At 35.7% G+C, this 57,671-nt stretch carries 46 protein-coding genes and 1 riboswitch; of the genes, 4 read left to right on the top strand and 42 right to left on the bottom strand.

Annotation, left to right across the window (positions count from 1 at the left end):
- Nucleotides 1–35: 35 nt before the first annotated feature.
- The 18 genes from SH601_RS14145 to SH601_RS14060 form a co-directional block, all read right to left on the bottom strand.
- Nucleotides 36–1,433: a lipopolysaccharide biosynthesis protein gene (locus SH601_RS14145; RefSeq protein ID WP_319958992.1), complete on the bottom strand. Its 1,398-nt coding sequence runs from the start codon at nt 1,431–1,433 to the stop codon at nt 36–38.
- Nucleotides 1,434–1,539: 106 nt separating this feature from the next.
- On the bottom strand, nt 1,540–2,103 hold the full coding sequence (locus SH601_RS14140) for an acyltransferase (RefSeq protein WP_319958991.1): 564 nt from the start codon (nt 2,101–2,103) through the stop codon (nt 1,540–1,542).
- 20 nt (nt 2,104–2,123) lie between these two features.
- Complete coding sequence (locus SH601_RS14135) at nt 2,124–3,227, bottom strand: glycosyltransferase (protein ID WP_319958990.1); 1,104 nt, start codon at nt 3,225–3,227, stop codon at nt 2,124–2,126.
- Nucleotides 3,228–3,265: 38 nt separating this feature from the next.
- Complete coding sequence (locus SH601_RS14130; RefSeq protein WP_319958989.1) at nt 3,266–4,474, bottom strand: O-antigen ligase family protein; 1,209 nt, start codon at nt 4,472–4,474, stop codon at nt 3,266–3,268.
- A 104-nt stretch (nt 4,475–4,578) separates the two neighbouring features.
- A complete protein-coding gene (locus SH601_RS14125; RefSeq protein WP_319958988.1) occupies nt 4,579–5,757 on the bottom strand; it encodes a glycosyltransferase in 1,179 nt (392 codons plus the stop codon).
- 25 nt (nt 5,758–5,782) lie between these two features.
- Nucleotides 5,783–7,786 carry a glycosyltransferase gene (locus tag SH601_RS14120; RefSeq protein WP_319958987.1) on the bottom strand — a complete coding sequence of 668 codons (2,004 nt, stop codon included), beginning with the start codon at nt 7,784–7,786 and terminating at the stop codon, nt 5,783–5,785.
- Complete coding sequence (locus SH601_RS14115) at nt 7,783–8,409, bottom strand: sugar transferase (RefSeq protein ID WP_319958986.1); 627 nt, start codon at nt 8,407–8,409, stop codon at nt 7,783–7,785. The genes SH601_RS14120 and SH601_RS14115 overlap by 4 nt, the downstream gene beginning before the upstream one ends.
- A 231-nt stretch (nt 8,410–8,640) precedes the next feature.
- Nucleotides 8,641–10,473, bottom strand: coding sequence for a polysaccharide biosynthesis protein (locus tag SH601_RS14110; RefSeq protein WP_319958985.1), 1,833 nt, complete (start codon nt 10,471–10,473; stop codon nt 8,641–8,643).
- 28 nt (nt 10,474–10,501) lie between these two features.
- Complete coding sequence (gene galU / locus SH601_RS14105) at nt 10,502–11,380, bottom strand: UTP--glucose-1-phosphate uridylyltransferase GalU (protein WP_319958984.1); 879 nt, start codon at nt 11,378–11,380, stop codon at nt 10,502–10,504.
- Nucleotides 11,381–11,449: 69 nt separating this feature from the next.
- Nucleotides 11,450–12,217: a tyrosine-protein phosphatase gene (locus SH601_RS14100; protein ID WP_319959094.1), complete on the bottom strand. Its 768-nt coding sequence runs from the start codon at nt 12,215–12,217 to the stop codon at nt 11,450–11,452.
- 317 nt (nt 12,218–12,534) lie between these two features.
- The gene (locus tag SH601_RS14095) at nt 12,535–13,275 is read right to left on the bottom strand and encodes a tyrosine-protein phosphatase (protein WP_319958983.1); all 741 of its coding nucleotides are present in this window, start codon (nt 13,273–13,275) and stop codon (nt 12,535–12,537) included.
- Between the two features lie 166 nt (nt 13,276–13,441).
- Complete coding sequence (locus SH601_RS14090) at nt 13,442–14,134, bottom strand: CpsD/CapB family tyrosine-protein kinase (protein WP_319958982.1); 693 nt, start codon at nt 14,132–14,134, stop codon at nt 13,442–13,444.
- Nucleotides 14,109–14,873: a YveK family protein gene (locus SH601_RS14085; RefSeq protein ID WP_319958981.1), complete on the bottom strand. Its 765-nt coding sequence runs from the start codon at nt 14,871–14,873 to the stop codon at nt 14,109–14,111. The genes SH601_RS14090 and SH601_RS14085 overlap by 26 nt, the downstream gene beginning before the upstream one ends.
- A gap of 359 nt (nt 14,874–15,232) precedes the next feature.
- Nucleotides 15,233–15,862, bottom strand: a complete 630-nt coding sequence (locus SH601_RS14080) for a response regulator transcription factor (protein WP_319958980.1) — start codon at nt 15,860–15,862, stop codon at nt 15,233–15,235.
- Between the two features lie 97 nt (nt 15,863–15,959).
- A riboswitch (cyclic di-GMP riboswitch) is annotated at nt 15,960–16,054 on the bottom strand.
- Nucleotides 16,055–16,224: 170 nt separating this feature from the next.
- The gene (locus SH601_RS14075) at nt 16,225–16,632 is read right to left on the bottom strand and encodes a YrvL family regulatory protein (protein WP_319958979.1); all 408 of its coding nucleotides are present in this window, start codon (nt 16,630–16,632) and stop codon (nt 16,225–16,227) included.
- Nucleotides 16,619–16,969, bottom strand: coding sequence for a DUF3784 domain-containing protein (locus tag SH601_RS14070; protein ID WP_319958978.1), 351 nt, complete (start codon nt 16,967–16,969; stop codon nt 16,619–16,621). The genes SH601_RS14075 and SH601_RS14070 overlap by 14 nt, the downstream gene beginning before the upstream one ends.
- A 131-nt stretch (nt 16,970–17,100) precedes the next feature.
- Entirely contained in the window at nt 17,101–18,357 is a 1,257-nt protein-coding gene (locus SH601_RS14065; protein WP_319958977.1) for a prolyl oligopeptidase family serine peptidase, read from the bottom strand.
- 141 nt (nt 18,358–18,498) lie between these two features.
- On the bottom strand, nt 18,499–19,071 hold the full coding sequence (locus SH601_RS14060) for a nitroreductase family protein (protein ID WP_319958976.1): 573 nt from the start codon (nt 19,069–19,071) through the stop codon (nt 18,499–18,501).
- 130 nt (nt 19,072–19,201) lie between these two features.
- Here SH601_RS14060 and SH601_RS14055 point away from each other — a divergent pair, with 130 nt between their 5' ends.
- From SH601_RS14055 to SH601_RS14045, 3 genes are all read left to right on the top strand, one after another.
- On the top strand, nt 19,202–19,369 hold the full coding sequence (locus tag SH601_RS14055) for a hypothetical protein (protein WP_319958975.1): 168 nt from the start codon (nt 19,202–19,204) through the stop codon (nt 19,367–19,369).
- A gap of 82 nt (nt 19,370–19,451) precedes the next feature.
- Nucleotides 19,452–20,717 carry a helix-turn-helix domain-containing protein gene (locus SH601_RS14050; protein WP_319958974.1) on the top strand — a complete coding sequence of 422 codons (1,266 nt, stop codon included), beginning with the start codon at nt 19,452–19,454 and terminating at the stop codon, nt 20,715–20,717.
- A 61-nt stretch (nt 20,718–20,778) separates the two neighbouring features.
- On the top strand, nt 20,779–20,934 hold the full coding sequence (locus tag SH601_RS14045; protein ID WP_319958973.1) for a DUF1540 domain-containing protein: 156 nt from the start codon (nt 20,779–20,781) through the stop codon (nt 20,932–20,934).
- A gap of 63 nt (nt 20,935–20,997) precedes the next feature.
- Here SH601_RS14045 and SH601_RS14040 read toward each other — a convergent pair whose 3' ends face one another.
- The 6 genes from SH601_RS14040 to SH601_RS14015 all read right to left on the bottom strand — a co-directional run bounded on the left by SH601_RS14040 (nt 20,998) and on the right by SH601_RS14015 (nt 24,359).
- The gene (locus SH601_RS14040) at nt 20,998–21,138 is read right to left on the bottom strand and encodes a YvrJ family protein (RefSeq protein WP_319959093.1); all 141 of its coding nucleotides are present in this window, start codon (nt 21,136–21,138) and stop codon (nt 20,998–21,000) included.
- A gap of 64 nt (nt 21,139–21,202) precedes the next feature.
- The gene (locus SH601_RS14035; RefSeq protein ID WP_319958972.1) at nt 21,203–21,415 is read right to left on the bottom strand and encodes a DUF2922 domain-containing protein; all 213 of its coding nucleotides are present in this window, start codon (nt 21,413–21,415) and stop codon (nt 21,203–21,205) included.
- Nucleotides 21,416–21,449: 34 nt separating this feature from the next.
- Nucleotides 21,450–21,674, bottom strand: coding sequence for a DUF1659 domain-containing protein (locus tag SH601_RS14030; protein WP_319958971.1), 225 nt, complete (start codon nt 21,672–21,674; stop codon nt 21,450–21,452).
- A gap of 278 nt (nt 21,675–21,952) precedes the next feature.
- Entirely contained in the window at nt 21,953–22,183 is a 231-nt protein-coding gene (locus SH601_RS14025; protein WP_319958970.1) for an RpnC/YadD family protein, read from the bottom strand.
- A 49-nt stretch (nt 22,184–22,232) separates the two neighbouring features.
- Nucleotides 22,233–23,162 carry an RpnC/YadD family protein gene (locus SH601_RS14020; protein ID WP_319958969.1) on the bottom strand — a complete coding sequence of 310 codons (930 nt, stop codon included), beginning with the start codon at nt 23,160–23,162 and terminating at the stop codon, nt 22,233–22,235.
- 123 nt (nt 23,163–23,285) lie between these two features.
- Nucleotides 23,286–24,359 (bottom strand): glycosyltransferase family 4 protein, encoded by a 1,074-nt coding sequence (locus SH601_RS14015; RefSeq protein WP_319958968.1) that lies wholly within the window; start codon nt 24,357–24,359, stop codon nt 23,286–23,288.
- A gap of 319 nt (nt 24,360–24,678) precedes the next feature.
- On the opposite strand from SH601_RS14015, the gene SH601_RS14010 reads away from it, so the two are divergent.
- The gene (locus SH601_RS14010; RefSeq protein WP_319958967.1) at nt 24,679–25,692 is read left to right on the top strand and encodes an LCP family protein; all 1,014 of its coding nucleotides are present in this window, start codon (nt 24,679–24,681) and stop codon (nt 25,690–25,692) included.
- Nucleotides 25,693–25,738: 46 nt separating this feature from the next.
- Here SH601_RS14010 and SH601_RS14005 read toward each other — a convergent pair whose 3' ends face one another.
- The 18 genes from SH601_RS14005 to SH601_RS13920 form a co-directional block, all read right to left on the bottom strand.
- Nucleotides 25,739–28,699, bottom strand: coding sequence for a peptidoglycan-binding protein (locus tag SH601_RS14005; RefSeq protein ID WP_319958966.1), 2,961 nt, complete (start codon nt 28,697–28,699; stop codon nt 25,739–25,741).
- Nucleotides 28,700–28,903: 204 nt separating this feature from the next.
- Nucleotides 28,904–31,924 carry a peptidoglycan-binding protein gene (locus SH601_RS14000; RefSeq protein WP_319958965.1) on the bottom strand — a complete coding sequence of 1,007 codons (3,021 nt, stop codon included), beginning with the start codon at nt 31,922–31,924 and terminating at the stop codon, nt 28,904–28,906.
- Nucleotides 31,925–32,039: 115 nt separating this feature from the next.
- Nucleotides 32,040–35,135 (bottom strand): peptidoglycan-binding protein, encoded by a 3,096-nt coding sequence (locus SH601_RS13995; RefSeq protein ID WP_319958963.1) that lies wholly within the window; start codon nt 35,133–35,135, stop codon nt 32,040–32,042.
- A gap of 363 nt (nt 35,136–35,498) precedes the next feature.
- The gene (locus tag SH601_RS13990; protein WP_319958961.1) at nt 35,499–36,506 is read right to left on the bottom strand and encodes a YheC/YheD family protein; all 1,008 of its coding nucleotides are present in this window, start codon (nt 36,504–36,506) and stop codon (nt 35,499–35,501) included.
- A 72-nt stretch (nt 36,507–36,578) separates the two neighbouring features.
- The gene (locus SH601_RS13985; protein WP_319958960.1) at nt 36,579–38,231 is read right to left on the bottom strand and encodes an acylphosphatase; all 1,653 of its coding nucleotides are present in this window, start codon (nt 38,229–38,231) and stop codon (nt 36,579–36,581) included.
- A gap of 118 nt (nt 38,232–38,349) precedes the next feature.
- Entirely contained in the window at nt 38,350–39,987 is a 1,638-nt protein-coding gene (locus tag SH601_RS13980; protein WP_319958958.1) for an acylphosphatase, read from the bottom strand.
- 11 nt (nt 39,988–39,998) lie between these two features.
- The gene (locus tag SH601_RS13975; protein ID WP_319958957.1) at nt 39,999–41,378 is read right to left on the bottom strand and encodes an ATP-grasp fold amidoligase family protein; all 1,380 of its coding nucleotides are present in this window, start codon (nt 41,376–41,378) and stop codon (nt 39,999–40,001) included.
- Nucleotides 41,359–44,007: a glycosyltransferase gene (locus SH601_RS13970; protein WP_319958956.1), complete on the bottom strand. Its 2,649-nt coding sequence runs from the start codon at nt 44,005–44,007 to the stop codon at nt 41,359–41,361. The genes SH601_RS13975 and SH601_RS13970 overlap by 20 nt, the downstream gene beginning before the upstream one ends.
- The gene (locus SH601_RS13965; protein ID WP_319958955.1) at nt 44,000–46,516 is read right to left on the bottom strand and encodes a glycosyltransferase; all 2,517 of its coding nucleotides are present in this window, start codon (nt 46,514–46,516) and stop codon (nt 44,000–44,002) included. Before SH601_RS13965 ends, SH601_RS13970 begins: the two co-directional genes overlap by 8 nt.
- A gap of 22 nt (nt 46,517–46,538) precedes the next feature.
- Nucleotides 46,539–48,104 (bottom strand): ABC transporter ATP-binding protein, encoded by a 1,566-nt coding sequence (locus tag SH601_RS13960; protein WP_319958954.1) that lies wholly within the window; start codon nt 48,102–48,104, stop codon nt 46,539–46,541.
- Between the two features lie 18 nt (nt 48,105–48,122).
- Nucleotides 48,123–48,914 (bottom strand): ABC transporter permease, encoded by a 792-nt coding sequence (locus SH601_RS13955; RefSeq protein ID WP_319958953.1) that lies wholly within the window; start codon nt 48,912–48,914, stop codon nt 48,123–48,125.
- 23 nt (nt 48,915–48,937) lie between these two features.
- Nucleotides 48,938–49,717, bottom strand: a complete 780-nt coding sequence (locus SH601_RS13950) for a glycosyltransferase family 2 protein (protein WP_319958952.1) — start codon at nt 49,715–49,717, stop codon at nt 48,938–48,940.
- A 10-nt stretch (nt 49,718–49,727) separates the two neighbouring features.
- The gene (locus SH601_RS13945) at nt 49,728–50,858 is read right to left on the bottom strand and encodes a glycosyltransferase (protein WP_319958951.1); all 1,131 of its coding nucleotides are present in this window, start codon (nt 50,856–50,858) and stop codon (nt 49,728–49,730) included.
- A 242-nt stretch (nt 50,859–51,100) separates the two neighbouring features.
- Complete coding sequence (locus SH601_RS13940; protein WP_319958950.1) at nt 51,101–52,210, bottom strand: glycosyltransferase; 1,110 nt, start codon at nt 52,208–52,210, stop codon at nt 51,101–51,103.
- 308 nt (nt 52,211–52,518) lie between these two features.
- Nucleotides 52,519–55,599 carry an efflux RND transporter permease subunit gene (locus SH601_RS13935; protein ID WP_319958949.1) on the bottom strand — a complete coding sequence of 1,027 codons (3,081 nt, stop codon included), beginning with the start codon at nt 55,597–55,599 and terminating at the stop codon, nt 52,519–52,521.
- Between the two features lie 2 nt (nt 55,600–55,601).
- On the bottom strand, nt 55,602–56,462 hold the full coding sequence (locus SH601_RS13930; RefSeq protein ID WP_319958948.1) for an efflux RND transporter periplasmic adaptor subunit: 861 nt from the start codon (nt 56,460–56,462) through the stop codon (nt 55,602–55,604).
- Nucleotides 56,463–56,483: 21 nt separating this feature from the next.
- Nucleotides 56,484–57,317 (bottom strand): TetR/AcrR family transcriptional regulator, encoded by an 834-nt coding sequence (locus SH601_RS13925; RefSeq protein ID WP_319958947.1) that lies wholly within the window; start codon nt 57,315–57,317, stop codon nt 56,484–56,486.
- 130 nt (nt 57,318–57,447) lie between these two features.
- Nucleotides 57,448–57,671: hypothetical protein (locus SH601_RS13920; protein ID WP_319958945.1), on the bottom strand; the 224-nt coding region annotated here is incomplete at its 5' end.

Below are 57,671 nucleotides of genomic sequence, written 5' to 3'. Positions count from 1 at the left end.
CAATCATCAGTGTATATCTTCAATGACTTTCTACATTATTTTTTTAGTTTGTTTAAAACTTTAGTTACTAATTTCCTATTAAAAAATATAATTAAAGCTATAATAATAATCTCTAAAATTATAGTTATAATGATGTTACTATTTAAACAAATAAATGAAATAAATAAAAATAGAGTTGACTGGATAATTACTGGACTCCAACGTACTTTTAAAGAACTAAAATTATTCGCTAAAATATATCTTGAAAACATCATTGTTAAAGCACCTAATATTTGAGCCACAATAACCGCCAAAATCCCATATGTATTGATAAATATTACCGATACTGCAACAGTTACGACCGCACCCAATAAAGTTGTTATAAATAAATATTTGGTCTTATCTAAAGCCTGAAATACTGAACCAATATTAGAAGCCATAGAATTAAACACTGCAAAAATTAATAATCCAGGTATGTATAATAATGAATTATAATATTCAGAATCTGATAAGAAAATATCGTAAAATACAACTATTAAAGGAATCAAAAGAATAATCATACTTTGGAATATCTTAAATAAACTATCTATCGTCTTTCCAAAATTATCATCAAGTCCTTTTTTCTTTACAGCTAATATTGCCTCTTCGATAATTGCCATTGTAACAACAGTACCAAGTGTTGTAATAATCAATGCAAACCTATTAGCAAATGAATATACACCATTTTCATCTACTCCTAGATTTAACGTAACAATAAACCTTCCAAACCCTGAAATCAACCATGCTGAAGTCAAATTCAGTACTAATGGAGATGAAAAATAAAGCATTTTCTTTAATATTGTGCCCTCAAAATCAAGAAACTTTATGTTTTTAATAATCTTCAATTTTTTTTCTATAATAATGATTATTGTTAGTTGCCCAATATTATACGATACTAATAATCCAAACAGACCTAAATCTAATAAAACTACTAATACTATTACAAATATAAAATTAACAATTGTAGATAGGATTCCTGATAATACAAACAGCTTATTTTCACCATAGGCTCTTGAATAATATTGCCATACAAATACTAATGAGTGTAGGACTATCATAAATAAAATTAAGTACAGATACTGTATACTAAATTCGAATAATACATCAAAAATTATTGTCCCTAGCGTTATTATAAGAGAAGTGAATAAACTAAATAATATTGCAGTTGTGATAATTTTCCTCTTCACTTGCTCATTATCTTCAGATAATACAAATTTTAATATAGCTTCCCATATAGCTAACAGTATAATAGGAGAAAGGACTCCCATTAATGTTTGTGAAAAATCGAAATACCCTAAATCGTTTGGGGTGATGTAAAATGCATAAATGGGGATTAATAGTACTGACATTATCTTAGAAGATAAATTTCCAATAAAATACAAACCTGATTTTTTCATAAGACTTTTACTTATCATATATTTTAAAACTCCTAATCAGATAGGGAAATTTGATATTATCTTGGATAGATAACAGAATTTAATTTCCCAAAACAACGATTTATTATGTTGAAAACTATACTAATTACTTTTGCTTTAACTGTTTACTATCCATTTTATTTAATACAAAATGTTTTTTTTCTTCTGAATTTAATCCCTTGGTATCAACCAAGTGTTTTTCATTTATTTTAATATACTCTTCTAAATCTTTAATTTTTTTTGCCGGTACACCTCCAATAATCGAGTTTCCTGTAAAACTTTTTGTTACGACACTTCCCGCTGCAATTACAGTATTATCTCCTATTTCCACACCTGGCAAAATTATTGAATTAAAACCTATAAACACGTTGTTACCAATAGTTATTTTCCCAAGTATATTTGTTTTTTCATATTTTTTGTCCAATCCTCTTAAAACCCATGCAGCTCCATCATGTGTTACAAATCTAACACCTGCGGTAATAGTCACATGATTTCCTATTTCAACAAGATAAGGCTCTGTAGAAAAATTTGTTGAGTAAAATCTACAATCTTTACCTACCTTTACCCCTTTTTTTCTTGCAATATCAATATTAAAAGAGCTAGCATACTTTTCACCACTATAGAAAAGCTTTGCAACTTTATAATAAATTTTATTTAATAAGCTTTTCAAAATTATCCCTCCATGTCATTTTACAGAAATTGAGAAAATACGTTGTCATACTGTTCTGTAATTATCTTAGCATCAAACTCTGCAGACCTTATCTTCCCTAATTTTGAAAATTTATTTTTTTCATTTTCATTCATCAAGATTTTTTCTAAATTATCTGCTAATACATTACTATCTTTTACTGGAACTAATAATCCATATTTATTATCACCTATAATTTCAGAGGGGCCAGATTTACAATTAGTAGATATTACAGGGGTTCCTGTAGCCATTGATTCAACTAATACATGTCCAAACCCTTCCCATTTTGAAGACAGAACAAATACATCGGCTATTCTCATGTACTTGTAAGGATTTTTTTTAAAACCAATAAAATCTACTTTTTCTTCCACCTCAAGTTTTCGACACAAATTTAATAGCTTATCCTCTAGTTCTCCTTTACCCATTATTATTAGGCGTGCATTGACTTTTTGAGAAACTATGTGAAAAGCTTTTATTAATGTTGGATAATCTTTTTGCTCAACCAGTCTACCTGCTGCAATTATTAATTGCTCCCCCTCCTCTTTGCTTAAGTCAGTAACTACTTCCTTACTAAGTTTTAAAATTTTCTTGTTTTCAACCGGATTATAAATTACAGTAATCTTATTTTTTCTTACGTTAAAATTTTCTATTAAGTCAGTTTTTACTCCCTTTGATAAGGCAATTATTTTATCTGCAACCAAATTATAAAAAATATAAGTAGATACTTTATTTAAAACAGTAACTTTACCAGACTGTGTTCTATTATTTGCTTCCCTAACAATTATTGGTATACGCTTAAATGATAATATTTTTGCCATTAGTAGCATTATATTATTCGAATTAATAGTACTAAATAACAAATCTGGTTTTTCTTTAATAATTTGTTTTCTTAAGGCAAACAAACAATATCTTAACTTTTTACAATTAAGTATTTTTACATTTATATTTTCTGATAATAACTCTTCATAATCATTATTTTCTTGTGTGCCTAACACAAGAATAATCTCATATTTACGGGCATCTAGGTTATTCATTATATTAATAACAGTTCTTTCTGCTCCTCCCCCCGATAGAGAGTATAAAAAAAAGAAGATTTTTTTTTTCATAATAATACCATCCATTATCTTTATTTTAATTTACACACTTAAAAACTATCTTTTTCTTGAATATGCTTAGATAAGAATGTTTTTTCTAATCTAATTGCTCCACCCAAAATCAATGCTGCCAACATACTAACTTTCATTAACATAATTTCTGTGAAAGAAGTAATTATAAAAAACAATATAATTAAAAGAGGGAATATACTCAAATAATTATTACTCTTCATAAAATGTTTCAAACTAATTATTAGGATATATACCCAAATAATCAAGAACAATACAATTGCTAAAACTCCAAACTGTCCCAGTATACTAATAAATGAATTATGTGCTCCTAATCCAAATTTGTCTGAAAAGTAATCAGGACCATGGCCAAAAACTGCAGCTTCATCAATGGTTTTTGATATTATACCTCCTCTTTCATCTAAAACATCACCTGAATTCGCTTTTCTAACAAATTTTTCTATTATTCTTTCATCAAAAACTGAATAATAATCAGATCTATAAAATACAAAAATTAATATCGAAGCAACTATAATTCCGACTAAAAATCTCCCCATAGCTTTAATAGAAATATTGTTAAGTATTCCTTTTTTATAAGCATACAAGATCGTGGAAATGAATGTAATGATTATAATTGCAAGTGTACTTGTTCTACTCCCTGAAAATATAGTTAACAGAAATGTAAACGACAAACCTATTAATAAGAATATTTGAACAACATATTTTTTTTTCCCAAGTGTACTAAAATACCACGCAAGAATAGACACAAATAAAGTAGCAACTACTCCGCCAAACGAATTCGAATTATAAAAAACTCCCATATAAACTCTAGTTAAATTACTAAATGGACTCTCTTCTGCGAATGAGAACACCAATAATGGAATTTGACTCACAAAAACACTTATCAAAGTAAACCTATAAGTTTCTTCTTTCATCAAGTTCGGTACAATCACACATAATGTTATAAATACCAATAAATATCTTCCGAAAGATAAAAACATTTGCAAATTACTATTTACTAATGCAGACATTACTGTCATTAATAAATAAAACATAAATATAATTGTTAAGATTATTGGGATTTTAAGCTTTAGTTTATTTGAAACTATATATATATATAGTAATCCTAAACATGATAGCGCCAAAACTATGTCAGTATAAGCTGACCAATCATCTATCATCTGTATACTGCCTGATAGGAATATTCCTGATAAAAAGATAATACAAAATAAATTTTTGATCTTTCTCATAAAACACCACTTTTTCTAAAATAAGATGATATTTTGTTACTTTATTATTACAGTTTTATTTGCGTTTTTAATCAAAAACACCTTTTATATAATTATTAAAATTATTAATTATAGACTTCTAATTTGATGAATTTTTCCCAAAAATTGCTCCGTTTATCATCTAACAATAATTTAATATATTTTTTTGATTCATTGAAATTTTCTATTGCTATATCTTTAGATTTTTCTTTATTCAAGATAAGATTGAGAATATTCCTTGACATTGTTTGATAATCCCCTGGTTTATGTAGACAACTCTTATTAATTAATTCTGGTATACCTCCAGCAGTAGAACCTACAACTGGACACCCTCTGCTCATAGCTTCTATTACAGCCCTAGGTAAACCTTCTTGAAAACTAGGTTGAACATAAATATCCATTTCATCTAGCCAATTGAAAACAGGGAACCCTCCAGGAAGTACACCATGAAAATGCAAATTTTTCTCTATACCATATTTTTCTGCTAATTCAATCCACTTTTGTTTATCTCCATCACCTAAAATATGGAACTCGAATTCTATACCCTTCTGTTTTAAAATATTAAAGGATTTAATAGCTACATCCCAACCTTTAATTCGATTGTTAAGATTTCCTATCATTCCTATTTTTATAGTGTTATTATCCCTTATAACTCTACCTATCCTTTTCTCTAATACACTTTGTTCCACATCATATATTTCAACATTCGAAACATTAGTAGATTTCCCACGTGTTGGATATCTCTTTTGTAAGAATTCGTTGGTAACATATAAAACGTAAGGAGCTTCCAAAACATTTTTTTTCATTTTAGCTAGTGCTACTGGAGCATACATTTTCGCTTTTATATTTCCATAATTCCATAACGCATCCCATACACAAGCAACAACTTCCACTGCATACGGCTTCCCTAGTTCCTGTGCCACTTGTATAGCCAGATTTCCCGTCTCACTAGGTAATCTTGCTATTAGTGCATCCGATTCCCCAATCACTTTTCTAAGCTTTTTTTTTGCATGTGAGCGATTAGCAAATTGTGAAATTGGACCACTTAACGATGGAATAGGAACCAAAGATGTTTCCGGTAAATCAAATCTATTAAACTTATTTTCTGAACTTACTTTATTTCGATCTAGCCTTGCTGTCACAATTATGTCATCAAAATGCTTTAAATACCTTTTCCAAACATCATTATTAAAGCTTCCTGCTGTATAATAATTACCTTCTTGGTCCTGTTTAAATATATGATCATGTGCAAATACTAATTTCATTTTATTCTCTCCAAACAACAAATAATTATTGATAGATTTTTTGATATAAGTGCCTATGTTTTTCTATATTATTATTTAATGAATATTGTTCTTTTACTCTCTTTATATTTGCTTCTTTTTCATTACTCATTTTTTTACTATCATTGTTATACGAAATCACTTTTTCTACAAATTCATCTGCACTCTCACAAACATTATCCATATTCCCTACAACTTCCACTGATCCACCTGAATCAGTAGTTAAAACAATTGTCCTTCTACTCATTGCTTCTACTAACGTTCTACCAAATGATTCTGTATTATATCTGGATGTTAATATAAACACATCAATATCATAATAAAACTTATTCATTTCATCTATATCAATATTTATTTGCCCATTAAATCTATCCCCTAGTAAATGTTTTAATTTATCAAACATCAAACGCGTTTCTTTACTAGATTTTTCATCTAAACATCCAACAGCCATTCTCACACGAAATTTACCTTTCAATTTCTCATCTAATTTCTCACATATTCCTACTGCAAGTGGCCAATTTTTCCACTCTGTATAACGTCCCGCAAAACCAATAACGATATCTTCTGTTTGATCTTTATTTATTACCGTATTATATTCCTCAAATAGTTTACCTGCTGTATTTTCTATTACTTGAAATTTCATATTTAGCTCTTTTTTTTCGATTGCTTCCTTCCAATACTTTGAATTAAATTGTGTAGTAAGCACCAACACATCTAATTCTTTCATAAAAAACAAGAATACTTTTTTAAAGAAATTGCCATATTTTGTATATAACCCTCTCTCAGTATGAATTAATGTTGTTTTTTTAGGTATTAGTTTACTTTTTCTTAATAATGCTACTATAAAAAAGCTAACCTGAGCTTGTGTGTGTATAATTTCAGGAGTTTCATGATTAATTATTTTCCTAATCTTATTTATGTATCCTAAAAAAACAAATGGATTTACTATCAAATGTTTAATGCGAGTTTTTTCAGTAAGATAATAATATTTCACTCCAGTTATTGGATTAGAGATTTTACCTGGCTGTATAACACCCACTTTATAAGTATCATGGATGCCTTGAATAATTATCTTCGTGGATTCTTGTTCACCACCAACCGTCTCAAGTCCATTATCACCCATTATTAAAATATTTACATTTTCTTCTTCAACTTTCTCTGTTGCTTCAATAGAATTTTTCATACTTCTTACTCTATAATTTGTATGATAATCACTAATACCTTCATCATATACTAAATTACCAAATACTTTACTAACAACATTCACTTTATTTACTAAAAATTTTATCACAGGATTCAATAATTTCGTTAACCTAATTTTCTTTCCGTGAGTCTGAGCGATAATTTCGACCATTTTACTTGTTCTCACATACTCATCGTTTTGCGGGAAGAATAAACCACTTTCTTCATTTTTTATCATAAGTCTAATAAATTCTGATAGGTTATCTATATGAAGCATACTTCTTTCATTACTTATATCAGGAAATAAAGGAGTTTTTTGAGCGATTTTTGATAGCTTAGGATAATTCCCCTTTGCTCCCTTTCCATATATCATTGGAGGGCGAATACGTACAACGTGAAATTCATCACTATTAAGCTCATCTATAGCTTTTTCCGCTTCTAATTTACTTTTGCCATAAAAATTACTCGGTGTAGGAAGGGAGTTTTCATTAATAACTTTTGAGCCCTTAGTAGCATCTCCATAAACAATAATACTACTTAAAAATATAAATTGCTTAACTCCAGATTCTTTTGATTTTTTAGCAATTTCAACAGTTAAATTTCTATTGACATTATAGTATAACTCTTCCATCTTCGGATCTGTAGAAACATGCGCAATTCCTGCGACATGCAACACTACGTCATAAACGGAAAGATCTATCTCCTTCCACCCATCTGTTCGTACACTTATTTTGTCTATCTGTATATCTTCAGGATAACGTTCCTTAATCCAGCTCTCAAAGGAGTTACCAACGTAACTATTTTTTCCTGTTATTAATACTCTTTTCATTTACCAGATGACTCCTTATCTTGATAATCTTTTGATCCTGTTCCACCTTCAACAACCCCATCTCTTTTCAATACGCTCACAAAAGTGCCTACAAAACATTTAATGTCAAAAGTAATACTCATACGTTCTATGTATTCACCATCTAACCTTGCTTTTACATCAATCGGCAATTCATCACGCCCATTAATTTGTGCCCACCCAGTTAATCCAGGTAATACATCATTCGCTCCATATTTATCACGTTCCTCAATTAGATCATATTGATTCCATAACGCTGGACGTGGTCCAATAATAGCCATTTGACCTATTAAAATATTAATAATTTGTGGGATTTCATCTAAACTGGTCTTTCTAAGAAACTTACCAACTTTTGTAATATACGCGTCAGGATCACCTAACAAATGAGTAGGTGTGTCTTTTGGTGTATCAATGCGCATTGTCCGAAATTTTAATATATGAAAATGAGTTTTATTAATGCCTACTCGTTTCTGTTTAAATAAAACAGGTCCTCTTGAATCAATTTTGATTGCAATGATTAAAATTAGAAGAACTGGTGATAACACAATCAAGCCAATCAGGGCCATCAGAAAATCTATTATCCGCTTTACTACTTTATAAAACACCTTTCATCACCTCTTTTTCATAATACATAACATAAATAGAAACACTATTTAAAATAAATTAACCAGTAAAATTAACTGCAACAATAAACGAAGATAACTGTTATATAATGCAGTACTTTTCTAAAACAAATAAACAAAAAGTTATAATTCCTTTACTATTGCACTTACCTTTAACGATTAATATGCTAGTGCCATAATAAGTTCCTTTACATTATAGCACTAGCATGTTTTCTATGATCTAACAACCTCACTCTTCTTCTGTGAATCATAATAAACAATATTCATTAATTGCTCTTTTAACCCTTCTTTCGTTTGGTTAGGGAAGCTTTCTATTAAATCTACAACCTGCTCAAACTCTACATCAACTGTTTTACCAACGTAAATTTTCTCATAAACAGCACCAGGGTGTACTTCATCTTCACCTAATAATTCCTCGTACATTTTCTCGCCTGGTCGAATACCACTAAACTGAATTGGAATTTCAGCTTCTGTATAACCTGATAGTTTAATAAGATTTTTAGCTAGATCAACTATTTTAACTGGTTCTCCCATATCTAAGACAAATATCTCTCCACCTTGACAAAGCGTACCTGCTTGGATAACCAATCTAGATGCCTCTGGAATAGTCATGAAATAACGAGTCATATCTGGATGTGTTACCGTTACAGGACCACCCTGCTCAATTTGCTTCTTAAACAATGGAATTACACTACCACGACTCCCTAGTACATTACCAAAGCGCACTGCGACAAACTTTGTCTTGCTTTTCTTCGCTAAATTTTGCACAACCATTTCGGCAACTCGTTTTGTAGCTCCCATCACATTAGTAGGATTCACGGCCTTATCTGTAGAAACTAAAACAAATGTATGAATGCCATATGTATCAGCCGCTTCTGCTACATTTCGTGTTCCGATAATATTGTTCTTCACTGCTTCGTGAGGATTATATTCCATTAACGGTACATGCTTATGTGCTGCTGCATGGTAAATAATTCTTGGGTTATGTTGTTGAACAATTTCAAAAATACGTTCGCGATCTTGTACATCTGCAATAACAGGTACGATTTCAATATCTTTTTGCTGATATTTTTGGCGTAACTCCATATCAATGGAATAAATACTAAATTCACCATGTCCTACTAACAATATTTTTGATGGTGTAAATCGCATTAACTGTCTACATATCTCAGAACCTATTGAACCACCAGCACCAGTAACCATTACCGTATTGCCAGTTACATATTCGGAAATGGAGTTAATATCTAATTCAACCGGATCTCTCCCTAATACATCCTCAACATCTACATTTTTTAATGAACTAACAGATATTTTACCTGAAACAATATCTTCAATTTTCGGTACCATTTGCACTTTCACATTTGTACTATTACAAATGGCGACCATCTCTGTTAAAGCACCATTTGTCAGTGATGGTATCGCAATAACAATATGATCAATTTCTAAGTCTTTTACTAAGCTTGGTATTTCTTTTGTGCTTCCTGCAACTGGCAGATCATATAGTTGCATTTTATGTTTCGCCATATCATCATCAGCAAATGCAACTGGTAGGAGCTCTGTATTTTGTTGTTCATTTTTTAATTGTCTCGCAATCATTGCACCTGCAGCTCCCGCTCCGACAATTAGCGTACGTTGTCTATCCTCCTTATCCCTCATATAGCGGTCACGATAAATTCTCCATACAAATCGCGAACCACCAATTAAAATAATATGTAATAACCATGTAACAATAAGTGCTCTCTTATAAATAGAAAAATCATTCACTAAAAACTGCACGACTCCTGTAGCTATAATTGTAAAGGTTATTGCTTTTACAATGGCAATTAATTCCCCAACACTTGCATAAGCCCATACCTTATGATACAGCTTATAACCAAATGCAAAGACATGATGAAATAGCAACAAGGCAATTGAAGTAATTACCATTGTTGCTATTGAAATGTTTTGTGTGCCGGGATACACAATCCATGATGCGATAAAGATTGCCGTACTTACAATTAGGGAGTCTAACAACACTAATAACAAAATTCGTTTTTTATAACCCATGTGGGCTCTTCCCTTCTCTTGTAAATATTTATTGTGTAACCTTATTTTCTGCTAATTGGTTGATAATTTGTTGTACCTCTTCACCAATCTCTTCATTCTCTAATGCGAACTCAATCGTTGTTCTAATAAATCCTAATTTCTCCCCGACATCATATCTCTTACCAGAGAAGTCATAGGCAAATACACTTTGTGATTCATTTAAACGCTGAATCGCATCTGTTAACTGAATTTCGCCACCAGCACCTGTTTCTTGCTGTTCTAAGTATTTAAAGATAGTAGGCGATAATACGTAACGTCCCATAATAGCTAAGTTGGATGGTGCAGTACCTTGTTTAGGTTTTTCTACAAATTTATTCACGGAATAGTTTTGGCCGTGTTGATCTTTCGGGTCTACAATGCCGTAACGGTGTGTCTCATTATCTGGCACTTGTTGGACACCGATAACAGACCCACCAGTATTTTCATACTGATCAATCAATTGTTTTAAGCATGGTGTATCTGCTTGTACAATATCATCACCTAATAATACTGCAAATGGTTCATCACCAATGAATTTACGCGCACACCAAACAGCGTGTCCTAAACCTAATGGTTCTTTTTGACGAATATAATGAATATCTACATTTGATGATTGTTTTGTCTTTTCTAATAAATCAAACTTACCTTTTTTATATAAATTATCTTCTAATTCAAAGTTATGGTCGAAGTGATCTTCAATAGCACGCTTACCTTTACCTGTCACAATAATAATATCTTCAATACCAGATTCAATGGCTTCTTCGATAATATATTGAATTGTTGGCTTATCTACAATTGGTAACATTTCCTTTGGCATTGCCTTTGTAGCAGGCAAAAATCTTGTACCAAGTCCTGCTGCAGGAATTATCGCTTTTCTGACTTTTTTCATAATAATTAACCATCCTTCAATTTTATATTTTTCCAATTGACATATAAAAAATCTATACTATACAAGGCTTTAGAAGATACCTAGAACCTTCTTTTTCTTTATCTTTTCCGGAACATCTCCTACTACAATTTCCCCATTCACTAAATATTGCGCATTCTCCATAAACCAATATACCATTGACGTTCCATATTCATTTTTCACAATCGAGAGTGCATCCTGCATCACAAAACCTCTAGTCGTAGTATTATGTGCATCAGACGCAATAAAATGTGTTAAGTTCGCTTCAATCATTTGTGAACTAAACTTCTTAATTTTTTTACCGAATTTCCCAGCGATACTCGCTGCGGTTACTTGTGTTAATGTGCCATTACTAACTAAATCATATAATATATCAGGGTTTTCCATTAATTCTTTGTTTCGTTCTGGGTGGACAATTACTGGCTTCACTCCTTTTAATTGTAAGTCAAACAGTAATTGTTTTGTATAGCGCGGAACATGGTTAGAAGGAAGCTCCACGAATAAATATCCACTTGTTTCATTTAAAGGTAATAACTGCCCTTTTTCCAAATCTTCGAGCATTTCCCCATATATTCGTGTTTCTTGTCCTGGTAGAATAGTAAGAGGAATCTCTTCTTCTTGCAATCTATCATTTAAACATTCAACAGCAACTAATATATCTTCTTTGTAGTTATCATAGCTACCATTCATATGGTGAGGTGTAGCAATAATCGTCGTAATCCCCTGTGAAACAGCACTTTTCGCCATCTGTACAGAATCTTCCATATGCTTTGCACCATCATCGACATTCGGTAGAATATGACAATGAATATCGATCATTCGATCCATCGTCCTTTCTTTATTCAAAATACGCTCATAACAAAAGTCAACTTACAGTATAACAGTAAACCTACATCAAGGAAACAGGTTTATTTTGTCGCATTTTGTCGTATAGGATACTTTTTTGTATGATTAGTCATTATTTTCTTTCATTTTTTTACATAAAGCGAGACTTCAATCAGTGGGAATTCTTGACTCCCACTGATTGTTAGCGAAACTTATCAGGGCGTTAGCGTCCGTTTATCCCCCACTTAGCTTCCTCGTTTCACTCGAGCCTTGAAGTGGGGGTTTTACGGACTCATGCACCGTGATAAACATTAGAAGATACCTAATATTTTAGTCTTTTTCACTCTCATTGGTTCTTCCCCTCTTACAGCCTTGCGATTAATGAACAAATTCATATTATCTTGCAACGTTTGCCATTTATTTAATTTACGGACTACCTTCCATCCATCCGTTAAATGATAAGATTTAGCTTCTCGTGAATCGGAACCAATGAAATGAACTAAGTTATGCTTAACAAAATCTTTTGCTAACCTTTGAACTTTTTTTCCTTCCTTACCACTCAAACTTGCAGCACTTATTTGGACTAACCCGCCATTTTTCACCAAGCTATACAACAAATCGTTATCTTGCTGAATATTCAGATTTTTTTCTGGATGAACGAAAATCGGCTGATATCCCTTTAACTGTAAATCATAACAAAGCTGTCTTGTATACTCAGGCGTATGTTCTTGGGCAAGCTCAACAAAAAGATACACCGGATCATCGCTAAAAGTAAGTATACTATTTGACGTTAGATCCTTCTCTATTTCGCCATAGAGACGGATTGTTTGTGCAGGAATCAACTCCACATTCACGCCTTGATCGCTCAACTCTTGATTTAATCTACTAACGAGTGTTGTAATGGTTTCTTGTTTTCCTTCTACATTTCTTGGTGTAGCAATAATCTTTCGTACGCCTAGCTGTTCCGCTTCTTTCGCTATGGCGATTGCTGAACTAATATTTGCCACACTTTCTTGATTAATCGGAAGAATGTATGGATTAATATCTAACATAAGACCACCCTTTCTCGTTATCAAATGGTATTCAATTGTTCTTTTTAAAGAATACCATAACCATCACTATTTGCAAAGTTATCATTAAAATATTCGTATTTCTTTAACAATATTAAAGGGTAATTAAACAAAAAAACTTTCGATATGATATCGAAAGTTTTTTTGTTTAGTTACCGTAATAATAATAGTGTCCCTTTTGTTGTTCACGGTCATTCAGAACAACACCTAATAACTTAGCATTGCCTACTTCAAGTAGCTCTTTTGCTTTTGTTGCTGCATCATTCTCTGTTTGCTTACTACGAACTACCATTACCGCTCCATCACAAAGGTTGGCAAGAATCTGCGCATCTGTTACCGCTAATACTGGTGGTGTATCAAACATAACCAAGTCATATTCTAAACTTGCATTGGCAATCAGCGTCTCCATCGCTCTAGAGCCTAACAACTCTGAAGGATTGGGAGGAATTGGACCACATGGAAGTAAATCAAGACCTGCTACATCGCTGGTCGTAATAGCGTCACTCAATTCTGACTCAGCTACCAATACACTACTTAAGCCACGACGGTTATCGATTCGGAATGTATAATGTAATGTCGGCTTTCTCATATCCGCATCGATTAGTAATACCTTCTTCCCTTGTTGTGCAAATACAATCGCCAGATTTGCTGTCGTTGATGACTTCCCTTCTGATGGACCAGATGATGTAACTAACATTGATTGCAACTTTCCATCAACAGAAGAAAATTGAAGATTTGTCCGAATCGTTTTATATTGCTCTGCAATCGGAGAACGTGGATTCATCTTCGTAATTAAGTGTCGCATGCTTTTTTGATTAGACTGTTTTTTTCCTTTGGCCACTTACATTACCCCTTTCTCTCACTTGATTGATAGAAACTTGCTTTCCCATAGATAGCATTTCTTTCTCATCTATATGTGATACTACGCCTAAAATCGGGAGCTCCAATTTACTTTCGACATCTTGCTCTGTCTTAATCGTGTTATCCAAATATTCAAGTAAGAAAGCTAAACCGACTCCAAGCATTGCCCCAAGAACAAGCGCGATCGCGATGTTTAGTACTGGCTTCGGGTTGACTGGTTTAGGATTTGCTGATAATTCAGCTTCTGATAAGATATTTACATTGTTCACATTCATTATTTCTGGTAAATTCTCTTGAAATACTCCTACTGTTGTATTGGCAATCTCTACCGCGACAGCTGGATCATAATCTACTGCCGATAATGTCACAACCTGTGAACTATCTGAGTTAGATAATGAAATTTTATCACTTAGTTCACTAGGCGATATTGTTAAATTCATATCTTCTATTACTTGCTCTAAGATACGATTACTGGTAATAACATCATTGTATGTATTGATAATTTCTACATTAGAACGAATTTGATTTATATCGACGTTATTAGTTTCGCTCGTCTCTTGATTAACGATAAATTGTGTACTAGATTCATAAGTTGGTGTTAAAATAAAAAAACTGATGATAGCACTGATAGCTGCAGCGCCAACTATTAATAGTATAATTAGCAATATACGTTTCTTCAGGACTTCAAAAATCTCTTTCAGGGAAATCGTTTCTTCCATTTTTTTACCTCCGGTTTTCATTCTTTCGGCTGAACTTTATCAACAACTGTCTAAAGGAACACACCATATTCGAGATTATAACACAATTTATTTCAGTTTGGCATAATAATCTACTGTTTTTTTTGTATTTTTTCCAAAAATATAGCTAAAAAGAGGCATGATAATGATTCTAAAGGATTAGTTAAATAGATTTAATTTGTTTAAAAATTACTTTTATACAATTAATAACAGACATTTTCTCAAAATGATCGTTTTGCACCGCATAACAAAAAGCCTGCATGGTCGTTCCCACCCAAAAAAGTTAGGTTTTCTACTCTGACTTTCTGGAATCGGCGTCCATTCACAGGCTTTTTCTTTAATTACGATACATAAAACCAACGATTTTTTAATGCTGTAAGCACCACATTGGTACGGTCTGGCACATTAAGTTTTCGTAAAATAGAACTAATATGATTTTTCACTGTCTTATCTGTAATATATAACTGTTCACCTATTCGATAATTACTATACCCTTTTGTTAAAAGCTCCATTACTTCCCATTCACGATTGGTAAATACACCGACTGGTCTGCAGTCTTTACGATTATGAAGATTTCGATAGTCTCCTAATAAGATAGCTGACAACTCTTCATGTATGTAGTGTTGTCCTAACATGACTTTTTTTACGGCACGAAGTAAATCTTCTTTTTCCATTCCATTATAGAAATAACCATGTAAATCCAGCTTAAATAGATCGATTAAATCTGGATGGGAGATGTTTTCTGTCCAAACAACAATCTTCTTATTATTTTCCCTATATTGGTGGATTAAATTCATATAGTTACTATTCGTGTCAATATCAATGATGAGTAGATCAATAATGTAGTCCTTGAGTTGTTCAACATCATTTGGCTCAACCGCAATCACATCATGTGCATTAAACTCGTTGGATAGTACTCCTTCCAAGCCTTCTCGGTAGATAGAAGCTTCTTTTACTATCGCTATACGCATTGATATTTCCTCCCATTTCTTTTTTTTTGCAAATAAAAAGACTATTTCTCATACAGAAACAGCCTAAAAAACATACTTATACAAATTTTTAATGTTTTTAGGTAACCAGGCGATCATAGGTTATTCTCGTCAATAACCGTTAGACCCTAGGCTTTGCGTCCTGCTCTTTCAAACAGTTTGCCTTTATCTAATTATGTAATTACATTATTTATCATACATTTTCCCTACTATACTTTCAACTACTAGAATGATATTCTAACAGATTTGATACATTAGTCTCAATTTAAGGTGATATATGTCATTTTTAAGACCTTTGTATTTGTTACGTAGGATTTTTTGAAGTTTATCCACTCATCATAAGTCTATTGTTTCTTCTTCTCATCAGATACAAGCACTACTTCCACTATCCCAAGTATAACAGCGACAATGACTTTCACTTCTGGTGAGAGATTTACACCACTTACGATTTCATCTGTTATGTATAATACCAGCCAGTTCGCTGCTATTTCAATCAATAATCGTACAACCAGCTTATGCCCTTTCCCTGTAAATTGCTTGGCTACTATTCGCGAGAACACATTAGAAAATAATTCGACGACAATGCCAATTACAAAGAATAGAATAACGAATAGTACTAAGGAACCGACCGAATGATACTGGACTCCTAATAGATTAAATATACCTGCCATCCCAAAGAAATAGACCGCTATTACTGCGCTAAGCACAATCGTCACCAAAACTGCAATTATTATTTTGTCAGTTTTGCTCATATGTCTTTCCACCTTGTTTTGGAATGAAAAATTGTCTATGAATCGTCGCCCAGAAAATAACGGAGATAATCAACACGCTTGTAATAATGATAAGCACACCAATAGAATCTATCCAATAATGCAATAGTGGCAATGCCAGAATAATAACGCCTAGCGCAACAGAATATTGACCAACAAATTTACACAATGTAGTGATATCCTTACCTTCTTTCATTACTCCAATACTTTCTATTAAAAACGTTTCTTCTTTTATCCATATTCTTAATCCTAGAAATACTAGAACTACGCCTAATATATGTGCAATAAAAATAAACCAGATCGGAAGTTGTACAATCATTCACTAATCACCACCTTTTTATAAGTCTATATTCTTACAGACGATTTTTAGTAAAAAGAGGTTTCATTTTTTCAAATATTACTAAATCATTCCTTATATTTTATCACAAAAGAAAAGAAGCTTGAAAAAATTCAAGCTTCTTGTTCTGCTAACCATTCGAATAAGCCAAGAACTTGGTCGTTGAATACATAAATCCATGACCAATGACCTGCGTATTCGTATGGAGTATTATCTTCATTAGTATATAAACCAGATTGATCCACAACATTATCAAACAAAGTTAGATGTACGTTCGCTTCATCTACAGAGGCCATCCTCTCATAGGTTGGCAATGTATGAAGTGCTGGATCAAGTGTTGGATCATTTTCAGCTGTTACAAACCATGTTGGCGTCTTCGCTAATGTCAGAATATCTTGATCAGAAAGCAAAGAATCATTCAATCCTTCACATACGGGAACAGCAGCCGCAAAATAATCTGGATACTCTCTCGTCATCACAAGCGTCATATATCCGCCATTTGAAGCTCCACCAATATAAATACGTTCTGGATCAATATCCTTATGATCTTGGACAAATGCTTCAATTAGCTCCATTAATGATTCCGTATATTTGGATGTCCCATCTGAATCAGCCGTTACTCCATCCATCCATTTCGTTGGAGCTTGTGGTACTAATACATATGCCCTATCAAAATAATCTTGAATCGATTCTGAAGCTAGATTAATCGCTTTATTAGCTCCTAATGGAATAGTAGCATCTGTTCCACCTTCACCACCACCATGTAGCCACACAATTAACGGTTTCTCTTTGCTTTTTGTTTCAGGCGTGTAACTTGCATAAGACATATCAATCCCAGCATAGGTACCTCTATCTGTAGTAAACTTTTCTACTCCTTGTTTTATATCACCTTTCAATGATGTAATCGTCAATCCGTTCACTTCACCATATGGTGCTTCAATTGATTTTTCTTGCGTAATAACATACTCTACATCAATCCAGTTATTCGAATTCACATAATGCATTGGTGCTCCTAATGTCTTATCAGGACCAATTTCTAATTCAAGAACAGCGTATTTTCCCATTTTCTTTGCTGGATTACCTTGCTTATCTGCTACATATGCATTCGTTACTTGGCGATACCCTTCTTCTAAAATGGACTCTTCCACTCTATCATCGCTACGAGTTACATGTACGGAAAAGGTATCCTGATCAATCGCCCCAGTTGGTATGGGTTTCCCCACTTCCACGATAATTTTAGTGATTGCTGGACCCCAATCTTGAATTTCTGTGATTGTGTAATACCCGTTCGAATCTTTAGCCGAAACGCTTAAGCTGAAACCGATAGTCATGATGATCATACTGCATAGAATAATTGTTTTTTGCAACATATGGTGCATCCTCCTTGATGTGTATCATTGCTTTATTTTATGAAAACGATAACAAAACAATATATGAAAACGTTGACAAAAACAAGAGCATAAAGTAATGGTCTGCTCAAACAGGATGAACAGACCATAAAATTTACTTTATTAACCTTTAAATTCGCCTTCCATCACCGACTCCGCTACGGGACGACGGCTAGATGGTAATTCACGTTCTTGGAATACTTCTGCTAATTTTTCTTTTTCATCTTGATAACCAATGGCAATAACTGCTTGAATATCAAATTGTTCTGGGATGTTTAATACTTCACGTGCTTTATCACGATAGAAGCCTCCCATCGCATGGGTAATTAAACCGCTCTTCATTGCTTGCAATGCTAAATAGCCCCATGCAGTTCCTGTATCAAACCCATGTGATCCCCCTGCTTCTGTATCAGAAACAATCACGGCTAATACTGGCGCTTTCGTACACCAAGCTAAGTTGCCATCCATAATAAAAGAATGGAATTTCTCACGGTCTTCAGCTGTTTTCGCAATAATAAAGCGCCATGGTTGCTTATTAGAAGCAGACGGTGACCAACGAGCTGCTTCAAACACACTCATTAATGTCTCGTCATCTACTTCCTTCTCTGCAAAAGAACGTGGTGACCAACGATCTAAAAACATATCATCGATCGGATAATCTGCAGAGCGATACTCTTTTACATTAATATCTTTCATTATTCATTCCCCCTTTACTTCCAAATTATATGCTAATTTAGAGAATATCTCAAAAATCACGTTTCTAGGCGGATATCATATTTTATAAGGTGAGACTTATCCGGATGTTAAGCGATAGGAGGGAGTTGTCATGTTCCGGTTTTTATCATTCTTCTTCATCATGACCATTGGTTTTATCATTTTTACTGTTTTCTTACTTTATGTTATTCCATTAATTAGCCTTCATGCATTTATGATTCTTATTTTTTTGTTGATTTTTATTAGTACATTGCAAATTTTTCGTAAATCCCAGAAATGAACTTGTATGATTATGGAACTTTTATGATAATATGGTATTGTTATTCTGGTACTAATTGTAATAAAACAAGGAAAGCGATGTGATGCATATGTTGGATAAGGGGAAATTAATTAGGCTTTATCGTAAGAAATTAGGTTGGACACAGCAAAGTTTAGCAAATGTTGTAAACACTAGTGTATCGACGATTAGTAGAATTGAATTAGGAAAATACGATCCATCGAGAGAATTACTGTCACGTATTCAAGAGACACTCCAAATCGAAGAATTCACCGCCCAAGAGGACCAGCCACTTTCCAATAAACTACATTCATGGCACCGAAGTATCTCACAAGGAAATTACACAACAGCTCAAAAATATTACAATGAACTAAGGGAAGTACCAGCACCCTATTTCTATGAGAATAAAGGATTACATGTGTTATGTCATTTCTTATACGCACTTATTCGGCATCGAACAGACATCGCAACAAAGCATGTAACAGATGTACAACATTACATAGAAACACAGACTACCACTCACACCTTTCCATTCCAGAAAGCGCTCAGCTTATATTATTTAGAAATCCATCACATTAACTATGCACTTTGTTATTTGAACGTAGCATCCAAGTTACATCCTGAAAAATCTGCAATAGACGGTGACATCCACTTATATTATGCATTAGCCTATGAGGAAATCGGAAATTATCAAGATTCCAACAGCTATGCTGATACTGCCTTGAAGCTATACCAATCATCTATGAACCTCCCAAGTGCCTTACTATCCAACATTCTTCTTTTAAAAAATGCGATTTACAGCATGCAACAGTCCAACACTATTATTATTGAAAAACTCCATCATATTTTAGCTCATTATACGAGCATCTACACCAGTTACATTCATTATGTATTAAGCCTTGCATATTTTGAAAATAATGATGTGGATAATGCTTTAAAATATAACAAAAAAGCGATCGCCAATGAAAAAAATCCATTACAAAAAGCGAAGTATATTCTTTTCACTTCCTACCTCTATGCCATACAGAAAAAACCCGATCTGGCTTTAACCTATATCAACTCTGCTAACAAACTAAACAAACAGAAAAAATATACTTATTATTGCTATTTATTAGAAGGCATCCTCTTACAAATACATGGCACAGATAACTACCGCACAAAAATCAGTGAGGAAATCTTACCATATTTCCAAACGACTGGTGACAGAACTGCCCAAAATTATTGTCACGCTATCTTAGGTAATGTATCGCAACAATTACATATTTATAAAGAAGCCTCGGCACATTATCTTTGTGTTGACGCTAATAATACTCATTTTATGCGATTGTTAACTATCTATCCTAAAAAGTAATATTTTCCCTCACATATTTCCTATACACCGTTTCACAATATGACTATAGGAGGTGTGTGTGATGGCGAAAGATGTGAAATGTGAAGTAAACAACTGTAAATATTGGGCCGAAGGGAATAAATGTATTGCTGATACGATCTATGTTGTCAGTCATACAGGTAAACAAGCTAAAGATGTACAAGAAACGGATTGCCATACCTTCGTCCCAACCGTCTAGCAGCCTTCTTTAATGACCTCAGCTAACGAGAATATCGTTAGCTGAGGTTCACCTTCTTTTCTTTTAGTCATGCATTTTATCAGGCAAGGTAACAATGGACTCAATTAATGTATTGAGTTTTGATTCAATCCGGTGTAATAAGTAAAACGTCACCGCAACCGGAAAACCTAAATCCGTTATTATTGATAACCAAGTTTCCTCCATGTTTTGCACTCCTTTCTCTTCTTCATATGAAAAGGAGAGCATGACAGCCCTCCTTATCACTAAATTACAGTTCAATATCTGATACATGACGTTCTACAATACGTGCACTAGCCTTCTCAACTAGCTCACCACCTGAAGTAAAGAAAACATTCTCGGCTAAGATTGTATCCATTGCTGCAGAAACTGCTGCTGGATCAACAGGTTCTACTGGATAATCTAATGAAATCGTTACTGTTTTATCTTCTTCATTTTTAAATTTCAATTCAAGCTTTTTCACCGTTCACACCTCCTTCCTTTTACAACCGTTACACTTACTCAGCTGTAATTAATTCTGTGTCATTACGCTTCACTGTGTACAAGCTATGTTGTTGTAATGGAACAAGCGCATTTGTTACTGCAAGTAATTGCTCTGCTGTTGCATCAACATTCACATTGTTAAACGATTTTGATTGATAGATCGGTTCTCCTGACACAGGATCAACACCTGTTTCGAATGTTAACTGAAGTCTTGAATCAACTCTTTCTGCATTTGCCATCTGTCTCACCTCCCTTCACCTCTATAATCAAAACGAGAGGGAGAAAGGTGTCATTCATTTTAAAAAAATAAAGTGGAAGTTATCAGGACATTAGCGTCCGTTTATCCCTCACTTAGCTTCTTTGTTTTAACTGGAACCTTGAAGTGGAGGATTTTACGAACTTCATGCACCATGACAAAAAAAGAGAAGAAGCACTAAGGCTTCTCCTCCTGTTAAAATCATTATTACTATACACTGTCAATAGCTTCACTTACAATCAGTGGGATTAGGGTCTCACTTCAATCTAATGCCTCTATTTCTTTTTCTGTCAGTCCAGTAACTTCCATCACTTCTGCTTTATTCATCCCTTTTGCTAATAAATTCGCCGCTATTTTTCGCTTTTCTTCCATTTTCCCTTCACGTTCTCCTTCTTTTCTTCCTTCACGTAATCCTCTGTCAAAAAATGAATTGGGCAATTTCTTTACGAACTCTGCTAAACTTTCTTCACCTGTGTTTTTTAATTCAGACATAAGGGTTTCCTCCTCTTCATTTGTTGCATCGGTAGTCGGGAATCTCGATTCAGTCTAATGACTCTACTTCTTTTTCTGTCAGTCCAGTAACTTCCATCACTTCCGCTTTATTCATTCCTTTAGCTAATAAATTCGCTGCTATCTTTCGCCTTTCTCCCATTTTTCCTTCTCGTTCTCCTTCTTTTCTTCCTTCACGCATCCCTTCTTGCTTTCCTTCACGTAATCCTCTGTCAAAAAATGAATTGGGCAATTTCTTTACGAACTCTGCTAAACTTTCTTCACCTGTGTTTTTTAATTCAGACATAAGGGTTTCCTCCTCTTCATTTGTTAAATGATGGTACGTTTCAAAAAAGCCAAATAGTAACTTCACTTCTTCACGATTTAGTGATTGAGTTGCCAACATTCGCAAAAATGCTTTTTTTACTTCTAATTTTTCAGAAGCATTATAATTCATTTTACTTAATAAAGCCGCAGCAACAGGGTTATCATTCTTCAAAAAAGTACGCCAATTTAATGATTTTAATTGTAGTTTGATATATTGAAAGGTAAGTGTCTCATGGAAAGGCAATGACATCGTAAATGTATCTGGCTCATCGCGAATGTGGTCATAACTAAATACAGCAATAGGGATAATAGGTTTCTTATATTTAGTATACAGTAAACAGTAGTATTCAAACATTCTTTTGGGAAAATCTTTTTGAGGAGAGCTCTGTGGTTCAATATGAATGATAATAAGCGTGTCCTCTCCCTTTAATTTTCCTTCCATTACAATGTCTGCTCGGCGTCTTTCACCAGCTACTAATTCTGTAAATAATTCTGTTGATAATGGTTTTAATGTTGGAAAGGCAAGATGTTGAGAAATGTGAGGAAAAAAAGCTGTGAGAAAATCTTCAAAGAACGTATCAATTAATTGCTTGAATAACTGGTCATGGTCTATATAATTAGACCGCTCTTCTTTTACTAGCAACAAAGATACCATTTGTTAGCACCACCTATTTTATTTATTATAGTCAGTCTACCATATACTACTAAACAAAACAAGAACTTATGTTCGTTTTCGTCGGTAAAAGAAGAAGCCAGCACTTCTCGAAAACACTGACTTCTACACTTTCTGATTTCTTCCTATTAATTTTCGAATACTGCCTAATATCGGCTGTTGGCCGTTCTTCACAATACCGGTTAGCTCAGCAATTAACTGAATGCCAATGATAATTAGCACTAATATAATCAAGGAGGTTAACATCGTTGCACTGTTAAAGATAATCGCCATCACACCGAAAAATCCACTAAATCCATAAATAATCAACACTGCCGTCTGATGACTGTATCCCATATCAATTAATTGATAGTGAATATGTTTACGGTCTGGTGCACCAATACGTTGCTTATTTATTAAACGGCGAACAATCGCAAATAGCGTATCAAAAATCGGTACCGCAATAATAATAATCGGAATGATAAAGCTGAACAAGGCGACATTTTTAAAGAGGCCGAGCATGGATATGACCGAAATGGCATACCCTAAAAATAATGCACCGGTATCTCCCATAAATATTTTCGCTGGGTGAAAATTGTGATATAAAAAACCAAGACAGCTTCCAACTAAGACCATACCTAAATAAACGACTATTAAACGATAATCCGTTATTGCGATAATCAAAATACTTGTTAAACCGATAGCAGAAACACCTGCTGCTAGACCGTCTAAACCATCAATCAAATTAATCGCATTCGTTACACCAATTACCCAAAGAATCGTAATGATTAGCCCCATTCCTTCAAGTTGGACAGTGCCGATAAAAGGCATCGTAATCTTATCTATGACTAATCCTGATGAGACCACAATAAGTGCTGCTCCCACTTGTCCAATTAGTTTTTGATAAGCTTTTAAACCGACAATATCATCTATAACACCAGTGATAACAATAATGATACCACCAATAATAATCTCTCTCATATGTGGATATTCTGGCTGTAAATAGAGGAGACCTGCTGCTACTCCTAATACGATAGCAAGTCCACCAAGTCTTGCCTTTACACCATCATGTTTTTTTCTTCCTTTTGGTATATCCACTGCGTTTATTTTAAATGCTAATTTTTTTATTAGAGGAGTTGAGACAAATGCTACTGTAGCCGAAATAAGAAATGCTACAACTAACTCCGTTACGTTAAACATAATTTACACCTACTTAAAAAAAGTACTGTTCCATCTTTTGTTCGTGTACCTTGCACCATTATAGCATGATTTCTCTTCATATATACTATATAAATATACGGCATTGATGCTAAAAACTAGTCCGTCTCGATAATCCGTATATCATTTTACCATATTTTATTACGGAAAAGGTAATTTTCATCAGATTTACTTCATTTACAGACTTGTTACAAGAAAAAAGCGAAGGAGCTAAATAATCAAATAATTCACAAAACTTATTTTACGTAGGAAGCATTCCATAGTAAAATGGCTGTAACGTATAGAAATCGGGGGAAATGAGATGTCTAAACAAGAAGCGAATTCGAGAGCAGCGTTAAAGACTGCCAAAAAGAAACGAAAACGTAGGAAGGTTTTATGGTTCATTTTGATTCCTTTATTCATCATTATTGCAAGTATATCTGCTTATGTGATTCATTTAGTGTATGAAGCGGAAAAAGCGGTCACAGATGCTTATGAAGAAGATGAGCGTGACAAATCCGCATTACGTGATGAAATAGTAGATCCGACTAAAGATCATATTTCCATTCTGTTTGTTGGTGTAGATGGTAGTGAGCACCGCGGTAGCAATGATGAACCAGTCCGATCAGATGCGCTCATTTTAGCAACATTAAATAAAAATGAAGAAAGCATCAAAATGCTAAGTATTCCACGTGACTCCTATGTGTATATACCGGAGGTTGGTTATCAAGATAAGATTACCCATGCTCATGCATTTGGTGGAATTAATGCGACGATAGATGCAGTGGAGAATTTCTTAGACGTTCCAGTTGATTATTATGTCAGACTTAACTTCAATGCATTTGTTGATGTAATTGATGCCATCGGTGGTGTGGAAATAGATGTGCCGTTCGAATTTAAAGAGTCTGACTCCAATGATAAACGTGATGCTATTCATCTCTTCCCTGGTGAACAAACATTAGACGGTGAGGAGGCACTTGCCTTTGCCAGAACGCGAAAGATTGATAATGATATTGAACGTGGAAAAAGACAGCAAGAAATAATGAAATCTATTATCGAAAAAGCGACATCCGTTAATTCTGTATTTAAGCTAGATGATGCTTTTCATGCAGTTGGAAATAACATGGCTACTACGTTATCTTTTGAAGATATGAAAGGATTAGTATCATATGGTACATCAGGTAGTATCGATGTCGAAACGTTAACCCTTGCAGGAAGTGACTTGTATCAAAATAATGTCTATTATTACAGTTTGGATGAAGCTAATCTTGCTGAAGTGCAACAAGTTTTGCAGGAGCATTTGGAGCTAGATCAGCATAACACTGTGTCAGAGTAGCTTCTAAAACAAAAAAATCGGCCGAAGCCGATTTTTTTGTTTTTTATTATTTATACTCAGGGATATCAAATACAAGGCGTGGATTGTTTAATTGACCATACATTGATTTGATATTACTAATTTGTTTAGACGCCCATGCCATATCTGTTGCGTATTGTGGGTAACCTGGGTTAGCAGGATTCCAACGCATTTTGTAAATGGTGTCTTGGTTATACTGATTATGAATATAACGTTCTCCAATGAATTTAGCGCCACCGACAATTGCTTTCTCTACGGTATCCCATCCTTCATTGTAAGCTTTAATTGCTCCTAGACGTTTAGCATCTGAATCTGCAGCACCAATACCAAACATGTTATGCACTTTTTTGATATTCGATAGGCTACTGCGATTACTTGAAGTGACTAAAACAGGTTTACCACTACTGTTTTTACCTACTTCAATTCCTTTAGCTAAAGCAGATTTACCATGTCCCGTTTCTAATAGAGCATGTGAAATCAAATAAATTTCGTTGACATTATGTGTTTCAGCAGCTTTGACGAACGCGTTACCTTGTCCTTCTAAAACACCTTTTCCAGTCAATACTTTACTAATTTCTGAACCTGGCAAACGAACACTCTCAGATAGTACTAAGTGTTGGAATTCATCTTGCTTCGCTGGGTCTAAATATTGTTTAACCTCTGACGCTTTTGCATTTCGCCATGTTTTACCATTGATTTGTGTCCAAGTAGATCCTTTGCTCTCAACTGTCGCTTCTGAACCTTTACTTAATTTGTAAAAGACATGTCCACTTGTACTTTTTGACGCATATACAGTCGTTGATGACTTCATTTTAGCTATTGTTTTATTTTTCGATGCTAGTGAGCTATGCACATATAAAGTATCACCTTTATATTTAATCTCATACCACGTTGTACTGCCGCTCACAGAAGTTCCTTTGACATTCTTGACATATTCAAACTGTGTTCCCTTAGCCAATGTTGCTGCAACATTATTTTTAGATGTATCTGGTGCAGTTCGTACATTAACACGAGATCCCGTGATTGCTCCACCAGTATAGAAGGATGCATCAGCGGTTTTGACATAAGCAGGGCTGTTAGCATACTTATCTGTTTGTGGTGGTGGGTTAAGGCTTAATTGCTTGTTTAATTGATCATTTAAAGAAATGTTGTAGCTTGTTTCACGATAAATGACGTTATCTACTTCTAAGTCCTCTAATGCCTTAATGGTTACCTCATCTAAGATCCCGTTAACACGCAAACCATTATCTTTTTGGAACTCTTTCACTCGTTTTTCTGTTGTAGCTCCAAAATACTTTGTTGTTGTAATACCTTTTGAATAGCCAAGATTTCTTAGCATCTTCTTATAGTCACTAATTTTAGAGGCACTTTTTCCTTTTTGGTACGGGCTATTTATAATAGATTCCATCTTAGATGTTGTACCCTTACCAACAACCCCATCTGCAGATAAACCATAGTAACTCTGGAACTGCTTGACAGCTTTTGCTGTTTGCGAACCATAGTAATCAGTAAAGGCAAAGTCGCCAAAACCTAACTTAACCAAATCTTTCTTTAAGGAAACAACATCGTCACGATACATTGGATTTTTCAATGGACCTGTTGCTGCTGATTCTAAGCGAGACCATGTAGTAGGATCAGCAATTCCTGTTACAGCCAGCTTCTGTGCTGATTGAAATTCTTTTACTGCCTTTGCCGTTTGACTACCATATAAAGTAGTACCAGATTTACTATCCCATAAGCCTACAACGTATAACATTTCTTTCAATTTCACTGTATCCTTATGGCGTACACCTTTACGGAATGGTACATTTGCTGCTTCGCTTAGCTTTTTCTTCGTTGCATCATTTACAATACCATTAACAGTTAAACCATATTGTTTTTGGAAATCACGTACAGCCTTTTCTGTTTGTGATCCAAAATAGTCAGTCAATGTAAACGAACCAAACCCTAGACGTTGAAGGTCAGCTTTTACTGTTTTGGCATCATCACGGTACATTGGATTTTTCAATGGACCTGTTGCCTCTTGTTTAAGTTTCGCCCACGTCTTAGAATCTGCTACACCTGAAGCCTTAAGACCAAAATCTTTCTGAAATTCTTTGACAGCCTTTGTTGTTTGAGATCCGTATAGCGTTGTACCGCTTTTAGAATCCCAATATCCAAGTGTATGTAAGTATTCCTTTAATTGAACGGTTTTGTCATCACGTTTACCTGATTGTAATGGTGTTGAAGCTTCGCTATTCAATTTACTAATTGTATTGTTCCCAGCAATCCCATCTACACCTAATCCGAAATATGCTTGAAAATCTCGAACTGCTTTTTCTGTTTTCGATGCATAATAATCCGTTTTCGCAAATGAACCGAATCCTAATAATTCAAGCTTTTCTTTCAAAGGAATAGCATCCTCACGATACATTGGATTACGTAATGGTCCTGTTGCAAGTCGTTCAAGAGTTGACCATGTCGAATCATCTACAATTCCTGTAACGGATAACTTTTGAGCTTTTTGAAATTCTTTAACAGCTGCTTCTGTTTGACTACCGTATAAAGTGGTTGGGTTTGATGAGTCCCAGTAACCTAAAATTGCTAGGCGCTCTTTAATAACCACTGTATCTTTATGTCTTTTTCCTTTTTGGAACGGTGAGTCACTAGTTGTTTTTGCTGCCGCTGCCTTCACTTCTTGTTGTTCCACTTCTTCTGTGCTTTCTTGTTGCTCATCCTCAACAGACTCTGTAGCATCTGCCTCTTGGCTGTCTTCTTCAGCATCATTCGGCTCTTCTTCTGGTACTGTTTCGTCTACTTCTGCTGATTCTTCCGTTACTTCTTCAGATGCCTCTTCATTCCCTTGCTCCGCTTCTTCCTCGCTAACTTCAGGTGCTGATTCATCTTCTTCAGCAATACTTTCTGCTAAAATTTCGTGTGTACTAAAGTGGAAGGAGAAAACAAACAAAGTAGTGATTCCTAAATATTTAATAGATTTCCCAATCTTCACTCTAGTTTCACCTCCTTATTTTTCTAGTAGATTACTATACTATTATCGACAAAATAACACTTTTTTTCAATAGATTCCTTCAAATCATTAACAATCTTTTCACTATTTAGTTATTTTCCTCCTACCTATGTAACGATCAATGAATACATTCACTTGACTCATAATAATAAAAAGCGGATAAACATATGTTTATCCGCTCTGTTATTAATTAGCTTTAAATGTCTGTGTCCAATAGTTATCTTTGTATCCTACACCAATATGCGTGTAATCAGCATTTAAGATATTTTCACGATGGCCTTCTGAATCCATCCAAGCTTCTACTACAGCTGCTGATGTTTGATAGCCTCTAGCAATATTTTCACCAGCTACACTGTAACTTACATTAAAATGTTCAAGCAATGATGGTAATGAACCATAAGTTGGACTAACATGATCAAAATAATCATTTTCTACCATATCGTTCGATTTTTGGCGAGCCACATAAGACAAATGTTTATCTAATGTTAATGGTAGCAGATCTACTTTCTCTCGTTCTTGGTTAACTAATTGAAATACATCTTTCTCCAAATCAATTAATTTAACATCGAGTAATGCCTCGATCACCTTTAATGTTGGTTGATCTGCTATTCCATTTACAGCTAACCCTTGATTAATTTGAAATGCTATAATGGCATTTTCTGTTTTCGGTCCATAGTAATCTGTCGGTGCATCATCACTTGACCAATAACCTAATTTTTGCAAGTTTTGCTTTAATGTAATAACCGCTTCACTCTGCCTACCATTTTGCATATCTGTATCTAGTATTGCTTCTATCTTATTCATTGTTGCTTTATCTGCTATACCTGTTTCTGGAATAGCATAGTATCTTTGAAATTGCTTCATATAACGCTCTGTTTTCGGCCCAACATAATCATTTTTTACATATGTGCCAAAGCCTAATGTTTCTAAATTCGCTTTTAATTCAATCGCATCTTCACGATACATACCATTTTGCAATGGTTGTTCTGCTATCGTTTGTAGCTTTTCTCTTGTTGCTTTATCTGCTATTCCTGAGACTGGTAGATCATTATCTTTCTGGAATTCTGTAACAGCTTTTGCTGTCTTACTACCATATAAAGTAGTTCCTGATTTAGAATCCCAATAACCTAGTACATATAAATTCTCTTTCAGTTTGACTGTCTCTTTATGACGTTTGTCTTTTTGAAATGGACTATTTAATAGCTCATTTAATTTATCTACCGTCACCTGATCGGCTTGACCACTTTCTGTTAAACCGTAATGAGCTTGGAATTGCTTGACTACTTTTTCTGTTTTCGGTCCATAATAGTCCGTTTTCGCGAAAGAGCCGAACCCTAATTGCTCTAATTTTTCCTTTACTTCAATCGCGTCTTTACGATACATCCCTTTTTTAAGTGGTTGTTTCGCCAAACTGCTCAGCTTCGCAATCGTTACTTCATCTGCTATTCCTGATTGGCGTAAACCATAATCCTTCTGAAATTGCTTAATAGCTTTTTCTGTCTTACTACCATATAAGGTTGTCCCAGATTGTGAACTCCAGTAATCTAATTTATATAAATCCTCTTTTAATGTAATCGTATCTTTATGACGTTTTCCCTTTTGCAATGGGCTATTTAATTGATTTTTAAGCTTTGTTAATGTATCTTCATCTGCCTGACCACTCGTCGTTAAACCATAGTAGGATTGAAAACTTTTTAACGTCTTCTCTGTTTGCGGACCAAAGTAATCCGTCTTAGCAAATGAACCAAAACCTAAACGTTCTAATCCTTCTTTTAGACTAATAGCATCTTTATGGTACATACCGTTTTGTAATGGTTGTTGGACAAGAACATTCAATGTCTCGCGCGTTATTTCATCTGCTATACCTGATTGCGGTAAGTTCCGATCTTTTTGGAATAGCTTCACTGCTTGTTCTGTTTTACTACCATACAAAGTAGTTCCCGATTTAGAATCCCAATAGCCAAGTGTATATAACTTTTCTTTCAATGAAACAGTGCCATCATAACGTTTCCTAGATTGGTATGGACTGTTTGTTAATGCTTCAATCTTATTTAAAGTAGCCTGATCCGCTTTACCAGTCTGCTTTAATCCATAATGTGATTGAAAAGCCTTTACTACTTTTTCTGTTTGTGGCCCATAATAATCTGTTTTAGCAAATGAACCAAAGCCTAATCGCTCCAGATCTGTTTTCAAGCTACTAGCATCCTGACGATACATCCCTTTAGATAGTGGTGCTGTGCTTAGCTCTTCTAATCGCTGCAATGTTATCTCATCTGCTATACCTGAAACTACTAGCTCCTGATCTGCTTGGAACTTCTCTATAGCTGCTGCGGTTTGTGAACCATATAAAGTAGTTCCAGATTTAGAATCCCAATAACCAAGTGTATACAATGCTTGCTTCATTTCGATCGTCTTTTGGTTACGATTCCCTGACTGGAATGGTGTTGCTAACAGCTCATCAATAAAGAGTAATAATTCTTCATCAACGGTTCCTGTTTGCTCCAGATCATAATACGTTTGTAAATAGGTAACTGCCGCTTCTGTTTGCTCATCGTAAGATGTATTGACTGTTTCAAACTGACCAAACCCTAGAAACTGCAGATTCTCCTTCAACGTGCTTACAATCTCATCCTTATCACCTACTTGCAGGAGAAAAGGTTGTTCTTCCTCTTCTTCATTCTCAGCATCTACATCTGTGTCTTCTTCCACTACTTCTTCGGTGTCATTATCTGTTACATCTGCTGAATTTTCGCCTTCTCCTTCTTCAGATCCGGCGTCATCATCTGATTGTTCTGTTGCGTCTTCTTTATCTACTTCCACTGCTTCACTGTCTGACTCTTCCTTTGAATCAGTGCCTTCTTCTGTTTGAGGACGGACAATGTTTACCGTTAAAATGGGATTTTCCAGTTCTTCTGTATCTTCCAATTCGAACTGCTGACCATTGGTATGAACCGTTTCTTCAACAGCTCCTGTTAAGCCAAATGTTTCATCATTGTCATCATCACTAGGAGCATAAAAACCAAAAACAGCTCCTTCACAAACCCCTGTTGCTTCAGCTGGATCTGACGGTGTGTGTTTATCATATTCAATGGTCATCGTACATGTTTCGCGCTCATCCATATGATCCGATTCTGCCGCCACTACATTACCAGCTATCATACTCCCCAATAGTGAGAATACTAGAATAACACTTAATCGTTTCTTCATCCTCTTCACCTCTCTTATAACACTTATGTAGTTTCTTGTTTTCCAAATGATTAAATAGGAAAGAAGGCTCTCCTTATTATAACAAAAAAAGGGGCCAATAAGCCCCTTTTTTCAATTATTTAGCTACAAGATTAAATGAAGTAGCGATTGCTTTAGCAGTAGATGTACCTAATTTCTTCAAATAGGCCTCATCTTTCAATAACTCATTATCTTTACTATTGTCAATGAATAAAAATTCAAGTAAGACTGCTGGCATATTGGTATTACGCAATACACTAAAGTCCGCTTGCTTCATTCCACGATCACGAACATTCGCATCATTTACAATATATGTGTGTATCTCACGTTGTAATTGTTTGGTAGCATTCGATACCTTACCATTATGGATATAACTTTCAAATCCTCTTGCTTTTCCATTAAATGCGTTGGTATGAATACTGACAAAGTAATCCGCTTGCCAATCATTTGCTAGCTTCGCTCTTTGTTCAAGGGCTAGAAATTCATCTGTGCTACGTGACATTTTCACGTCTACCCCTTCATAATGTTGTTCTAAATAGTCTTTAGCATATGTCCCAATTTTTAAGACAACATCTTTTTCTTTCAAACCATAACCAGTACCACCTGAATCCATATCACCATGTCCCGGATCAATAAAAATCTGTACTGCTCGATTATTATAAGCATTATCTAGTACTTTTAACGTCTCCACATCCAAAATTCCCGACACTGGTAGATTCATATCACGCTGAAATTCCTTCACGCGTGCTTCTGTTTTGCTGCCGAAAACGGATGTACTGGATATACCTTTTTTATAACCAAGAAAAATTAGTTGTTCCTTATATTTACGAATATCACTACTGCTATTCCCTTTTTGATTAGGACTTGCTAGCAAACTAGCTATTTTGGATAATGTAGGTTGATCTGCTATACCATTTTCCTTTAGACTATAGTGCTTTTGGAATGATCGCACAGCCTTTTCTGTTTTGGAAGCATAGAGATTAGTTGTTCCATTGCTATTCCAGAAACCTAAACGACGTAGGTCTTTTTTCAATTTCACTACATCTGCATGACGGTTTCGATTTTGCAGTGGACTGTCGACCACTTCCTGTATCTTAGCTAATGTTTGTTTGTCAGCTATTCCAGAGGTTTTCACTCCATAATAAGACTGGGCTTGCTTTAACACTTTTTCTGTTTTCGGGCCAAAATAATCATTTTTAACGAATGAACCAAAGCCTAAGCGTTCTAGGTTAGCTTTTAGCTCAATAGCATCTTGACGATACATGCCTTTTTGAAGAGGTTGTTGCGCCAAATCTGCTAATTTTGCACGTGTTACATCATCTGCTATACCTGTTTGGCGTATATTTTGATCTTTTTGGAACTGTTTTACTGCTTTCTCTGTTTGGCTACCATATAATGTTGTGCCTTTCTTAGAATCCCAATATCCTAAAATATACAGATTTTCCTTCAATGTTACGGTTTCTTTATGACGCTTTCCTTTTTGGAATGGACTCTTTAAGAGCTCATCCATCTTATTTAACGTTGCTTTGTCGGCAGTACCAGTTGTTGTCAGACCATACGTTGATTGAAAACTTTTCACTACTTTAGCCGTTTTTGGTCCATAATAATCTGTTTTAGCGAATGAACCAAAACCTAAGCGCTCTAAGTTACCTTTTAGTTTAATTGCATCCTGACGATACATGCCTTTTTGAAGAGGTTGTTGCGCCAATTCTGCTAATTTCGCACGTGTTACATCATCTGCTATACCTGTTTGGCGTATATTTTGAGCTTTTTGGAACTGTTTTACTGCTTTTTCTGTTTGGCTGCCGTATAATGTTGTGCCTTTCTTAGAATCCCAATATCCTAAAATATAAAGGTTTTCCTTCAATGTTACGGTTTCTTTATGACGCTTTCCTTTTTGGAATGGACTCTTTAAGAGCTCATCCATCTTATCTAACGTTGCTTTGTCTGCTATACCTGTTGATGACAGGTTATACGCTGATTGAAAGCTTTTCACCACTTTCTCTGTCTGTGGTCCATAATAATCTGTTTTAGCGAATGAACCAAAACCTAAGCGCTCTAGATTATCTTTTAGTTCAACTGCATCTTGACGATACATGCCTTTTTGAAGAGGTTGTTGCGCCAATTCTGCTAATTTCGCACGTGTTACATCATCTGCTATACCTGTTTGGCGTATATTTTGATCTTTTTGGAACTGTTTTACTGCTTTCTCTGTTTGGCTACCATATAATGTTGTGCCTTTCTTAGAATCCCAATATCCTAAAATATACAGACTTTCCTTCAATGTTACGGTTTCTTTATGACGCTTTCCTTTTTGGAATGGACTCTTGAGTAGCTCATCCATCTTATCTAACGTTGCTTTGTCTGCAGTACCAGTTGTTGTCAGATCATACGCCGATTGAAAACTTTTCACTACTTTAGCCGTTTTTGGTCCATAATAATCTGTTTTAACGAATGAACCAAAACCTAAGCGCTCTAAGTTGCTTTTTAGTTCAATAGCATCCTGACGATACATGCCTTTTCGAAGAGGTTGCTGTGCTAACTCTGCTAGTGTGCTACGAGTAGTATCCTCTGCAATACCTGATTGCGGTAATCCTTCATCTTGTTGAAATGCACGGATAGCTTTTTCTGTCTGTGTACCATAAAGTGTCGTACCTGATTTTGAATCCCAATATCCTAATGTATAAAGGTTTTCTTTCAGATCGATCGTTTGTTCATGCCGCTTGCCACTTTGGAATGGACTAGCTAACAATTCCTCGATTTTACTTAAGGTAGACGAATCTGCTTGACCATTAACAGTTAGCCCATAATAAGATTGAAATTCTTTTACAGCTTCTTCTGTTTTGGTATCAAAATCACTTGTCTGACCTAATGAACCAAAACCAAGCTGTTCAAGGTTTTTCTTCAAATTCTCTACATCTACATCTACATCTGTACTATCTTGTAGCGTATCGGACTTTTCTACTTGCTCTGCCTTTACTTCTTGTGATGGATTTTCCTCGTTCTCGGAAGTTGCTTCCTTTTCCTCTTCGTCTTCGTCTGTATGTGCTTCCTCTATTTCTTCTTCTAGACTAGCAGAAATATCCACCTCTTCCGTAAGTGGTTCTTCTCCTGTTTCAGCTTGAACAGTAGAAAATGTCATCACGATTAAAACAAGTGTTACAAAAAACATAAAAATATTCTTTTGCTTCAAGTTAATACCACCCTATTTTTCTATAATACTACCGTTCTATTCTACAGATATCTATAATACTTTTCTCTCGCACCTCCTAGTAAATTAGTATCATTTTTTTAGTGTCAACCAGAATTCATCAATAACTAGTTTATCATAAACTACTTTCAAAAAATAGGTATTTTTACTTAAATGAATAGGTGTAATTACTATATTACGACATAAAGCGAAACTTTTCAGGGAGTTAGCATTCGTTTATCCCCCAACTTAGCTTCCTCGTTTTCACTCGAACCTTAAAATGGAGTTTTACGTAGTTATTCACCGTAATAAAAGAACCATTCCTCATTTATAGGAATGGTTTCATTTTATAAACAACAACAGTATTTATGATAAATTATCTAAATAATAGCGCATATATCCTACTCTTAGTAAAGCAACTTGTCCGATTGCATTAGATGCACCCGGATAGCTGTTAGTTTCAAACATATAAACTTTTTTTGTTCTATTATCAATACCTAAATCTAAACCAATAGAATTAAATTCAAAATCTACCATTTTTTCTAACACAGAAGGTAGTTTCCTAGTAATTTCTGTCAATTGTTTATTGATTAAGTTTATGTCACTTGATGAATATTCTGTTTGTAAAAATTTGCTTAATCTGGTTGAACCACCACCAGTAGATAGATTAGAGGTAACTTTATCATTATATCCTACTCTTGCATATTGTTGAGGAGTTTTCCATTTTCCTTCATGACTTTTTTCAAAATTAATCCTAATATCAAATGGATGTCCACTCACTGTTTTCGATTCTATATACTTAGACATCAATAAACGCTTTTGTTTTATATGCTCATTATAAAATTGTTGAAAATTTTCTTTTTCTATTTGTTCCGATATTTGTCTACTTTCATATAAATAACCATCATCTTGTTTTGCTAAACTAAAAATTCCTTGACCTTTATCAGCATTCACTGGCTTAAACACGACTTTACTATGTTGTTCAACAAATTTTTCCACATGTGCTATATTTTTAATTCTTGTACTCGGTATAAGTATATGTTTTAGACTTCCTTCAGATTCAAAGTGCTTATATTCTTTTAATTTTCCACCAAAAGGTTTAAACATGAAATGTGATCTACTTGATAAGAAGTTATGTAAATCTTCTCTATCATGTTTATATGGTGAATTATTAATTATTTTAGGGATTTTAGTGGTAATTTCTTCAAAATGATTTTTTCTTAAAACAATTCCAGTGACTAGTTCATTTTCCATATCAACCCCATCACCTTTGAAAAAAACAACTTCTAAATCATAATGTTTACCAATCATTGAGTACAACATCATAGTCGATCTTAACGGATAATCCCACCTAAAAAAACCTACTTGATCCATCTTAAATTCCTCCAATAAAATCAAATTATATACATTTACCCTGCACCAATAAAAATCAAGTAACCATAATGATCACTTGATCTTCTTTGCTTCAATGCCTTTACCAAACACTCTTAATGGAGCGGTCATTTTCCATGAACGACTTAATTTAATTTTAACAATTTCTTTTTCTAGACGACGTTTATCTTTACGCATTTTATGCAATTCTTTTTCATATCTTTTGATGACTGTATCAATGTTCTTCCGACCGACATTTTCCATCTCTTCATTGATTTCGAAGCCAATTTTAACTGGTTGATAAAAGTTTTCTTCTGTCACTTTCTTCACGTCCGCGATGTCTTCTACCTCTGCTAGCAGATGCTTAAAGCGATTGACGATAGACTTATCTGTGCCAGCTACAATAACTTCTATCTCATCCTCAGCCAATGTAGTGATATATCCACTTAAATTCAAATCAAGGGCAGAATATTTAATATAGCGATGGTATCTGATTCGATTTACTTTACCCGTTACAATATAACGCTTTTGATAAATTTCGCCCACTAAAGCTGGTGCTACTTCAACTTCTTCACCTGAACGGTTTTGAAGCGGACCTAATACGGTATTGAAGTCAAAGTAAATCTTCTCACGATCTGTTTGCACATCTTTTGTTTCTGGGAAATAATAATCAACAATGGCAGAAGGAATATCTCTCGCTCTACCTCTCATTGGGAAGAGGATTCCTCCGATTTGTGCTGTTGGATTTAATTCAATTACAACAGCTGCTTGATTAACTGGCTTATTTAAGTCAACAATAATATCTACGCCACCGTGATAAAGTCCCGGAATTGCTTTCACTGCATCAATCGCAATCCGCTTAAACTCCTCAGGGATTTCATCTGTAACATCAACAGGGTCTCCCCCAGCAGATACATTTGTTTTTTCTTTTAGCAATATTTTTTCGCCCTTTTTCGGAACACTTGCTAAATCATATCCTGTGCTATCAATAAATTCTAATGTCTCTTGATCAATTTCAATTAAACAACTGAATAGACGTGCATTTTTACGTCGTTGATCATTTTTAAACTCGATAAGCTCTTCAATCGTATGCTCTCCATCACCAATAATATTGGCTGGTAAACGATTATAGGCTGCAACTACTTGATCCTCTACTACATATACACGATACTCTTCACCAGGCATATACTGCTCTAGGATTAATTCTTCATATTCTAAGGTATTTCTTACATAATCGATAGCTTTCTCTAATTCATTGGCACTTTTAATATTCGTAATAACCCCGTTACCTAAGCTTCCGTTTGTCGGCTTTAATACTAATGGATAACCAAGGTTTTCTGCATATGCAATAATATCATCTGACGTAGTACCTTCTAAAAATTCTTCACCTTGTGGTACTGGTACATTTGCACGTTCTAGATAGTTTTTTGTTTCATTTTTATCTGAACCGATTTCGACTGCTTCATCGGTTACTTTGTCACCACGTGTGCGGAAGAAATAATGCGTTTCTGTTTCAGAACTTAATGAAAACAAACGTCCTGGTGGATTAACACCAAACGTAATCATCTCATCAAATTTACCCGAGTCAATTGTATACCATTTTAACGTTAACCCTCTGCGCCAACCTTCTAAAGCTACAGCATATGCACATAGCTTTGTTTTCCTCGCACCTCTAACAATTTCATTGGTAAGGTGTGGAAGAGATATTACTTGTTGATTGTTCCACATATACGTTCCTCCAGCTATTTTAAATGATTGAAAGTGATAGGAACTCTCTCAAAAGTGTCGCGATCACCTATATCTTGGTTCTAATTTACACTAATAGAGAAGTTTTTCCTTTATTACTTTAGTCTTTGTTAAAAATTCGATAGGTTCCCTTTACAACATCTGATACTCGACGAATTGGTGAAGTGATTTTCCATGATTTACTTTTTTGGAAAACCGTATATTCTGCTTCTAACTGTTTCAGTTCTTTCTTCATTACGTTCATTTCTTCATTTAATTCCTTCAAATATTCTAATTGTGTTTTATAATCAGCCTTAATTTCAAAGCCAATTTTAATAGGTTCATCCCAAACTTCTTCCCGGATATCCTCAACTGTGGATCGATCTGGGTCTTCTTCGATAGCAGCTTTAAATTCTTCTAGCATTTCTTCATAATCACTAATAACAACTACTTCGATGCCACCATCGTGTAAGTTACTAATAAACCCACTAATCTTTCGCTCAAACGCTTGTTTTCTCAAGCCACGATGATAATCGATGCTTTGCACATCACCAGATACAATAAATTTACGACCGTGGACAGTACCTTTTGGTGGTTTCGAAACTTTTGACACTGTAGCAATATGGGAAGTGATCGGCTCCAATATATCTCCTAAATCAAAGTAAAGACTTGTTTGACGTTCTTTATCTTTTGTTTCAGGGAAATAATAGTCAATAATCGCTGCTGGTACGTCCCTTGCTTGTCCTTGCATTGGGAAGATTAGTGATCCGATTTGAGCAGTCGGATTAAGTTCTAATACAAAAGGAACATGTTCACCATCTTGTTCTTGCTCCATGACGTCTACTGCACCATGTGGTAATGATGGAATCGCTTGAAGTGCCGCAACTGCTGCTTGCTTCGTTGCCTCACTTAATTCATCTAATACATCAACTGGATCGCCACCAATGGAAATATTGGACTTATCCGTAAGGAAGAGCTGTTTACCCTCAGGTAACACATCATCAAATTCATGTCCTTGTGCTAAGACAAAATCAATCATATCCTGATTGAGCTGAATAAGACAGCTAAACAGACGCGGGTTTTCCTTACGTTGTTCATTCTTTTGATCAATTAATTGTTTAATGGTATTTACACCATTACCGACAACATTAGCTGGGATTCTTTTAATTGCCCCAACTACTTGATCAGCTACTACATAGATGCGATAATCCGTCCCTTCAATATATTGCTCCACTAATATATCATCGTTTGTAACTTTTTTTATTTTTTGGAACGTATTTTGCAGTTCTGTAGCTTCCGTAATATTCGTATATACATGTCGACCGAAACTACCATTAACAGGTTTTACTACTACTGGATAACCGATCGTCTCTACGTATTTGACTACTTCCTCTATCGTGCTATCTTGTGTAAACAACTTACTTTTTGGTGTATTTACCTTATTCTTCACTAAATATTCTTTCGTGGATTCTTTGTCAGCCCCAGCTGTAACAGCCTCATTGCTAACTTTGTCTCCTCTACTTTTGAAGAAGTAATGTGTTTTATCACCTAAGCTAAGCGAGAATAATTTACCGGGCCTTTCTGTTGCCCATGTTTTTAACTCTTTAAACTTCTCTGAATCTTTTGCATGCCACTTTAACTCTAGGCCCCTTCTCCAACCTTCAAGTGCAATGGCATATGCATCCAATTCCGATCCTCTTGCATCGGTAACTATTTCACTTGATAGATGTGGAAGCCAGCTTGTATTTTGATCTTGCATAAAGATGCCCCCTAGTTTTTTTCTTCCTGTCCGAACTTGACGATTTCTTCATAATAGGAAAATGACTTTTTGTCTAGTAAATCTTGAAATAGACGTGTTTCCGCCTCTGTATAATACTCACCTAACCAACTATCTGTTATTGCATCAAACTCATCGAAATTACCAGGTTTTGGTGTAAATTCCCCAAACACTAGCTCTTTATCTGTTTTCAGAAAATCTATCCGAATAAACGGTGCCGGTATTTGTTGACTGATCTTTTCGGCAAGCTCGATTTCTTCATGCAAGACACCTGTACCTTTGAACAGTTCATTTTCATACCTACCTGTTGAGATACGTTGTCCATCTCTTGTCCACCAGCAATACGTTAATGCTGGGTATCTTTCGATTTCTAAGATTAATGCGACTTTACCATAAAAGGAATAAAATTTCACATCCTTGGCAGGTTTTCCTTGCTCATTACTGATTAACTCTTCAACAGACCAATGATCTGACTCAACCCATTCACTCTCGATATCTTGCTTCATTTGTTGTCGCAATGCATCGATACCACTAATTATTTTCTTTCTACGTACATCTTGAATATGTTCTCGATCCATGACAAGATATACACCACGAGAGCCAGCCCCATCGACTGGTTTGATCACTGTTTGTTCTTTTAATGGGATATTGTCGATCGAATATGTTTGCTCATCGAACCATGGTCTTCTTATCTTTAATAAATCAACGAATTTATATGCTCTTCTTTTACTATCCAACACGATTTCAGGCATTTCTTTATTCCGTTGCCATTTTTTCGTTTGAGCAACGAGACTTGCCTGGAAAGAAGATTTTACCTTTGCTGAAGGATAATCATCTATATTTCGAAGCATAAATTCTGGTGTTTCTTCTAACGATAAATTGGCTAATATTTTTTGATAAAAATATGCTACTATTTGTCGATTTGGATCATTTTTATATAAATGAGCAACTGCCCTTATACTGTGATTTAAATCCTGATTTACTTGTTGCTTTTTGGCAATAAGCATATCAAGCAATGTATCTATTTCAGTAAATTCTCTACCTTGCTTTATTATACTCTCGATTTTGTTTCTTTCAAGTTCTTTAGCTGATAAAGCCTCGCTAAAGTGCTCTTTTAAGCTATTTTTTTGTTTTTCTATATCAAGCTCTAGTTGTAAAGCTTCGATTTGCTCTAGTAAGGCTTGATTGTCTGGAGAACTAGCTGATGAAGGAAGTTTATCGGCCAGTTGATATTTCTTACTATCTTTTAATTTTTTCGTTTCTTTCATTAGTTGCTTATTTTTCTTCTTCATATATGCTAGCTCTGCCTCTTTCTCTATGAGCTGGTTAATCTGTTCACGGTCATTACTTTCTTTATGATGCGTGATGATCATCACCTACTTCCGCTATAGTTGGTAATAAATGAGGCTCCAGACGATCTGCGTGTAGCGAATAGCCAAACTGTTCTTCGACAAATTGAAGTGCTGTTGCCACTTGTTTCGTATACATGTCACGATCTTGCATTAACTGCTGCACTTTCGCTTGCACTTGATGAGGCTCAGCGTAAATAGCTGCATCTTGGAATAAATCTTGATAGCTTGGTGAAATAATAACTGGTACACCTGCTGCCATTGCTTCAAAAATGACTCGACCAAATGCTTCGATCCAACCAGGATGTGTATAGTAAACAAATACATCTAATTGCTGTAAGAATTCTTTCGGGTCTTTTTCACCAAATTCATATACATGCCAGTTCGCAGGCAAATACCCTAACACTTTCTCTGGTACTTGTGCTCCTCCTAACACATGAATTTCCACATCCTTTGCATCTGGATAAATGGTAAGAAGCTCTTCTTTGTCATTTGGCCATTTCACATATTGTGCTCTGGAATGGCGCCCAATCTTAATAGGACCATTGTGAGCTAATCGTTCTGTACGTTTCCACTCTGCGACATTAATAATATTTACCCAATCTTCTGCTGCAAGTGTAATGGCAGCTAAATCTTGCTTATGATGCTTCATTAAGGCTTCTCTAACAGACGGACCAATTGGATACCAAATCGCTTTTTTGCCGAAATATTGCTTCAATCGTTTCGCACATGTTCTTATATCATAAAGTGGTGTTTCTTTTTTTGTATAATCTCGCTTCGGTGGTTGATTAACAATGACTTTAATACTTTTTGCCTCAACATTTGGCACGTATTTTTGCCATGTTTGTAAAACAGGTGGATGGCGGAGAATGAGCACATTACAGCTAACCTTTTCCCCGTAGCCAATCATTTGCACTTGTTTACCATCAATCTGTTCACGCACCTTTGGATTAATCGTTTTAGCGGAGTGTAAATCAGCGCGATACAACGGAATTAACCCTGTTTTTAAACCTAGTTGCTTCTGTGCTTTGATTTCTTCTATGTTGGACATGTTCGTTCCACCGAGCAATCGGAATTCTGAGGCGATAATCACATCAAAGTGACGTCTTCCCTGAAGTGACTTTTGCTCTCGAACAGGCCACATAGGCTCTGGTACTGCAAAAGGGCGTTCCGTCATTGGATATGGATAATATACGTCATCATGTGTTTGGTGGTAATGGGTATAGGCATCCAGATATTCTTTTCTTACACCCATAAAATAGCCATGATAACCAAATACACTATTACCTGTTAAGGAACTGCTTGATTGACGTTGAAAAGCACATGGTCCAGTACGTAAATCTACGACAGCCTCTTTGCCAAACACTTTGATTAACCGCTTCTTAAATTCTCCGTCAGCGCCGAAGCGGACACTATCCCAGAATCCTAGTTGCGCCATCACCGCTTCTCGTTTAAACATTAAGGAAGACATGTTAGCAAACAAATATTCACCTGGCTTCCCTCGTCTGTGAAAATGTAAATCTTCTGTTACCCTTGCTTGCTGTGACGTATTAGCGATAACGTCGGGATGCTCGATTAAATGCTGTACTTGTATAGCGATTTTTTCTGGATGGGACCAATCATCGGCATCATTAATCGTCACAAATTCTCCTGTTGCTTCTGTCAGTGCATGATTACGTGCAATATATGCACCTGCGTTTGTCTGATTGTGTAGTAAGCGAACTCGCGCGTCACGCTCCACATATTGCTCGACTACCTCAACCGTTTTATCTGTACTACAATCATCCACCACAAGAATCTCAAGGTTTTTCCATGTTTGACATAGAAGCGCATCTAAAGCAGTTTGGATAGTTTTCTCTGCATTAAATACAGGGATAATCACTGTTACAACTGGTCCAGTCGCATCTAAAGTAGCTGTATCTGTTCCGCTAATTGCGTCATACAACGTACTGTCCTCATATCGGTTATTTAATGTAATAGCTTGTAATGGATATAGCGCAAGTGCCTGATTGATCCATTCTAGCTTCTGGTCACTAGCTGTTTCAACTGATCCAAGCGCCAAATATAGATCCACATGTTCGTCATGTTTCACTTGCTCTAACAACACTTGTTTCGCTTGCTCACGCTCACCGATATGCACAAATGATTCTGCCTCTAATATTGCTACCCGCCTTGCCCAATCTGTTGATAAAGTAAACTGTTTAAGGACCTTTAAATAAGCTAGTGCTTGCTCTGCTCCTTGTGGCGTATATTGATTAGCATGCCATACAGCTAACGCTAATGCTCCATGTTTTCTTTCATAGGCATTCGTTGTTTTGTCTACGATTCGTTCTAGTTCTGCCAGCACCTGTTCTTGAAAACCGTATTCATATAAGGCACGTTTCAACTTTTTGATTTTCTGTTTTGCTTTTTTTTGCAAATGGTTTTTATCAAAAATTTGTTTTGCTGTCTTTTTTCCCGTAATGATTGCTTTAAGGTTTTTCGCTCGTTTGACCCCTGATTTGACTAGCTTGTTTTTGTCTAATCGATTAAAAGTTGTGACAGCTTGATGATATTCTAGCTTGTTCGTGACATACTTTTGTTTTTCGATTGCTAATTCGGATACAACTTTTTCTAATCGCTGTTCTATATCCGTATAGTCATTACTAGTCATGTAGATCTTGCTCCAATCTAGCAAAATGCATCTGATAACCGAATTGTTCTTCTACAAATTGCTGCGCTTTTGCTACTTGATCATTGTATAGTTGTTCATCTTGCATTAGTTGTTTCACTTTATCTTGTACTTGTGAGGCTTCAGCATAAATGGCTGCATCTTGGAACAAGTTTTGATAGCTAGGTGAAATAACGACTGGTACCCCTGCTGCCATTGCCTCAAATATTACTCGCCCAAATGCTTCCACCCAACCGGGATGTGTATAATAAACAAATACATCTAATTCTCGTAAAAAGTCTTTCGGCTCCATTTCACCGAATTCATATACTTTCCAGTTTGCCGGAATCTGACCAAGCACTTTCTTCGGTACTTGTGCCCCGCCTAGTACATGTACTTCATATGCGTTAGATGCAGGATAAATCGTTAGTAATTGCTCCTTATCACTTGGCCATTTCACATATTGTGCTCGTGAATGACGCCCTATTTTAATCGGGCCTTGCTTGTTCGGACGCTTGTCTCTCTTCCATTCTGCAACATTGATAATATTGAGCCAGTCATCCTTTGATAAGTTAATCGATGATAAATCTTCTTTATGATGCGTTTCTAACGCCTCTCTTACAGAAGGTCCAATAGGATACCATGTTCCTTCATGACCAAAGTATTCTTTTAACCTTTGAACAGACGTTGGAATATCATATAATGGCTGTTCATCTTTTGTATAATCTCGTTTCGGTGGCTGGTTAACAATGACTTTGACAGTCTTCGCCTCAACATCTGGTAAATACTTTTGCCAATCTCGTAAAATAGGCGGATGGCGAACGATTAACACATCACAGCTCACCTTTTCACCGTATACTAACATTTGCACTTTATTACCGTCGATTTGCTCACGCACTTTCGGATTAAGTGTTGTAACAGAATTCAAGTCATAACGATACATTTGTATAAGGCCTGTTGATAATCCTAATTCCTTCTGTGCTTTGATTTCTTCCACATTGGATGCATTCGTACCACCAAGCAATCTAAACTCTGATGCGATAATAACATCAAAATGTCTTCGCTTCCCTTTTTCACGTTCTGGTAACATTGGTTCTGGAACAGGGAATGGTCGCTGTTCCTGTGGAAATGGATAATACACATCACCTGTATGTTCATGGTGATCAAGTTGTGACTCTAAATAATCTTTTCTTGCTCCCATAAAGTACCCCGGGAAACCAAAAGCAGAGCTTGCTGTTAAGGATGATTCCGTCTGTCTTTGGAAAGATAATGGAGCTGTCTTCAGTTCCACCACACTTTTTTCACCGAACACTTTCTTCACACGTCGCACAAATTCAGAGTCTCCCCCAAATCGAACACTATCCCAAAAGCCAAGCGCCTCTACTACAGGCTTTCTACGGAACATAAAGGAAGACATATTAGCAAACACATACTGACCGAATTTCCCTCTGCGGTAGAAAGTCATATCTGTCCTTGCTCTGACTTGTTGTGAGAAGTTCGCCATAGCAGTTGTCTGTTTGATCAAATGACTAACTTGTGTCGCGATTTTCTCTGGATGTGACCAGTCATCTGCATCATTAATCGTCACAAACTCACCTGTTGCTTGCTGTAAAGCGGTATTTCGCGCTACATATGCACCAGAATTCTGACTGTTTTCCATTAATTTAACGCGGTTATCTTCTTGTAAATAGTTTTCGACTACTTCTAATGTATGGTCTGTACTACAATCATCCACAACGATGATTTCTAGATTGCGCCATGTTTGTGCTGTTAAGGAACGTAATGTCGTTAAAATCGTATCCTCTGCATTATATGTCGGGACAATAATGGTTACTTTCGGCTGATTAGCATATTCTGTTTGCTTGCTTCCTGCAGCAATATCAAGCGAATCATAAACAGTCGTTGCGCCATTATGTTGAAAAGCGAGCAGCGCATTTTGATAATGAGCATAAACCTTATTGATCCATGTTAATTTTTCTTGATGGTCATCTGCTACATTTGCTAATGCAATATATAAGTCATCATGTGCTTCTTGTTCAAGAGCTTTTAATAAAATATCTTTAGCTTCGCTTCTTTTATCTAACATTGCTAATGCTTCTGCTGCCATAATGGCATATTTACGACTTAATACAGTATCTGTCTCACCTTTAGCAAGCTCACGAACGATCAGTAAGCTTTCTTTCGCATGTTCTTTATCATACTGGTTGGCATGCCATAGACTAAGCTCACGTCCAGATAGCTTCTTCACGAAGTTGTTCTGTGTCGTCTGATAAAGATCGGTTAAATCTGCTAAACCTTTTTCGGTGAACCCCATGCTATTTAACTTATTTCGAATTCGCTCGACTTTTTGCAATTGTGTTCTTTTCTTACCAGGCTTAATCACCTTTTTGAGTACTGCTTTTTGTTTATCTGTTAACAGATTACTTAAAAACTCTTTCTGCTTCGTACTCATTTTTTGATAAAGAATCCAATCAGCTGTTTGAAATACTTTTTTCTTCATTTTTCTTATCATCAATACCACACCCATACCTAGGTTATTGTTTCACTATTGTTTTCTTCTTTTTCTTCACCTTTGTCTTCCTTTGACCTGTTGCTTCTCGGTATGCTGCGACAACTTGTTCTGAAGGACCGTCTTGTTTTACTTGACCTCGCTCCATCCAGATAGCACGTGTACAAACCGTCTCCACAAACTTCATACTATGTGACACGATAATAACGGCTTTTGCTTGTTCCATCATTTCTTGGATCTTTTCACTAGCTTTTTGCTTAAAAGCCACATCACCAGTAGATAGAGCCTCATCCAAGATAAAAATATCTGGTTTTAAAATCGCTGCAATACTAAATCCTAGTCTTGCTCGCATTCCACTCGAATAACTTTTGATCGGCTGATTAATTTTATTGCCCAATCCGGAAAATTCGATAATCTCCTCTACATGCTTATCAACTACCTTCTTAGGTAAGCCTAATAGCATTCCGTTCAAGTAAATATTATCAATACCTGGTAACTGTTGGTTGAAGCCAGTACCATAGCTTAACAATGCGGTTGTCTGACCGTTGACGACCATTTGGCCTTCATCAGGTTTTAATATCTGGGTCATTACTTTACACAATGTACTTTTCCCCGCTCCATTGTGACCAATAATCCCCACTACTTCCCCTTCTGAAATAGTGAAATTCACTTTATTTAACGCAATATGTTCATTTTTACGGTTATTATTGAATTTAATCGTTAAATCTTTTGCTGTTACAACCGCTTGATCTTTTACTTCTGATTCTGTTTTGGTCAGTTCTAATCGTTTTCTCGGCTTCCGATTCACCTTCGGAATCGTCGCCTCGTATTGCTCTAATACTTCTGCTGGTTCACCGATTGCTCTAATTTCGCCTTGTTCCAGCCAAATAAGTCTGTCACAATTTCTTTTCGCATAACGATGACTGTGTGTAACGATAATGACCATTTTTGCTTTATCTAGTAATTCTCGAATTTTTTCTGCTGCTTTTGTTGTAAAAGCGCGATCACCAGTATTCAACGCTTCATCAAGGATCAAAATTTCTGGTTCTAAATGTGCCGCAACACTAAAGCCTAGTCTTGCCTTCATTCCACTTGAATAATTTTTCATTGGTCGATCAATGAATTCACCTAGTTCAGAAAAGGCATGAATTTCATCAAAAAAGGAATCAATTTTTTCCTTTTCAATACCTAACATCATACCGTTCAAATAGACATTTTCTCGTCCTGTTAACTCTTTGTTAAAGCCCATCCCCATCGAAAATAAGGCAGATACTTTCCCATCAACATGCATCTTGCCTTCGTCAGGTTGTAGGATACCGGTAATGGCCTTACAAAAGGTTGTTTTACCAGATCCATTTGAACCGACAATGCCTACTACCTCACCCTTATAGCCGGTAAAATTAATATGGCGCAGTGGCCATGTTTTCTTCGGCTTCTTTTGTTTCTTTTCCTTGTCCTTCTTCGTAGTGAGATATTTAATCGCTATTGATTTGTAATCATCTCTTTGATTAGAACTAAAAGCAATCCCTACATCTTCTGCCTTTATGACAACCTCACGATCTTGCTCTTGTTCATTGTTTGTTGTATACATAGTAAACAACCCTCTTTTTTATAATACTTTAATGATTTTATGTTCATTTTTATAGAAATGGTAAAGCATTAAGCAAATAACGATGATCGATATTACTGCTAGCACACCTAACCCTAAAAATTGTGGGGTGTGATGCTCCATTAAAATTGCTCGATAAGCGTCTAGTAAAATCGCAACTGGATTCCAATCTAACAAGATCATGAACTGATCTGGTAAAGGACTATTCGCTAATCTGCTACCTTCCCAAATAATCGGAGAAGCATAGAAGAATATACGTAATATATGTGATAAGACATTATCAATATCACGAACAAATACGGTGATATAGGATACACATAGACTTAATGCAATTAAGAAAAGTAATGTAATGAAAATAACTATTGGCAATAAAATTACTTGCCAACCTGGAATATAGCCAAACGCCCCTAAGAAAATACCAATAACAATTAATCCAAAGCAAAAATTAAACAATTGTGTTAGTGATAATGCTAATGGAAAGATTGCTTTGGGCAAATATACTTGATTAATAATCGATGAATACTTCGTAATAGATTTAGCAGACGAATTAATTGTTGTATTAATCCAGCGCCAAACAACTAAACCGATTACCAAGAATACTGGATATCCTGGTCCGCCACGTCCAATCAGCACTACTACTAAGAAATAATATACGGCTACATTTAATAATGGATCTAGTAACCACCAAAAATATCCTAAATAACTATTACGGTTTTCTGCTTTTAAACCTGATTTGACTAAGTATATTAATAAATCTTTTCGTTTAAATATTTCGGATAAATAATTTAACATTTGTTTTCAGACACCACCAATTTTTACCTCATATAATGTAAATATGCTTTCACCTTCAAAATAACATAGTGGGCAAAATACCATGCACTCTTTAATAGGCTAAGCTTTTCAATTTGTCTATATACGATCCAATTTTGTTTGGCCATTTTGATTTTATTACTAGAAATCGAATTACCTCTTACACGGTATAATGCAAGTGATTCTTGTAACGCGTATGCTGTATAACCTCTTCTCGTTAAATTCAGCCATAACGCATAATCTTGTCTTGCTCTGATATTCGACATACGAATGTCTGTAATCTTCTCACGGTCTAGCATTACCGTTAAACAACCAATCACACAGCTTTTTAATAACTCGGTATATGTCGCCTTACTTGGCATTTCTACCTCTTTGTTCGTTGTCGTACCATCCTCATTCTCTTGGACACGCTCATAGCCTGTATACGTAAAAGCATAGTCATGCTCCTGCATAAAAGCTAGTTGCTTCGCGAGTTTTTCCGGAAGCCATCTGTCATCACTATCTAAAAAGGCGATATATCGACCTTGTGCATGTTCCATTGCTGTATTTCGTGCAACAGCCGCACCTTGATTCGTTTGAAGGGTAATCAAACGAATCCGGTCATCTGCTTTCTGATATTCTTGAATGATAGAAATCGTTTGATCCGTTGAAGCATCGTCGACAATAACCATTTCCCAATTGGAATAAGTTTGTTGCCTTACAGATTCAATCGTTTCTCGTATATATGTTTCTGAATTATATGTTGGTGTAATTACAGAAACAAGCTTTTGATCTTTTATACTCATAGTTTCCATCCTATTTTGTTAATAATTGCTCATACCATGACACTAGTTTTTTCTCTTGTGATTCCCAGCTCAATTCTTGTAATACGGCCTTTCTACCATTATAGCCCATCGCTTCTGCTTCTATCGGATTATTTTGCAAAAACTCGACTGCATCTATCCATTCTTGTGGATTTTCTGGATCAACCGCGATACCACATTGATGTTTGTCAATAAACGCCTGCCACGTCGGGAAATTGGAGCAAATTATCGGCAGACCTGCACTCATGTATTCAAAGAACTTTGTTAGCTCTTTTTTGACATAATGCTCTGTCGCTGGAAAAATGGCTAAGCCTGCGACCCAATTTTGATTGATATAATAGTTATCAATCACTTCACGTTCGACAAATTGATCAATCCCGTCAAAATGAAGGAAATCTTGTTTCACACCGGCATGTTCTTTCATCTTATCTGCTAAGTCACTTGGACACTTCCCAACAAAATAAACGTGCTTGTCCATGATTTTCGGAATGTCAGCATGGTAATAAGCACCACGCACTTCTGAAACATTTCCTGTATATAACAATTGCTCATTCGTTGTCTCATGCTTTATTTCCTTATTAATTAACTTCTCATTGACGATTGGGTAATTAAGAATACTCTCTCCTCGTCCATACCGATCATGATAATATTTTTCTGCTAAACAGAGCTCCATTCGTTTAATCAAAAAGCGCTCGATACGATTATATAACTTACCAATAATTCGCTTAATCGGTTCGGCAAAATAGTCTTTTTGCATAATACTTGTATAGTAATCTTCATGTACATCATAAATCACTTTGTTGTTGTTCGTTTTTAATAACCAACCAACAAAGATTAACTCCGGATCATGAAAATGATAAACATCTGCTTTCAGCTTCTTCGCTTTTTTATATACCTCTAATGGTCCTAAAAGCATTCTCTTCCAACGATTACGATGTTTTTTAATCGGAAGGATGTTCAACTTACTTGCTTCTGCTTGATCCTTTGTCTGTTCGTCTACTGGCGCAATTAATGTCACATCATAGCCTGCTTCTTTTAATGATAGACATTCCTTATGATATATTCTCGTATCAAAAGGATGATGGACCGTTGTCAAATGCACCACGTTTTTCTTTTGTGACAAATGGAATAACCTCCACTTCTAAAACTACAGGCTTGTTTGAATATCCATGACCACTTTTATATAAAGTGCGACTACAATCAGTGGGAGTTTTTGACTTGCACTGATTGTTAGCGAAACTTATCAGGGCATTAGCGTCCGTTTATCCCCCACTTAGCCTCTTTGTTTTAACTCGAACCTTGAATTGAGGGTTTTACGGACTCATGCACTATGATAAAGTAATTTCCATTAGTATCAACGTCTAATTATAACACATCAAAAAAGATTTGTTCATATTGTCGAACAATCTTACTTGAGTGGAAAAATGTCGCGCGCTCAAAGCCTTTGTCCTTGATTTCTTGTAATTCTTGCGGATTTTTTTGTAAGACTGTTAACATGTTATCTGCTAGCTTCTGTTCATCCCCAACAGGACTTAACAAACCATATTTTCCTTTATCTAATACTTCTGACGGACCTGATTTACAATTCGTCGAAACAACTGGTGTTTTCGTTGCTAATGACTCGGCAATAACATGACTGAAGCCTTCGTGTTTCGAAGACAAGACAAAAAGGTCAGCATGGCGGAAATAAACATAGGGATTTTGCTGAAAACCGAGAAAGTGTACGCGATCCGCTATATGTAATTCCCTTGCTAACTCGTTTAATTCTTCATATAACTCACCTTCACCAAGCAACATTAATCTACTCGGTGTTTGTTCATTGACCTTCGCAAATGCACGAAGCATGGTATGTTGATCTTTTTGCGGAACGAGCCTTCCTGCTGTAATCACAATCTTGTCATCTGTATCAAATAATGAAGCATGCTGGAAATCTTCTTCTTTATTAGCAAGCTGCTCAATGTTATCGACATCAACCGGGTTATACACGACCTCTATTGATTTTCTTGGTACTTTATATCGATCGACAAGGTTATTCTTTACACCTTCAGACAGCGATACAATTTGATTAGCTAGACGGTACATCAGACCAAATCCTAATAGCTGCACATTTTCTTTCTGTGTACCCCCTAGATTATCCGCTTCCCGAACAACATTTTTGGCCTTCGTAAACGAAAAGATTTTCGCTAAAATGGCGATGGTGTTCACTCTTGGAATCGTACTAAAGACAATATCCACTTTTTCTTCACGGATTATTTTGGCTAATTTAAAAATCGATCTACTTAAACGTTTCGTATCCAATTTTATGAATTTTACATCATCTTTTAATGCGTGCTCATATGAGCCGTCATAATTAAGCGTAACTAAAATAGGAGAAAACTTGTCTCTATCTAAATTATTGATAATATTCAATAATGTTCTAGCAGCTCCGCCTGCCCCCATTTGATAAATATAGAACACGATATTAATTTTTTTCATCTGTTTGTCTTCCTCCTGGTTCTTATCAGGATATAGTCATATCTTTTTATTTTATACGATTATTATAGGAAACGAAAGTGTTATCAAGAAAATGTAATCAAAGCGAAATCCAATTGTGACAAAGTGAGACTTATCAGGGAGTTAGCGTCGGTTTATCCCCCACTTAGCTTGCTCGTTTTCACTCGAACCTTGAAGCGGGAGTTTTACGGACTCATGCACCGTGACAAATACGTTTCATGATATGATACGTATTTTTGTCTCTTCTATAGAAAAACAGCCTGGTTATTCAACCAGACTGTTTTCGTTACTTATGCTTCCTTCTTATTCTTTCTCGTAAATAATCGTTTAATACGCTCTGATAACCCATCAAAGTACGTATATACAACAGGAATCAATACAAGTGTAAAGAGGCTGGATGTTAATAAACCGAAGATAACGGTAATTGCCATCGGTTGTTGCATCTCTGCACCTTCACCATATCCTAACGCCAATGGAACCATTGCTAAAATCGTTGTCAAGGTTGTCATTAAAATCGGACGTAGCCTTGATTTCCCTGCTTCCACAATTGCTTCATGTCGCTCCATTCCACGACGACGCAAGATATTAATATAATCTACTAACACAATCGCGTTATTAACCACTATACCGGCGAGCATAATCACACCAATAAAGGCTGTGATAGACAATGGTTGACCTGTTATGAATAATCCTCCGAATACCCCAATCGCTGTTGCTGGCATTGAGAACATAATAACGAGCGGATGGAGGAAGTTTTCAAACTGAATCGCCATAACGGCATACACTAGGAAGATAGACAATAGTAATGCTAACCCTAAATCAATAAAGGCTTCTTCCATATCTTCCGTTTGACCTCCCATAGAATAATCATAATCATCAGGGAAATTAATCGTACCTAGTGCTTCCTCTACATTTCGTGCTACCGTACCAAGATCATAATCAACAATATCTGTTGAAATATTTACTTGACGTTGTTGATCTTGGCGAGTAATCGTTGCAGCTGTTTGTACTTGTTCAAAGGATGCAATCGTCTCTAATGGAATCGTTGTTCCTTGTTGATTTTGAATTTGTAAGTTTTCTAAATCATTAACTGTTGTACGCTCATCCTCTGGGTACATTAATTGTACATTCATTTCATCACCAGCTTCACGATATTGCATAACCGTTTGACCAGTGAATCCAAGTTGAATTTGACTCATTACTTCTTGATAGCTTAAACCATACTGTGCAGCAAGCTCTCGATCAACGTTCACGGCCATTTCTGGCTGTGTATCAGAAAGTGATGAGGATGGATTATATACACCATCTACGTCTCCAAGCGTTGTTAATATTTGATCAGATAGCTCTTGTAATACATCTAATTCAGGACCTGTAATTTGGATCTGAATTGGGTCCCCTAAACTTGCTCCTGAGCCTGCTTCACTAACGGTAATATCTGCTCCGGCAATGTTTTGCAAGTCCTTATCTATTTGTTGCACGACATCTGTTGTTGTTTCATCTCTGTCATCTACTGGAACTAATTGAATTTGATAAGAGGCAGAAGAGCCGCCACCCATCATGTCACCGCCAGCATTGTCACCACTAACGGTCACATAGCTGACATCAATAATATCATCATATGCCGCTAATTTTTCATTTACTTGTTCCGTAATATCTAACCTTTTCGCTTCATTCGTGCCTGTAGGTGTTTCCACTGTAACACCTAATTGACCTTGGTCACCTTCTGGAATAAAGGCTGTACCGATAAAAGGTAACAAGGCTACACTTGCGATAATCGCTAGAATCGTCACACCAATTGTTGTTTTTCTAAACTTCAAGGCTGCTTCAATGATACGTTTGTATACATTCGACACTTTATCTAAGAATCGATCAAACCAATAACGACGGCCATGATCTTGCATTGCTTTCGTTAATAGTTTAGAAGAAAGCATTGGCACAAGTGTCACCGCGACTGCAAGTGATGCTATTAACGAAAAGGCTACTGTCAACGCTAATGGTGTAAATAGCTCTGATGCAATACCACTATCAAGGAACACTATCGGCAAGAACACTACTAATGTGGTAGATGTTGATGCGATAACGGCTGGCGCCAGTTCTGATGCCCCTTTAATGGCCGCATCCTTCATACTGTACCCTTTTTGCCTGTAGGCGACAATGTTTTCCAAAATAACAATAGAACTATCGACCATCATCCCGATACCGAGTGCGAGACCACCCATCGTCAATACGTTCAATGTTCCACCAGTGAAATAGAGTAGAACAAATGTAGAAATAACGGCAATCGGAATCGATACGCCAATGACAAGTGTTGCTCTGACACTTTTCAGGAATAGTAGTAATACTAACAAGGCGAAAATACCACCAAAGACCATATTTTGTAAAACAGAATCGATCGATTGCTTAATAAATTCTGATGTATCCACTACTACTTCTAGTTGAACACTCTCGGGTAAATCTTTATTTAAGTCATCAATTGCTGACAAAATATTATCAGAAACATCAACCGTATTACCGTCAGATTGCTTCAAAATACTTAGTACAACTGCTTCTTCATTGTTCACTAATGTTGTACCATTACGTTGATACGTATCTTTCACATCTGCTATATCTTCTACTTTTACTTGGGCACCTTGAGGTGTTGTCATAATGACCTGCGCTATATCGTCAACAGAGGTAAAATTACCATCGATACGAAGCTGCAGATTTTGTTCACCACGTTCAATCGTACCTGCTGAAGCAGATTGATTCGCACCTTGTAATGCTTGCTGTATCGTTTGGACGGACACACCGTATTGATTCATCGCTGCTCTATCTAGCTCTAAATCAATAACTCGTTCCTCTCCACCTTCGACATTAACAGAAGCAACACCAGTTTGACGTTCAAAGTATGGTTGAATATCGCTTTCCGCTATTTGGTGTAAAGTAGAGGCATCACTTCCTGTTAAACCAACCCACATAACTGGTAATTGATCTGGGTTAAAGCGAAGAACACTTGGATCATTTGCCCCTTCTGGTAACATTCCCTTTATTTGATCAACACTTTCTCGAACATTGAGCAAAGCGTTATCGAGGTTTGTCCCATTTTCGAACATAATCATGACAAGTGACGAGCCTGATTGTGATTGTGACTGAATCGTGTTGACTCCCTCAATGGAACTAAGTGAGCTTTCAATTGGTTCTGACACTAAATTTTCTACTTCTTGTGGTGCGGCATCTGGATAACTCGTCGCAACTACAGCAATTGGCAAATCAATTTCTGGAAATAGGTCAATCGCTAAGTTTCGAACAGATATAACGCCCATAGCAATAACAGCGAGGACAATCATGATGACCCCGACTGGTCGTTTTACCGATGTATTGACTAGCTTCATGATTAATCCTCCTCTATTACATTAATTTTGCCGCCATCTTCAAGCGTTAATTGTCCACTTGTTACGATTTGATCCCCTTCATTAAGATCGTCAGCTTTAATAGCTGTTTGGCTAGATTGTATTTTCTCCACATCTACTTCTACTTTTTTGACTGTTTCATCCTCTACTACATACACATATGCCTCATCACTTTCTTCTACTAAGCTCTGAGTTGGGATAATCAATGTATCTTTTACAATTGTTTCTTTTTTCACAGCCGAAGCAACAGCACCTGCTTTATAGTTATTGTCATTCTCAAACGATAATTGAACAACGAACAAGCCTGCATCATTTGCCGTCTCTGCTATATAATCAACGGTTGCTTTTTCTTTATCCTCTTCATCCTCGATAAAAAGATCTACTTCTTTTCCTTTTTTAAATAACTTCGTTTGGTGAGCTGGAATTTGTAGTTGAACGGTTAAGTCTTCTACATCTAAAATAGTTAAAAGTGGGTCTTGATTAGATACCATCGATCCTTCTTTTGCTTCTAATCCAGCAATGGTACCATCCACAGATGCCTTCACATTAATCTTACCTTGTGGGCTAGCAATAGTTGCGATGGTATCATCTTCTTCTACTTTATCGCCATTCGTTACTTCTAGCTCATCGATTTCGCCTGCTACAGACGGTATCACTGGTGTTGTCTGATTCGGCATTGTACGGCCATAGAAATGACGCTCTGCAGTAAGGTTACCTTCTGTTACTTCATCTACTTCAACTGGTGTTACACGTTCTGCTTGTTCATCTTGATCCTCATTGTCATCATTTGAACATGCAACCAATGTGATGATAACCATCACAAACAATAATAATAAACGCTTCATTTTCTTGTCCCCTCTCGCCTTTTATAATTTTCTTTTTAATGCTTGTACCGTTTGCTCAATCGTTGGGTATGCTTCTAGGTGCTCCATCATACTTTGAATAATAATTTTCTTCGGTTCTTTCTTTTGCCATTCTTCTTCCAATACATGTAGCGCTTCTGCTACTTGTTCACGCTCCCCTCTTTCTAAGTTTTTAGCTTGTTGTTTTATTTGTTGAAAAAGGGTTTGTGCATGGTTTTCATTAAATCGCGTTAAATCATCATGTTGAAATAGTGGAGGTGATGCTTCAGTAAGGATAGACGTAACTAATACATCTAGTTTCTCGACAATGTATGTAGCGATTTTGTTCGACTCAACGGAAATATCGTGTATCGCAATCCATTTTAAATAGCCACCGAGCAGCCCTTCGATTTGGATAACGACATCAACAATATACGGACGCAATTTCTCGCCATATATATCAATTAAACGATGACTCATCCATTCGAAACTTTGCTTATGTAGACTAATGATCAACTCTTCAAATTTATCACTTTGATGAATGTTATCCCGAAGCTGCATAACTAAATATTCTTTATGCTCTTTGAATAATCGTAGAAAAGCGGCCAGCTGCTTCGCTAATTGTTCTGACGCACTGTTTGTACTCTGCTCAATGTTATTCAAATTTTCTAAAACAGTGTCTGCATAATATTGGTATGCTTCGATTAATAACGAGTCTTTCGAATCAAAATGTAAATAGAAGGCACCTTTCGATACATGGCTTTTATCTGCAATTTCCTGAATCGAAGTCGAGTGGAATCCTTTTTCAGAGAAAAGCTTTAAGCTCACTTCAATCAGCTGCTTTTTCTTCTCATCCAAACTCCCTACACCTCCTTTTCTTTCCTACGTTATGAAAGTGTCATATGTTTCATTATTTTTGTTGGATGACTGGTCAGTCAGTACATACTATATCAGTTACTACCCAGCTTTTCAATCGATAGCGTCTTGCTTAGACCAATGAGGATGGTGAGTCTTTTTGTAACTTTGTGTTCTTTTCTTGTAACTTCTGCTTCTCTTCTTGCAACTTCTGTTTCTCTTCTTGCAACTTCCGCTCCTCTTCTTGCAACTTCCGCTCCTCTTCTTGCAACTTCCGCTCCTCTTCTTGCAACTTCCGCTCCTCTTCTTGCAACTTCCGCTCCTCTTCTTGCAACTTCCGCTCCTCTTCTTGCAACT

The sequence above is a fragment of the Gracilibacillus pellucidus genome (assembly GCF_033949965.1).
Lineage (GTDB): Bacteria > Bacillota > Bacilli > Bacillales > Amphibacillaceae > Gracilibacillus > Gracilibacillus pellucidus.
The sequence above is the reverse complement of the archived record's forward strand: the minus strand, read 5'-3'. Positions and strand labels throughout refer to the sequence as shown.

Excerpts from the sequence above, each read along its gene's own strand:
- SH601_RS14100 (WP_319959094.1), bottom strand. The coding sequence starts at position 12,217 with ATGATCGATATTCATTGTCATATTCTACCGAATGTCGATGATGGTGCA.
- SH601_RS13970 (WP_319958956.1), bottom strand. The coding sequence starts at position 44,007 with ATGACTAGTAATGACTATACGGATATAGAACAGCGATTAGAAAAAGTT.
- SH601_RS14015 (WP_319958968.1), bottom strand. The coding sequence starts at position 24,359 with ATGTTTAACGTAACGGAGTTAGTTGTAGCATTTCTTATTTCGGCTACA.
- SH601_RS14135 (WP_319958990.1), bottom strand. The coding sequence starts at position 3,227 with ATGAAAAAAAAAATCTTCTTTTTTTTATACTCTCTATCGGGGGGAGGA.
- SH601_RS13975 (WP_319958957.1), bottom strand. The coding sequence starts at position 41,378 with ATGATCATCACGCATCATAAAGAAAGTAATGACCGTGAACAGATTAAC.
- SH601_RS14055 (WP_319958975.1), top strand. The coding sequence starts at position 19,202 with ATGTTCCGGTTTTTATCATTCTTCTTCATCATGACCATTGGTTTTATC.
- SH601_RS14080 (WP_319958980.1), bottom strand. The coding sequence starts at position 15,862 with ATGCGTATAGCGATAGTAAAAGAAGCTTCTATCTACCGAGAAGGCTTG.
- SH601_RS13955 (WP_319958953.1), bottom strand. The coding sequence starts at position 48,914 with ATGTTAAATTATTTATCCGAAATATTTAAACGAAAAGATTTATTAATA.
- SH601_RS13950 (WP_319958952.1), bottom strand. The coding sequence starts at position 49,717 with ATGAGTATAAAAGATCAAAAGCTTGTTTCTGTAATTACACCAACATAT.
- SH601_RS13965 (WP_319958955.1), bottom strand. The coding sequence starts at position 46,516 with ATGATAAGAAAAATGAAGAAAAAAGTATTTCAAACAGCTGATTGGATT.
- SH601_RS14095 (WP_319958983.1), bottom strand. The coding sequence starts at position 13,275 with ATGTTAGATATTAATCCATACATTCTTCCGATTAATCAAGAAAGTGTG.
- SH601_RS14040 (WP_319959093.1), bottom strand. The coding sequence starts at position 21,138 with ATGGAGGAAACTTGGTTATCAATAATAACGGATTTAGGTTTTCCGGTT.
- SH601_RS14010 (WP_319958967.1), top strand. The coding sequence starts at position 24,679 with ATGTCTAAACAAGAAGCGAATTCGAGAGCAGCGTTAAAGACTGCCAAA.
- SH601_RS14085 (WP_319958981.1), bottom strand. The coding sequence starts at position 14,873 with ATGGAAGAAACGATTTCCCTGAAAGAGATTTTTGAAGTCCTGAAGAAA.
- SH601_RS14030 (WP_319958971.1), bottom strand. The coding sequence starts at position 21,674 with ATGGCAAATGCAGAAAGAGTTGATTCAAGACTTCAGTTAACATTCGAA.
- SH601_RS13940 (WP_319958950.1), bottom strand. The coding sequence starts at position 52,210 with ATGAAAAAAATTAATATCGTGTTCTATATTTATCAAATGGGGGCAGGC.
- SH601_RS14130 (WP_319958989.1), bottom strand. The coding sequence starts at position 4,474 with ATGAGAAAGATCAAAAATTTATTTTGTATTATCTTTTTATCAGGAATA.
- SH601_RS14125 (WP_319958988.1), bottom strand. The coding sequence starts at position 5,757 with ATGAAATTAGTATTTGCACATGATCATATATTTAAACAGGACCAAGAA.
- SH601_RS14045 (WP_319958973.1), top strand. The coding sequence starts at position 20,779 with ATGGCGAAAGATGTGAAATGTGAAGTAAACAACTGTAAATATTGGGCC.
- SH601_RS14020 (WP_319958969.1), bottom strand. The coding sequence starts at position 23,162 with ATGGTATCTTTGTTGCTAGTAAAAGAAGAGCGGTCTAATTATATAGAC.
- SH601_RS14065 (WP_319958977.1), bottom strand. The coding sequence starts at position 18,357 with ATGTTGCAAAAAACAATTATTCTATGCAGTATGATCATCATGACTATC.
- SH601_RS13935 (WP_319958949.1), bottom strand. The coding sequence starts at position 55,599 with ATGAAGCTAGTCAATACATCGGTAAAACGACCAGTCGGGGTCATCATG.
- SH601_RS14110 (WP_319958985.1), bottom strand. The coding sequence starts at position 10,473 with ATGGGTTATAAAAAACGAATTTTGTTATTAGTGTTGTTAGACTCCCTA.
- SH601_RS13985 (WP_319958960.1), bottom strand. The coding sequence starts at position 38,231 with ATGTGGAACAATCAACAAGTAATATCTCTTCCACACCTTACCAATGAA.
- SH601_RS13990 (WP_319958961.1), bottom strand. The coding sequence starts at position 36,506 with ATGGATCAAGTAGGTTTTTTTAGGTGGGATTATCCGTTAAGATCGACT.
- SH601_RS14120 (WP_319958987.1), bottom strand. The coding sequence starts at position 7,786 with ATGAAAAGAGTATTAATAACAGGAAAAAATAGTTACGTTGGTAACTCC.
- SH601_RS13980 (WP_319958958.1), bottom strand. The coding sequence starts at position 39,987 with ATGCAAGATCAAAATACAAGCTGGCTTCCACATCTATCAAGTGAAATA.
- galU (WP_319958984.1), bottom strand. The coding sequence starts at position 11,380 with ATGAAAAAAGTCAGAAAAGCGATAATTCCTGCAGCAGGACTTGGTACA.
- SH601_RS14070 (WP_319958978.1), bottom strand. The coding sequence starts at position 16,969 with ATGATTGTACAACTTCCGATCTGGTTTATTTTTATTGCACATATATTA.
- SH601_RS14025 (WP_319958970.1), bottom strand. The coding sequence starts at position 22,183 with ATGTCTGAATTAAAAAACACAGGTGAAGAAAGTTTAGCAGAGTTCGTA.
- SH601_RS14000 (WP_319958965.1), bottom strand. The coding sequence starts at position 31,924 with ATGAAGAAACGATTAAGTGTTATTCTAGTATTCTCACTATTGGGGAGT.
- SH601_RS14075 (WP_319958979.1), bottom strand. The coding sequence starts at position 16,632 with ATGAGCAAAACTGACAAAATAATAATTGCAGTTTTGGTGACGATTGTG.
- SH601_RS13960 (WP_319958954.1), bottom strand. The coding sequence starts at position 48,104 with ATGTATACAACAAACAATGAACAAGAGCAAGATCGTGAGGTTGTCATA.
- SH601_RS14145 (WP_319958992.1), bottom strand. The coding sequence starts at position 1,433 with ATGATAAGTAAAAGTCTTATGAAAAAATCAGGTTTGTATTTTATTGGA.
- SH601_RS14060 (WP_319958976.1), bottom strand. The coding sequence starts at position 19,071 with ATGAAAGATATTAATGTAAAAGAGTATCGCTCTGCAGATTATCCGATC.
- SH601_RS13930 (WP_319958948.1), bottom strand. The coding sequence starts at position 56,462 with ATGAAGCGTTTATTATTATTGTTTGTGATGGTTATCATCACATTGGTT.
- SH601_RS14050 (WP_319958974.1), top strand. The coding sequence starts at position 19,452 with ATGCATATGTTGGATAAGGGGAAATTAATTAGGCTTTATCGTAAGAAA.